Annotated in this window: 53 protein-coding genes and 2 pseudogenes (1 of these 55 only partly in view); 27 read left to right on the forward strand and 28 right to left on the reverse strand. The window is 63.8% G+C overall.

Going from position 1 to position 55679, the window contains the following annotated elements; all coding sequences use genetic code 11:
- On the forward strand, positions 1-669 hold the 3' portion of the coding sequence (moaD, locus tag DEIDE_RS11875; RefSeq protein ID WP_012694202.1) for a molybdopterin converting factor subunit 1. It extends 9 nt beyond the left edge of the window; only the last 669 of its 678 coding nucleotides appear in the window; the start codon falls outside the window, past its left edge; its stop codon occupies positions 667-669.
- A 94-nt stretch (positions 670-763) separates the two neighbouring features.
- On the opposite strand, the gene DEIDE_RS11880 is transcribed toward moaD, so the two are convergent.
- The 3 genes from DEIDE_RS11880 to DEIDE_RS11890 form a co-directional block, all read right to left on the reverse strand.
- Positions 764-1465 carry a PrsW family intramembrane metalloprotease gene (locus DEIDE_RS11880; RefSeq protein WP_012694203.1) on the reverse strand — a complete coding sequence of 234 codons (702 nt, stop codon included), beginning with the start codon at positions 1463-1465 and terminating at the stop codon, positions 764-766.
- 1 nt (position 1466) lies between these two features.
- Entirely contained in the window at positions 1467-1964 is a 498-nt protein-coding gene (gene ruvC, locus DEIDE_RS11885; protein WP_041227616.1) for a crossover junction endodeoxyribonuclease RuvC, read from the reverse strand.
- A gap of 89 nt (positions 1965-2053) precedes the next feature.
- Complete coding sequence (locus tag DEIDE_RS11890) at positions 2054-2476, reverse strand: HesB/IscA family protein (protein ID WP_012694205.1); 423 nt, start codon at positions 2474-2476, stop codon at positions 2054-2056.
- Between the two features lie 138 nt (positions 2477-2614).
- On the opposite strand from DEIDE_RS11890, the gene DEIDE_RS11895 reads away from it, so the two are divergent.
- On the forward strand, positions 2615-2863 hold the full coding sequence (locus DEIDE_RS11895) for a hypothetical protein (RefSeq protein WP_012694206.1): 249 nt from the start codon (positions 2615-2617) through the stop codon (positions 2861-2863).
- Positions 2864-3055: 192 nt separating this feature from the next.
- Here the strand turns inward: DEIDE_RS11895 and DEIDE_RS11900 are convergent, their stop codons facing one another.
- From DEIDE_RS11900 to DEIDE_RS11930, 7 genes are all read right to left on the reverse strand, one after another.
- A complete protein-coding gene (locus DEIDE_RS11900) occupies positions 3056-3250 on the reverse strand; it encodes a hypothetical protein (RefSeq protein WP_012694207.1) in 195 nt (64 codons plus the stop codon).
- Positions 3251-3366: 116 nt separating this feature from the next.
- Positions 3367-4695: a cytochrome b gene (locus DEIDE_RS11905; protein WP_012694208.1), complete on the reverse strand. Its 1329-nt coding sequence runs from the start codon at positions 4693-4695 to the stop codon at positions 3367-3369.
- Positions 4692-5354 (reverse strand): QcrA and Rieske domain-containing protein, encoded by a 663-nt coding sequence (locus DEIDE_RS11910; protein ID WP_012694209.1) that lies wholly within the window; start codon positions 5352-5354, stop codon positions 4692-4694. The genes DEIDE_RS11905 and DEIDE_RS11910 overlap by 4 nt, the downstream gene beginning before the upstream one ends.
- Positions 5355-5369: 15 nt before the next feature.
- The gene (locus tag DEIDE_RS11915) at positions 5370-6230 is read right to left on the reverse strand and encodes a cytochrome c (protein ID WP_012694210.1); all 861 of its coding nucleotides are present in this window, start codon (positions 6228-6230) and stop codon (positions 5370-5372) included.
- 168 nt (positions 6231-6398) lie between these two features.
- Positions 6399-7241: a serine hydrolase gene (locus tag DEIDE_RS11920; RefSeq protein ID WP_012694211.1), complete on the reverse strand. Its 843-nt coding sequence runs from the start codon at positions 7239-7241 to the stop codon at positions 6399-6401.
- Positions 7238-7489 carry a hypothetical protein gene (locus DEIDE_RS11925; RefSeq protein WP_012694514.1) on the reverse strand — a complete coding sequence of 84 codons (252 nt, stop codon included), beginning with the start codon at positions 7487-7489 and terminating at the stop codon, positions 7238-7240. Before DEIDE_RS11925 ends, DEIDE_RS11920 begins: the two co-directional genes overlap by 4 nt.
- The gene (locus DEIDE_RS11930; protein ID WP_012694212.1) at positions 7482-8126 is read right to left on the reverse strand and encodes a response regulator transcription factor; all 645 of its coding nucleotides are present in this window, start codon (positions 8124-8126) and stop codon (positions 7482-7484) included. Before DEIDE_RS11930 ends, DEIDE_RS11925 begins: the two co-directional genes overlap by 8 nt.
- Before the next feature lie 111 nt (positions 8127-8237).
- Here DEIDE_RS11930 and DEIDE_RS11935 point away from each other — a divergent pair, with 111 nt between their 5' ends.
- Positions 8238-8720, forward strand: coding sequence for a hypothetical protein (locus tag DEIDE_RS11935; protein WP_012694213.1), 483 nt, complete (start codon positions 8238-8240; stop codon positions 8718-8720).
- Here DEIDE_RS11935 and DEIDE_RS11940 read toward each other — a convergent pair.
- Both DEIDE_RS11940 and DEIDE_RS11945 read right to left on the reverse strand, forming a co-directional pair.
- Positions 8702-9682 (reverse strand): DMT family transporter, encoded by a 981-nt coding sequence (locus tag DEIDE_RS11940; RefSeq protein WP_012694214.1) that lies wholly within the window; start codon positions 9680-9682, stop codon positions 8702-8704. The two genes, DEIDE_RS11935 and DEIDE_RS11940, sit on opposite strands and share 19 nt — an antisense overlap.
- 41 nt (positions 9683-9723) lie before the next feature.
- A complete protein-coding gene (locus DEIDE_RS11945; protein WP_012694215.1) occupies positions 9724-10524 on the reverse strand; it encodes a DeoR/GlpR family DNA-binding transcription regulator in 801 nt (266 codons plus the stop codon).
- Between the two features lie 230 nt (positions 10525-10754).
- Here DEIDE_RS11945 and ptsP point away from each other — a divergent pair, with 230 nt between their 5' ends.
- The 5 genes from ptsP (at position 10755) to DEIDE_RS11970 (ending at position 18030) form a co-directional block, all read left to right on the forward strand.
- Positions 10755-13238 (forward strand): phosphoenolpyruvate--protein phosphotransferase, encoded by a 2484-nt coding sequence (gene ptsP, locus DEIDE_RS11950; RefSeq protein ID WP_012694216.1) that lies wholly within the window; start codon positions 10755-10757, stop codon positions 13236-13238.
- Positions 13235-14200, forward strand: a complete 966-nt coding sequence (pfkB, locus tag DEIDE_RS11955; RefSeq protein WP_012694217.1) for a 1-phosphofructokinase — start codon at positions 13235-13237, stop codon at positions 14198-14200. The genes ptsP and pfkB overlap by 4 nt, the downstream gene beginning before the upstream one ends.
- A 71-nt stretch (positions 14201-14271) precedes the next feature.
- Positions 14272-16170 carry a PTS fructose-like transporter subunit IIB gene (locus DEIDE_RS11960; RefSeq protein ID WP_012694218.1) on the forward strand — a complete coding sequence of 633 codons (1899 nt, stop codon included), beginning with the start codon at positions 14272-14274 and terminating at the stop codon, positions 16168-16170.
- A gap of 191 nt (positions 16171-16361) precedes the next feature.
- Positions 16362-17165 (forward strand): class I SAM-dependent methyltransferase, encoded by an 804-nt coding sequence (locus DEIDE_RS11965; RefSeq protein ID WP_041227257.1) that lies wholly within the window; start codon positions 16362-16364, stop codon positions 17163-17165.
- A gap of 82 nt (positions 17166-17247) precedes the next feature.
- Positions 17248-18030: a TM2 domain-containing protein gene (locus tag DEIDE_RS11970; RefSeq protein WP_041227258.1), complete on the forward strand. Its 783-nt coding sequence runs from the start codon at positions 17248-17250 to the stop codon at positions 18028-18030.
- A gap of 58 nt (positions 18031-18088) precedes the next feature.
- On the opposite strand, the gene DEIDE_RS11975 is transcribed toward DEIDE_RS11970, so the two are convergent.
- Positions 18089-19330, reverse strand: coding sequence for an aminotransferase class I/II-fold pyridoxal phosphate-dependent enzyme (locus DEIDE_RS11975; RefSeq protein WP_012694221.1), 1242 nt, complete (start codon positions 19328-19330; stop codon positions 18089-18091).
- Between the two features lie 136 nt (positions 19331-19466).
- Here DEIDE_RS11975 and DEIDE_RS11980 point away from each other — a divergent pair, with 136 nt between their 5' ends.
- Positions 19467-20660: a hypothetical protein gene (locus DEIDE_RS11980; RefSeq protein WP_012694222.1), complete on the forward strand. Its 1194-nt coding sequence runs from the start codon at positions 19467-19469 to the stop codon at positions 20658-20660.
- 51 nt (positions 20661-20711) lie between these two features.
- Here the strand turns inward: DEIDE_RS11980 and DEIDE_RS11985 are convergent, their stop codons facing one another.
- Complete coding sequence (locus tag DEIDE_RS11985; protein WP_012694223.1) at positions 20712-21803, reverse strand: glycosyltransferase family 4 protein; 1092 nt, start codon at positions 21801-21803, stop codon at positions 20712-20714.
- Between the two features lie 151 nt (positions 21804-21954).
- Between DEIDE_RS11985 and DEIDE_RS11990 the strand changes: the two genes are divergently transcribed.
- Complete coding sequence (locus DEIDE_RS11990) at positions 21955-22500, forward strand: hypothetical protein (RefSeq protein WP_012694224.1); 546 nt, start codon at positions 21955-21957, stop codon at positions 22498-22500.
- 75 nt (positions 22501-22575) lie between these two features.
- Complete coding sequence (locus DEIDE_RS19760) at positions 22576-23568, forward strand: NUDIX domain-containing protein (protein ID WP_012694225.1); 993 nt, start codon at positions 22576-22578, stop codon at positions 23566-23568.
- On the opposite strand, the gene DEIDE_RS12000 is transcribed toward DEIDE_RS19760, so the two are convergent.
- The gene (locus DEIDE_RS12000; protein ID WP_041227260.1) at positions 23532-23750 is read right to left on the reverse strand and encodes a hypothetical protein; all 219 of its coding nucleotides are present in this window, start codon (positions 23748-23750) and stop codon (positions 23532-23534) included. The genes DEIDE_RS19760 and DEIDE_RS12000 overlap by 37 nt on opposite strands.
- A gap of 834 nt (positions 23751-24584) precedes the next feature.
- On the opposite strand from DEIDE_RS12000, the pseudogene DEIDE_RS19095 reads away from it, so the two are divergent.
- The 7 genes and pseudogenes from DEIDE_RS19095 to DEIDE_RS12030 all read left to right on the forward strand — a co-directional run.
- Positions 24585-24725, forward strand: a pseudogene (locus DEIDE_RS19095) (IS4 family transposase); the annotation flags it as partial.
- Between the two features lie 63 nt (positions 24726-24788).
- Positions 24789-25840: pseudogene (locus DEIDE_RS18510) on the forward strand (IS4 family transposase).
- A 211-nt stretch (positions 25841-26051) separates the two neighbouring features.
- Positions 26052-26432, forward strand: coding sequence for a hypothetical protein (locus DEIDE_RS19100; RefSeq protein WP_012694229.1), 381 nt, complete (start codon positions 26052-26054; stop codon positions 26430-26432).
- A 349-nt stretch (positions 26433-26781) separates the two neighbouring features.
- Positions 26782-27126: a helix-turn-helix domain-containing protein gene (locus DEIDE_RS19565; RefSeq protein ID WP_012694230.1), complete on the forward strand. Its 345-nt coding sequence runs from the start codon at positions 26782-26784 to the stop codon at positions 27124-27126.
- The gene (locus tag DEIDE_RS19765) at positions 27123-27413 is read left to right on the forward strand and encodes a transposase family protein (RefSeq protein ID WP_275040565.1); all 291 of its coding nucleotides are present in this window, start codon (positions 27123-27125) and stop codon (positions 27411-27413) included. The genes DEIDE_RS19565 and DEIDE_RS19765 overlap by 4 nt, the downstream gene beginning before the upstream one ends.
- Before the next feature lie 19 nt (positions 27414-27432).
- Positions 27433-27753 carry a transposase family protein gene (locus DEIDE_RS19770; protein WP_338032137.1) on the forward strand — a complete coding sequence of 107 codons (321 nt, stop codon included), beginning with the start codon at positions 27433-27435 and terminating at the stop codon, positions 27751-27753.
- Between the two features lie 399 nt (positions 27754-28152).
- Entirely contained in the window at positions 28153-28800 is a 648-nt protein-coding gene (locus DEIDE_RS12030; protein ID WP_242402915.1) for a DUF2268 domain-containing putative Zn-dependent protease, read from the forward strand.
- A gap of 203 nt (positions 28801-29003) precedes the next feature.
- Here the strand turns inward: DEIDE_RS12030 and DEIDE_RS12035 are convergent, their stop codons facing one another.
- Genes DEIDE_RS12035 through pheS form a run of 3 tightly spaced genes read right to left on the reverse strand, consistent with a single transcriptional unit; the run spans position 29004 to position 32859 of the window.
- Positions 29004-31463: a phenylalanine--tRNA ligase subunit beta gene (locus DEIDE_RS12035; protein WP_012694234.1), complete on the reverse strand. Its 2460-nt coding sequence runs from the start codon at positions 31461-31463 to the stop codon at positions 29004-29006.
- On the reverse strand, positions 31460-31843 hold the full coding sequence (locus DEIDE_RS12040) for an NUDIX domain-containing protein (protein ID WP_012694235.1): 384 nt from the start codon (positions 31841-31843) through the stop codon (positions 31460-31462). The genes DEIDE_RS12035 and DEIDE_RS12040 overlap by 4 nt, the downstream gene beginning before the upstream one ends.
- Entirely contained in the window at positions 31840-32859 is a 1020-nt protein-coding gene (gene pheS, locus DEIDE_RS12045; protein ID WP_012694236.1) for a phenylalanine--tRNA ligase subunit alpha, read from the reverse strand. Before pheS ends, DEIDE_RS12040 begins: the two co-directional genes overlap by 4 nt.
- Before the next feature lie 228 nt (positions 32860-33087).
- Between pheS and DEIDE_RS12050 the strand changes: the two genes are divergently transcribed.
- The 3 genes from DEIDE_RS12050 (at position 33088) to glyA (ending at position 36475) form a co-directional block, all read left to right on the forward strand.
- On the forward strand, positions 33088-33609 hold the full coding sequence (locus DEIDE_RS12050; protein WP_012694237.1) for a hypothetical protein: 522 nt from the start codon (positions 33088-33090) through the stop codon (positions 33607-33609).
- Between the two features lie 78 nt (positions 33610-33687).
- Positions 33688-35013, forward strand: coding sequence for an ABC transporter (locus DEIDE_RS12055; protein WP_012694238.1), 1326 nt, complete (start codon positions 33688-33690; stop codon positions 35011-35013).
- Positions 35014-35251: 238 nt separating this feature from the next.
- Positions 35252-36475 (forward strand): serine hydroxymethyltransferase, encoded by a 1224-nt coding sequence (glyA, locus tag DEIDE_RS12060; RefSeq protein WP_012694239.1) that lies wholly within the window; start codon positions 35252-35254, stop codon positions 36473-36475.
- Between the two features lie 277 nt (positions 36476-36752).
- Here the strand turns inward: glyA and DEIDE_RS12065 are convergent, their stop codons facing one another.
- Positions 36753-38219, reverse strand: a complete 1467-nt coding sequence (locus DEIDE_RS12065) for a glutamate synthase subunit beta (RefSeq protein WP_012694240.1) — start codon at positions 38217-38219, stop codon at positions 36753-36755.
- 60 nt (positions 38220-38279) lie between these two features.
- Positions 38280-43091, reverse strand: coding sequence for a glutamate synthase-related protein (locus DEIDE_RS12070; RefSeq protein ID WP_049760480.1), 4812 nt, complete (start codon positions 43089-43091; stop codon positions 38280-38282).
- A gap of 261 nt (positions 43092-43352) precedes the next feature.
- On the opposite strand from DEIDE_RS12070, the gene DEIDE_RS12075 reads away from it, so the two are divergent.
- Positions 43353-44363 (forward strand): DUF2157 domain-containing protein, encoded by a 1011-nt coding sequence (locus DEIDE_RS12075; RefSeq protein WP_012694242.1) that lies wholly within the window; start codon positions 43353-43355, stop codon positions 44361-44363.
- Positions 44360-44863: a GDYXXLXY domain-containing protein gene (locus DEIDE_RS18065; RefSeq protein ID WP_012694243.1), complete on the forward strand. Its 504-nt coding sequence runs from the start codon at positions 44360-44362 to the stop codon at positions 44861-44863. The genes DEIDE_RS12075 and DEIDE_RS18065 overlap by 4 nt, the downstream gene beginning before the upstream one ends.
- Before the next feature lie 27 nt (positions 44864-44890).
- On the opposite strand, the gene DEIDE_RS12085 is transcribed toward DEIDE_RS18065, so the two are convergent.
- Positions 44891-45766: a metallophosphoesterase gene (locus DEIDE_RS12085; protein ID WP_012694244.1), complete on the reverse strand. Its 876-nt coding sequence runs from the start codon at positions 45764-45766 to the stop codon at positions 44891-44893.
- 143 nt (positions 45767-45909) lie between these two features.
- Between DEIDE_RS12085 and DEIDE_RS12090 the strand changes: the two genes are divergently transcribed.
- From DEIDE_RS12090 to DEIDE_RS12100, 3 genes are all read left to right on the forward strand, one after another.
- Positions 45910-46203, forward strand: coding sequence for a hypothetical protein (locus DEIDE_RS12090; RefSeq protein WP_012694245.1), 294 nt, complete (start codon positions 45910-45912; stop codon positions 46201-46203).
- 8 nt (positions 46204-46211) lie between these two features.
- Entirely contained in the window at positions 46212-47027 is an 816-nt protein-coding gene (locus DEIDE_RS12095) for a metallophosphoesterase (protein WP_162485464.1), read from the forward strand.
- 85 nt (positions 47028-47112) lie between these two features.
- The gene (locus tag DEIDE_RS12100) at positions 47113-47577 is read left to right on the forward strand and encodes an SRPBCC family protein (protein WP_012694247.1); all 465 of its coding nucleotides are present in this window, start codon (positions 47113-47115) and stop codon (positions 47575-47577) included.
- Positions 47578-47694: 117 nt separating this feature from the next.
- Here the strand turns inward: DEIDE_RS12100 and DEIDE_RS12105 are convergent, their stop codons facing one another.
- The 4 genes from DEIDE_RS12105 to DEIDE_RS12120 all read right to left on the reverse strand — a co-directional run bounded on the left by DEIDE_RS12105 (position 47695) and on the right by DEIDE_RS12120 (position 51296).
- Positions 47695-48336: a hypothetical protein gene (locus DEIDE_RS12105; RefSeq protein WP_012694248.1), complete on the reverse strand. Its 642-nt coding sequence runs from the start codon at positions 48334-48336 to the stop codon at positions 47695-47697.
- A 76-nt stretch (positions 48337-48412) separates the two neighbouring features.
- Positions 48413-49285 carry an ABC transporter permease subunit gene (locus tag DEIDE_RS12110; protein WP_012694249.1) on the reverse strand — a complete coding sequence of 291 codons (873 nt, stop codon included), beginning with the start codon at positions 49283-49285 and terminating at the stop codon, positions 48413-48415.
- Positions 49278-50234, reverse strand: a complete 957-nt coding sequence (locus DEIDE_RS12115; RefSeq protein WP_012694250.1) for an ABC transporter ATP-binding protein — start codon at positions 50232-50234, stop codon at positions 49278-49280. Before DEIDE_RS12115 ends, DEIDE_RS12110 begins: the two co-directional genes overlap by 8 nt.
- Before the next feature lie 114 nt (positions 50235-50348).
- Positions 50349-51296: an aldo/keto reductase family protein gene (locus DEIDE_RS12120; RefSeq protein WP_012694251.1), complete on the reverse strand. Its 948-nt coding sequence runs from the start codon at positions 51294-51296 to the stop codon at positions 50349-50351.
- Positions 51297-51388: 92 nt separating this feature from the next.
- Between DEIDE_RS12120 and DEIDE_RS12125 the strand changes: the two genes are divergently transcribed.
- On the forward strand, positions 51389-52573 hold the full coding sequence (locus DEIDE_RS12125; RefSeq protein WP_242402916.1) for a M48 family metallopeptidase: 1185 nt from the start codon (positions 51389-51391) through the stop codon (positions 52571-52573).
- Positions 52574-53193: 620 nt separating this feature from the next.
- On the opposite strand, the gene DEIDE_RS12135 is transcribed toward DEIDE_RS12125, so the two are convergent.
- The 3 genes from DEIDE_RS12135 to minD all read right to left on the reverse strand — a co-directional run bounded on the left by DEIDE_RS12135 (position 53194) and on the right by minD (position 55381).
- Positions 53194-54261 carry an FtsW/RodA/SpoVE family cell cycle protein gene (locus tag DEIDE_RS12135; protein WP_012694253.1) on the reverse strand — a complete coding sequence of 356 codons (1068 nt, stop codon included), beginning with the start codon at positions 54259-54261 and terminating at the stop codon, positions 53194-53196.
- Positions 54262-54327: 66 nt separating this feature from the next.
- Positions 54328-54579 carry a cell division topological specificity factor MinE gene (minE, locus tag DEIDE_RS12140; RefSeq protein ID WP_012694254.1) on the reverse strand — a complete coding sequence of 84 codons (252 nt, stop codon included), beginning with the start codon at positions 54577-54579 and terminating at the stop codon, positions 54328-54330.
- A 1-nt stretch (position 54580) separates the two neighbouring features.
- Positions 54581-55381 (reverse strand): septum site-determining protein MinD, encoded by an 801-nt coding sequence (gene minD / locus DEIDE_RS12145; RefSeq protein WP_012694255.1) that lies wholly within the window; start codon positions 55379-55381, stop codon positions 54581-54583.
- Positions 55382-55679: the final 298 nt, after the last annotated feature.

Below are 55679 nucleotides of genomic sequence, written 5' to 3' on the forward strand. Positions count from 1 at the left end.
AACGTGGTGTTTTTTGCCCGCCTCAAGCGGGAAATCGGCGCCGAGCACCTGAGCCTGAATGTTCCAGAGGGATCAGATGTGCGCGCCATTGCCAAAGCCGTTGAAGAGCAATACGGGATCAGCCTGAAAGGCTGCATGGTGGCAGTGAATGAAACATACGCAACGCCCGAACAGCCTCTGAAGGAAGGAGACGAGGTTGCCTTTCTTCCTCCTGTTGCAGGTGGCGATTCTGGTGCTGATACACACTGCGCCCTGGTTGAGACGCCGCTGCAACTACAGGATGCCGATGCTTTTCTCGTTCGCCCGGAGTGCGGTGCGCAGGCGTATTTTGTTGGAACGGTACGAAGCCCCAATCAGGGCCGGCAAGTGGAATTCATTGACTACGAGGGCTACGGTCCTCTGGCCCAGAAGGTCATGCACGAGGCCGCTCAGGCAGCCAGCAGCAGGTACGGAGAATTACGTATCTATATCGAGCACCGCCTTGGCCGGCTTCGCCCAGGAGAGGCCAGCATTCTGATTGGCGTGGCCAGTGCTCATCGCCGCTCTGCACTTGAGGCCTGTGATTTCCTGATCGAGCATCTGAAAGTTCATGTGCCTGTCTGGAAACACGAAAAAGACGAGGATGGCGAGCACTGGGTGGATGGCCAGACACCACATCCCACTCTTTAAGAGGCACAGCTGAACCTGGCATCCGGCGAAACCAGTCACCTTTTGCTTCAACGCTGCCAGAACATCAGAGAACCTTGCAATCCGGTCCCGTCTGTCAACGGCTGCGCTGCTCTTTGAGCAGGGTGTAGTTGACCGGCGGGCCGTGTTGACGCGCGTGAGCTTCAAAAGCCAGGTAGTACCGCCCGGCGAGCACGATCATCAGGGCCACTACCGTTCCCAGCGCCAGAAGCAACGGCAGGCCTTCAGCGCCACTCAAAATGCCGTTGAAGACGAAGTGAAGAACGATGCTCAGCAGCACGCCCTGCACCACCCACCACCGCCCCCGGGCCCAGTGCAGACCGCCCAGTGCGTAGCCCTGAGGGGCGCTGAACAGGGCGTGGGCAAGGGTAGTGAATAAAGCATGCCAAGTCGCTGCCGGAGTTCCAAAACCCAGCGTGTAGGTGACGTTTTCCATCAGAGCAAAGCCCAGCGCAGCGGTGACGGTATACACCAGACCGTCCATTGGTTCATCGAATGACACTTCGGTGACGGCAGTTGCGGCCGCCAGAAACTTACTGCCTTCCTCAATCACCGCCGTCAGCAATGCAAGCAGCAAGAACATCAGGGGCAAAGGCGAATGAAGAACGCGGCCCAGACTGGCCTCGAACGCCGCTGCGACAAGCCAGGCGAAAGCCCCCCAGGCAAAAGTGCGGGCCAGCAACCACAGTGGTTCTGGATGGCGGTCCCGCCGCACGAAGAACCACAGCCACGCAAAGGTCAACGTGACTGTGATCAGCAGCGGAACCAGAAGCGGCATATCAGGCTCGCGCCAGTCGGGCAGCCGCCTGCATCGGCTGGTGGGCTAAATGGGTCAGTGCAAGTGCCAGCGCATCGGCTGCATGGTTGTTGAACAGCTCACGCACTCCAAGGCTGGCCTTGACCATGTAGATCACCTGTTCCTTGTCGGCCCGGCCAGTACCGACCAACGCCTTTTTGACCTGCATGGGGCCATAAGAATGAATCGGCACGCCTGCCTGTGCACAGGCCAGCTGCACAACCCCAAACGCCTGTCCCACCTTGAACGCAACATCGGCCTGACGCCGGAGAATCTGATCCTCGATCGCCACCGCCTCCGGCTGATATTCAGCAAGCAGCCGGGTCACTTCCTCGTGGATGTATTGAAGGCGGCGGGGCATCACCCAGGCGCTTTCTGTAGTGAGGCAAACATGGTGCAGGTGCCGGGCCTTGCGGATATCTCCGTCTACCAGGCCCAGGCCCAGGTTGGCCAGGCCAGGGTCAATGCCAAGCACGATCATGTCTGAGAGCATACGGCAAATACCGTCTCAGTACGTAAAAACCACCCGCCTTACAGTCAGGGCGGGTGGTATGGAAAGGAGAAAGAGGCTTAGTGGCTACCGCAGCCGCCGCTGCCCTCACCATCGGGTGACTGGGCACCGTCGGTGCGGAATGAATGGCCACAGCCGCAGGAGGACGTTGCATTGGGGTTGTTCACGGTGAAGCCGCCCCCCATCATGTTTTCGACAAAGTCCACTTCGCAGCCGCGCAACAGATCGATGCTCATACGGTCAACCAGAAGCTTGACGCCCCGGTCCACCACGATGGTGTCGCCTTCGAGCTCGCGGTCATCAATGGCCATCCCGTACTGATAACCGCTGCAGCCACCACTCTTGATAAAGACGCGCACGCCTGCATTTTCCTTACCACTGCTTTGCAGAATGCCCAGAGCTTTCTGGGCGCCAAATTCGCTGATGCGGATGTCCTTATGCAGGGCCTCGCCGCTGATGTCGGTAGGAAAGGTCGCAGTCATGCGTGAAGCCTAACACCATTGGCGCAACACAATCGTGCGTTTTTGGCACTTTTGACCCTCGCAGCAAAGGGCTGTTCAGTCAGGGACCTATGAGCCGCTGTTACATTCCTTGAGTGCAGTTATGTTAAGATAAGAGACATGACGAACCCCTATGCCGAGTGGTTCGAGCAGCTTCGCAAGGAGTATGGTGAGCAGCTCGGGTCCATGCCACTGCCCGAAGGGCTGCCAGAACATCTGCGGGCCCTGATTGATCAACATGACGAAGAAGCTATTCAATTCATGATCAAACTGGCCTGGCAGTTTGGCGCGCAAGTGGGCTATGCCGCCGGAAGCCGACAGAATGCGGCACCTGCGGCTTACCCACGGCCTGGCCGCGTTCAGGCCTGAGCCCACATCCTTTCAGAGCATCACCGCCACGTCTGTTTTCGTGGCGGTGAATTTGTGGAGTAAGGGCTTTTGACATCCACCAGGCTGGATTCTCTGCAGCAGGGAAAAGATCGGGTTCGCTCCACTGCAGCCTGCCCTTTCTCCTGATTCAGACACGCTGCATAACTCAGCGCGTCCTATGTGGGATCTGGATCAGTGCCTGCCAGAACGGGGCGCGGCATAACACCCGATTTCATCGTCTCCAGCAACCAGACCGCGCGCGGCCAGCTCTGTCAGGACCAGCTGAGCAAAAGCCTGCAGCGCCTCTGGGTCAGCTTCTTGACACTGACGTGCGTCCAGACGTAAGCGCCTGGCTTCCCGGGCCAGTTCCAGCGCCAGCTCATCCATCTGATCAGCCTAGTGCATCGGCCAGGGAACCTGACAGGCAGCATCCCCAGCCTCTCGCAAGACCAGACGAAAAAACCGCCCGGGCAAATGACCAGGGCGGTTTGAAATTTCCGATCTCAGTCGTGGGAGGGTAGGGCGCTACCCTGACTGTGTGCTTGCCGGTCACGTTCATCGGCTTCGCGAAGTTTGCGAATACCACGCACGATGGCCAGCGTGCCGAAATAGCTCAGGGCCGGCAGCAGGAAGGTCAGGATCCACAGGATGGTGTTGGCGTTGGACGAGTTGAGCAGCCCCGAACTGATCAGTTCAGGCTTATAGCCGGCCACCGACATCACGGCCATCATGACCATGAAGGCCACACCCGCCGCCAGCCTCACCGGATGGTTGGTGGGGTTTTCGGCGTAGTACATGTTGTCCTTGCTGCGGTCCAGCATCGGCACTGCGAACATCAGGCCAATAACAAGCGTGGGCAGCAGGATGGCACCGACGAACTCTGACCCGATAGCTCCACCCAGAATATGGAACTCGAAGCTGGGAATAATAGCCAGGGCACCGAAGACCCACAGCAGATACCAGTCGGGCTTGATGTTGTTGATCGGGGTGGTGCTGGGCGGCCCGAAGTACTCGACCGGGTGCACTGGAATAAAGGCGCTGAACAGAACCACGATGCCGGTAAACAGCAGAGTCAGCATGATCATGATGGGCGTCTGCTGCGTGCTGAGCGGCACACCGACAATCTTCTTGTAGGCAATGCGCTTGGCGTATTGCGGCTGGGTGTGCTTCTGCTTGACCATGATCAGCATGTGCGCAGCCGTGGTGGCCAGCAGAATGCCGGGCAGCAGCATGATGTGGTAGCCGTAGATACGCGGAATGATGCCTTCACCAGGGAAGTTCCCTGCAAATGCCGCCTGCGCCACCCAGGCGCCAACCCAGGGAATAGAAGCGGCGATGCCGTAAACGACCTTGGCCGTGTTGTAGGCGTAGTTGTCGTAAGGCAGGATGTAACCGGTCACCGCGGTCAGGGAAGCGAAGATCAGCAGCAGCATGCCGATCCACCAGTTGATTTCGCGGGGCTTCTTGAACGCACCCGTAAAGTAGATGCGCATCATGTGAATGACAGCCGCCGCAATCATGATGTTGGCCATCCAGTGATGGATACGGCGCAGCATGTCACCAAAGGGCATGGCGTTAATCTTGAGAGTCGAGTGGTAGGCAGCTGGCAGCAGGTTGGGCTTGTCAGCCGTTCCAGGATCGAAGGAGTTGACCACCATGCTGTTGCTGGGCTCGTAGGACAGGGCCAGCACGATACCGGTGATGATCAGGACGATCAGGCTGAACAGCGTGATTTCACCCAGAAAGAAGCTGTGGTGAACAGGAAAGGCTTTGCGTAGGGCCTTGTCGTTCAGACGCGAGATGTGCAGACGCTCGTCAAGCCACTGGTTCATCCGAGTTGCTCCTTAACCTGCTCCTTGCGCGCTTCCCAGCCCTCTTCACTGAAGGGATAGGGATGCTGCAGGAAGAAATCGCCCACGACCAGATTTTCACCTTCAAGTCGAACCGGCAGCTGCGCCAGCGGACGGGGTGGCGGCCCGCCGATGACCTTGCACCCCTGTTTTGGATCATATTGGCCAGAATGGCAGGGACAATTCATCGTCCCAGGACGCTGTTCATTATCACTGACCGAGCAGCCGGCGTGGGTGCACACGTCGCTGTACACCACAATCTCACCGTTCACCGTGGCTTCCAGATTGGTGGGCTCCACGAGCTGTCCTTTCGGGAAGCGGTAGACCGCCAGGATGTTGTTTGGGTCGCCCTTACGGATGACGTTGTTGCCCTGCTCGTCCTTGCCCATGGGCCAGGCGCGGATCAGCTCGTCACTCAGTTCGCCGGGGCGGATGGGCTGACCTTCCTTGCTTTCCAGCGCGTGAACCAGGATGTCCCCTTTGACAGGAGGCATCTTGTCGCGGGTCAGACGAAACACCGGGTTGGCGGTGCCCAGCGCACTTACCAGACTGACTACACCCACCGTCGCGGTTGTGCCGACTGCCACATTGATGAACTTGCGCCGCGTGATTTCCGGATCTTCTTTTCTGTAGCGAGTCATTTCAACCTCTCCAGATCACCAGGGGAACTCGCCGCTGGCGTCCTCGACGAGCACTTCGCCGTCCATAAAGAATTTCTTGTACAACCCTGTGGCCAGAGCCAGCAGCAGCAGGATCATGGCTGCATAGAAGCCTTCAGCCGTCACGTTGGGCATCACCTGCTCAGCAGCGCCCCAGCCGGCATAGTCGGTGACCATCTGCCGGACGAACAGCACGCTGAAGAGCAGGGTCAGGGCCAGGGTGGTGAGCATGGCCAGCATGGCCATTGGCGACGAGCGGACCTTGTGAATGCCAGGATGCAGTTCCACGCCTTCGGTCCAGACGCTGTACAGACCGATCAGACCGTAGGTGAGGAGCACCATGACAAAGGTGGCGAGGAAGATTTCAGGCAGCTGTATGTGGTCAGGCACAAAGCGGCTGCGGTTTTTCAACACTTCCGGATCGACTTTGGCCTGACCGGCAGCCACCGTAGCCGGGGTCAGGGGTTCCTCGATCTTGTTGCCCCACGAGTTCAGCACGTAGTTGGCTACAGCATAGATCTCGTTTTCTTTGAGCTTGTCGCCAAAGGGCTGCATGGCACCCTTGCCCTTGACAATCGTGGAGTGGACGTAGACCGGGTCTTTAGTGATGTCCTCATTGCCTGCCAGGGCGGGTCCAGCACCGCCCTGACCCTGCAGGCCATGGCAACCCGAGCAGTTGGCCTCATAGACCGACTTGCCGACCGTAGGAACTTCCTTACTGATGTTGGCCACGACCGCTGGATCCACCACCACGGGCTCAGGGGCTGTTTCCTTGTTGAACAGGAACAGCAGAATGATCCACATAATGGCCGCGCACACAATAGCGACCCAGGGCATGACAGCGTCGTTTCTTTCCACGTTCCCTCTCCCTCATGCGTGAAGTGGCCTGTGTTCTTGCCTCGCGGCTTGGGGTCACAAACGGCCTAATCCCAATTAGGATAGCACGCACCGAACCTGCGCCCAGCGCGTCCTTTCCGGCTCGCTGGAAGTCTTTCGGCAGCCTCTATCGTGCGCCTTACCGGGCGGTTAAATGTCCCCGGACGGGACTACCTGACCCAGCTCACTCAGCAGCGGCCACAGGGCGTCGGCCAGGGCCAGGACGTCCCGGTTTTCAGGATGCTCGCGTGGGTCCTGGCCAGCTTCTGAAAGCAACGCGATCACCAGAGGCCGCGGCGTATACAGAATTCCCACGTCGTGGTGAACGCCTGTCAGTTCTCCGCTCTTGCTTACCAGCCGGTACACGTGTTCACCCGTCGGACTGCGCGGCACCCGGCGCCCGATGATGTCGCGCAGTTGTTGACGCGAAAGGATAGACAAGGCCAGATCGGTATGTGTGCGGTCCAGCAGGGCACCGTTTGCCAGCCGCAGAAGCAGATCCACCTGATCATGGGCTGAGGTGCGGTTGCGCTCTCCACGCCGCTGAGCCTCATTCTGCTGTTCAGGTGGCAGCTGCAACCTGCCGATCAGACGGGTGGAAGACCAGCCGCCGCGCGCCAGCCAGCTGTTGATCTCATCAGGTCCGAGCCGGGCGATGACCAGATTGGTAGCGGTGTTGTCACTGACAATCACCATCAGAGTCAGCAGGTCCAGCCAGCTTGGTTGCAGGCCAGCACCCAGTTCATAGAGAATCCCAGACCCCGGCACGCGGTCAGCCGCCTCCAGCGTGACGCGTTCACGGAGATTCAGCCGGCCCGTCTGCGCTTCTTGTAAGGCCTGGATCAGCAGAGGAACTTTGATGGTACTGGCTGCAGGAAAAGTCCGGGTGGCATTCAGGGCGTAGAGTTCGGTCCCGTCCAGGTCACAGATCCGCAGCCCGGTGTCACCAGCGAACCCACGCTGGCGCGCGCGGGCCAGAAACGCTTCTCTCACTCCGGCAGAACCAGACCAGCCAGGGCAGCAAAGGGGTGCGCGGTGCCAGCTGGGCGCAGCGTACAGAAGGGCGGGCCCCCTTCCGGCTCGACCCGGTGCATGCAGGCCGGGCATTCGGGGAAAGCCTGCTCGGTGTAGGCGAGGTCCGGCTCGGCGCTGGTCATGGACCATTCACGCCCGCAGCCCGCACGGAACGTGACCGGTTGCGGCGTACGCACCGGGGAACCGGAACGACCCTTCTTACTCAAGGTTGGCGATGCCCTCCCGGATGGCGTACAGCGCCGCCTGGGTGCGGTTGTTGAGCTGCAGTTTGGTGAAAATCTCCGAGAGACGGTTGCGCACGGTCTTCTCGCTGATGTCCAGTCTGAGAGCAATATCCTGGTTGGAAAAGCCCTGGGCCAGCAGCTTGAGAATCATGGTCTCACGCTCGTTGAGGTCCGCGTGTTTCTCGCTGGGCAGTTCCTCGCGCTTGTCACGGAAATCGTCGAGAACGTTCTGGGCCATGTCCGCGTCAAGCAGGGCCTCGCCCGCAGCGACCCGGGTAATCGCGTCGATCAGGGTGGCCGCGTCGGCGTCTTTGAGAATGTATCCGCGGGCTCCAGCCTTCACGGCCTCGAACACATAGCGGTCCTGGCGGTACATGGTGATCATGATCACCCGGGCATTCGGGTCGATTTCCAGGATGCTCTGGGTGGCCTTGACACCATCGAGCTCGGGCATCTGGATATCCATCAGGATCACGTCGGGGTGGGTATCCGCGGCGTAACGGATCGCTTCACGGCCATTGGAGGCCTCGCCGATCACGCGCATGCCCTCGGACTCCAGCAGGCTTCTGAGCCCCTGACGGAACAGGGCATGGTCATCGACAAGCAGCACTCGAATCATGCCCATAGTGTAGGCCTCCACGCGCAGACACAAGGCAACGATTCTGCCGATTGCCCTCACACAGGGGGCAAAGAGTTCAGTAAGCACTTAGCCGGTACACTGAGGCCCGTGATGACCTGGTTTGACGCGCTGCTCGTGACCCTCTGGGCCGTGGTTACGGCCCTCGGTGTGCGGCGCGGCCTCTCCGGCCTGAGCTGGGGACTGGGCGGCATTGTCGTGTGCTATCTGGCCAACAGCGTGAGCTCCTCGCCTGTGGTCTCGGTGCTGCTTGTGGCGGCGCTGGGCTTTGGAGGGGCTGTCGTGACCCGCCGCCTGATCCGCGCCCCAGTAGAAACGCCGTGGCATCTGGCCGCAGGCGCACTGGGCGGCTTTGTGCTGGGGGCGCTGCTGATCAGCACTGTGGCGCTGAGCTTTCCACTTGATGTCCGGGTGACGCCCAAGGGCCGTGTTGCGACGTACCCGTCGGTCAGCCTGCCCCCCGGAATCTATGACGCAGTGTCGCAGTCGCAGATCAAAAATGAGCTGTTGCGGGTATGGAAGGCCAGCCCGGCGCTGCGCACGCTGCTGATTCCTGATCAGGCCCGGCTGCGCTGACTGGCTGCTGCCGCGTTTGTTTCCGGGGTGCCGGGGTCCAGCCCCTGCGGGGCAGGCAATTCAGGCTGAGGATGCGGCTGGGTACGCTGACTGAGCACCGTCGCGACCACCACCAGGAGACCACCTGCCGCGCCTCTCAGACCGACCTTTTCCTGAATAAGCAGGAAACTGAAAAAGGTGGCCGTGACTGGCTCCAGGGCGTAGATCAGGCTGGCCTCGGCGGCGCTGACGGTGCGCTGCCCGATGGTTTGCAGCAGGGTGGTGACGGCGGTCGCCAGGACACCCAGATAGAGCAGCGGTGCCCAGGCAGACTCCGGAGGCCACAACTGCCCGGGTGCGCTGAGTCCGGCCCAGATCCAGGCAAGAACAGTCACCACCAGGACCTGTGCGAACGTGAACTGCAGCGGATGGTGACGCGTGGCCGTTCCCTCCAGCGCCACGATGAATCCGGCGTAGGTCACCGCGCAGGCCAGTGCCCAGGCGTCGCCCACCACCAGCGCGCCACCTTCCCAGGACAGCAGCCCGAGCCCGAACACGGCCAAGGGCAGGGCCACCCAGAGGCTCAATGGCATGCGTCGGCGCTGGGCAAAGGTCAGCCACACCGGGACCAGCACCACGCTCAGCGCAGTAAAGAAGGCAGCGCGGTTGGCGCTGGTGGTCTGCAGAGCCACCGTCTGGGTTCCGTATCCGGCGATCAGCCAGGCACCCAGAATCAGGCCGTCCCGGGCCAGCCCTTCTTTCCAGCCTGCAAAGCCGCCGGTTGCAGGAATGCTGCGGGTCGGGGCCTTGCGGGCCATTACGGCCAGGACCGGCAGCAGGACCACGGTAGCCAGGGTAAACCGCCAGGCGATCAGCACGCTGGGCGGTAACTGTTCGCCCAGTTCCTTGACCACAGCGAAGGTGCTTCCCCACAGCGCCGTGACCAGAACCAGAAGCAGGATGCCGCGCGCGTGGGGAGTCATCGCGGGCAATTGTAGTTCAGGCTGTTGCCGGGCTGTCCGGGTCAGAGGGCCAGGTTCGGCACGGCGGCATCAGCGGCGGCGGTCAGAACCTGGACTCCCGCCTGCTCGAAGGCCTGCCGGGCTGCCTGGGGTGCGTCGTCCGTGACCCAGTGGCTGAGGTCACCCAGCTGAGCGAAGACTGCGAATCCCTGGTGATCCCATTTGCTGTGATCTGCGATCAGGACGCTGTGGCGAGCGCGGCGCATGATGGCAGTTTTCTGCTGCGCCTCGACCAGATTGCTGTTGGTAAGGCCACCCTGCCGCGCGTCGATGCTGGTGCAGCCGACCAGAAAGACGTCGTAGCTGTAGCGGGCCACTGTGGCCAGCGCGTCAGGACCCGTGATGCTGAACGTGCTGCCGTAGACCTCACCACCGACGACATACAGAGGGCACTCGCCGTTGAGTTCGTACGCCACGTCGATACCGTGGGTGACCACACGCAGGGTCCTGGTGAGCTGCGGCGACCGCCGGAGGGCCTGAGCCACATGCAGGGCAGTCGTGCCGGCATCCAGGTATACGGTCTGTCCGGGACGCAGCAGGGTCACGGCTGCCTGGGCCAGTCGGGTCTTTGCTTGCTGCTGCGACTGCTGACGGTCCCGGTACTGCTGATCCTGACTGGCCAGGGTAGCGCCGCCATGCACCTTACGGATCAGTCCGCGTTGCGCCAGCAGATCAAGGTCTCGCCTGGCCGTCGCGCCGCTGACGCCCAGGGCCGCAGTCACCGCCGTGGTCCTCAGACTGCCGTGCTGGGCCAGAAGGTCCAGGATGCGCTGAAGCCGGTCTTCGGCAAGTGGAGTGCTCATGCTCCTGCATGCTAGAGCACAACGGCGCAGAATTGCTCAAAAATCATCAGGCTGTACGAACGACTTGCCCCAGTGGCAGCAGCAAGGCCAAAACGATGAAGGGTCCTGGCCTTGTCAGGAATACCGGCGTCAACTTATGCTATCAATTGATCAAAATTAATCAGAGTTCGTCAGAAAAGCGCAACAGTGCGTGATCCTGGCAACCGCCCTGACCGAGGGCAAGGAGCGGCATGATCAACCTTCCGCAACAACTGATCCGCCTGGGAGCCCAGGCCCGTGACAAGGAGGACGCCATCCGTCAGGTGGCAGCCTTGCTGGCTGACGGCGGCGCCACCGATCCGGCCTACCTGCAGGGGATGCTGGCCCGTGAGGGACAGGCCAACACCTACCTGGGCAGCGGCATTGCCATTCCGCACGGCACGCCGGATACCCGCCGCCTGATCCGCCAGACCGGCATTGCCGTGGTGCAACTGCCACAGGGAGTCGCCTGGGGTGAAGGAGGCGAAACTGTGCGGCTGGTGGTCGGCATTGCCGCCGCAAGCGACGAGCACCTGGATATCCTGCGCCGCCTCACGCGGGTGCTGGCCGACGACGCGCTGGTCGAGCGGCTGTCCACGACTGACAACCCGGCCGACCTGCAAGAAGCGCTGACCGGCGAGCGGCCGGCCGCCCCTGTCGCTGCTGCAGGTCCTGGTCTTCCCCACAGCGTGCAGGTGACGCTGCCCAACCCACTGGGCATGCACGCCCGTCCGGCCACCATGCTGGCCAACCTGGTCAAGGCCCGCGGCGCCCAGGTACGCCTGAGCCGCGACACCGGCGAGAGTGCCGACGCCACCCGCATGATGGAAGTGCTGGCTCTGGGTCTCACACGGGGCACTCCTCTGACGGTCAGCGCTGACAGTCCAGAAACTCTGCAACTGGTCGCCGACGCCATCCGTGGCGGCCTGGGCGACGATCTGAGCGCCCCGGCCAGTGCTGCACCGGCCCGCCGCGAACCCGACTGGGTGCCCGCCCAGGTGGGCGCCACCATTGAAGGTGTACCGGCAGCTGACGGGCTGGTGGTGGGCGTCACCCGCCAGCACGCCCCCAGGCCTCTGGATGTTCACGATCAACCGGGCGACCCGGTGGAAAACGCCGCCAAGCTCGACGCCGCACTGCGCAGCGCCCACACCGAACTCGAGAACGTCGTGGCCGAAGTGCACTCGCGGTTCGGAGCCGACAAGGCAGCCATCTTCCGCGCCCATCAGGAACTGCTGGCCGACCAGGGCACCGTGCAGGACGCCGTAGCGCTCATTCTGGACGGGCACGGTGCCGCCTGGGCCTACCAGCAGGCCAGCAACGAGCGCATCGCTCAGCTTCAGAAACTCGACGACCCCACCCTCGCCGCGCGCGCCGTGGACCTCAGTGACGTGCAGCGCCGGGTTCTGCGTCAGCTGCTGGGCCTGCCCGAGGAAACCGCGCAGCAGTCGGGGGCAGTCATCCTGCTGGCCCCCGACCTGACGCCCAGTGACACCGCCCGCCTGGGTCCCAACTCGCTGCTGGGCTTCGTGACCGCGCAGGGCGGCCCGACCAGCCACACTGCCATCATCGCGCGTGGGCTGGGGCTACCTGCCGTCGTGGCTGCCGGCGACAGCCTGCTGGACATTCCCGACGCGACTCCGGCAATTCTGGACGGCAGCGCCGGGAGGTTGTACCTGAACCCCAGCGATGCTGACTTGCGCGGCGCCCGCGAGCATCAGGTGGTACTGGAGCGTGAACGTGAAGCGGCGCGCGCCGCACGTCACCAGCCTGGAGCCACCCGTGACGGAGTGCGCGTGGAAGTGGCGGCCAACATCAACCGTGCGGCCGACGCGGCCGCTGCGCTAGAGGCCGGAGCCGAGGGCGTGGGGCTGATGCGCACCGAGTTCCTGTTCCTGGAGCGCGACTCGGTACCCAGTGAGGACGAGCAGGAAGCCGAGTACCGGGCCATGGCCGCCGCCATGGGGGACCGCCCGCTGATTATCCGTACGCTTGACATCGGTGGGGACAAGGAAGTGCCGTACCTGGGGCTGGCACGCGAGGACAACTCCTTCCTGGGAATTCGCGGCATCCGGCTGTGCTTCGAGCGCCCGGACCTGTTCCTGCCGCAGCTGCGCGCTGTGGCCCGGGTCGCCCGGGACCACCCCAACGTTCACCTGATGTTCCCCATGATCTCCACGCTGGAGGACTTCCGGCGTGCCCGCGCCATGTTCGAGGGTGTGCGCGAGGAACTGGGCGCCCCCCGCGTGCCCCTGGGCGTGATGATCGAGGTGCCAAGCGCCGCCCTGATCGCGCATGAGCTCGCGCGCGAGGTGGATTTCTTCAGCGTGGGCACCAACGACCTGACGCAGTACACCCTAGCGATGGACCGCCTGCACCCGCAACTTGCCCGCCAGACCGACGCCATGCACCCCGCTGTGCTGCGCCTGATTCACCTGACGGTGGAGGCCGCCCGGCGCGAGGGCAAATGGGTCGGCGTGTGCGGCGGCGCTGCCGGCGACGAGGTGGGTGCGCTAATTCTGACCGGGCTGGGCGTGAAGGAACTGTCGGTCAGCGCGCCGCAGGTCCCGGGCGTGAAGGCGGCCCTGCGCCGGCACACCGCCGCACAGCTGCGTGAGATGGCCGAGCAGGCGCTGGCGCAGCCCACCGCCGAGGCCGTGCGCGCCCTGGTACAGGGGCGGCGGGAGAGCGCATGAGTTCACCGGCTGCTGCGCCCCGGCGCCGGGTGGCGACCCTGACCCTTAACCCGGCGCTGGACATGACCGTGCAGGCTGACGGCTGGCAGCGTGGAGAGGTGAACGCAGGGCAGGCCATGCAGATCGATGCGGGCGGCAAGGGTGTGAACGTGGCCTCCTTCCTGGCCGACTGGGGGGCGGACGTCACCGCGACCGGCCTGCTGGGCGACGGCAACCCCGAAGCCTTCGAGACCCTGATGCGCGCCAAAGGCATCACCGACGCGTTCGTGCGCGTGCCGGGCCGCACGCGTGTAGGCGTGAAACTGGTTGACCGCACGGCCCAGGAGACGACCGATATCAACCTGCCGGGCCTGCACGCCACGCCCGAAGCACTCGCGTTACTGAACGAGGCCGTGAGCACCCTGCTGCCCACCCATGACGTTTTCGTGCTGGCCGGCAGCCTGCCGCCGGGCGTAGCACCGGACTTCTACGCCTCGCTGGTCGCCCGGCTGCGGGCCGAAGGCAAGTTCGTAGCGGTGGACACCAGCGGTCCGGCGCTCAGGGCGGTGCTGGACGCGCCGACTCTGCCGCACCTGATCAAACCGAACGTGCATGAGCTCGAAAGTGCCCTGGGCCGCCCGCTGGAAGACGAGACCTCCGTGCGCGCTGCCGCGCGTGGCCTGCTGGAGCGCGGGGCACATGTCGTTGCGGTCTCGCAGGGTGAGCAGGGGGCGCTGTTCCTGACAGCGCAGGAATCGGTGCGGGCCAGGCCCCCACGGGTCCATGTGGTCTCGACGGTCGGAGCTGGGGACGCGATGGTGGCTGGACTGATCAGCGCGCACCTTGACAGCCTGCCGCTGGGTGAAGCGGTGCGGCGGGCCACCAGCTTCAGCCTCGGCACAATCACCCGCCTGGGCGCGCACCTGCCGCCCCGGGCCGAGCTGGACACCTTCGCCGCTCAGGTGGAGGTGCAGAGCGCCTGATCCTCTCCCCGCTCTTCAGTCCGCACCTCACCCTAAGCTCTGACTTTCCAACCTCACAGGAGGTTTCACCCATGGCAAAACTCGTCGCTGTGACCGCCGGTCCTTCCGGTATCGCCCACACTTTCATGGCCGCTGAAGCGCTGCGCCGCGCCGCTCAGGCCGCCGGCCACCTCCTGCGCGTGGAAACGCAGGCCGGTGCCGCGCCCCAGGACCCTCTGAGCGCCGCTGAGATCGCCGCCGCAGACGCGGTGATTCTGGTGACCGACGTGCCGCTCGACGAGGCCCGCTTTGCCGGCAAGACAGTGGTGCGCGGCAGCACCCAGGACGCCATCCGCCGTGCTCCGGAACTGATTGCCCAGGCAACCGGCAGTGCGCCGGTACAGCCCGTGACCTCCACCCTGGCGGAGACCGGTGCTCCGGGTCCGGCTGCCACGGTCTCCGCCGCCTCTGCCGCGACCGGCACAAATGCCCAGAGTGCCCCCACCAGTCAGGCACCGCTGAAGGTCGTGGGCATCACCTCGTGCCCCACCGGCATTGCGCACACCTTCATGGCTGCCGAGGGTCTGGAAGGTGGTGCCCGGGCGCTCGGCTACCAGGCAAAGATCGAAACGCAGGGCAGCGTCGGGGCCGGCAACGCCCTGACGCCGCAGGACATCGCAGAGGCAGACGTGGTGGTGATTGCGGCCGACACCAACGTGGACCTGTCGCGCTTTGCTGGCAAGCGGGTATACCAGACCGGCACGAAACCCGCCATCAAGGACGGATCGGCCGTGATCCGCACAGCCCTGAGCGACGCTCAGGTGTACGGCTCAGCCCCGTCCGCAGATGCCGGAGGGGCAGGGGATTACGTTGCCCAGGCTGCTTCCGCCAAGGCTGCCAAGAACGCGGGCGTTCCCAGCTTCTACAAGCACCTGATGACCGGCGTGTCGCACATGCTGCCCTTCGTGGTGGCGGGCGGGCTGCTGATCGCGCTGGCCTTCGCTATCGGCTCGTTCCAGTTCGGGGACCAGGGCATTTTCATCTACGAGGACCGGTACGCCGGCACCCTGGGCAACACGCTGTTCAAGATCGGAGCAAACGGAGCCTTCGGGCTGTTCGTGCCGGTGCTGGCGGGCTTTATCGCGTTCTCGATTGCCGACCGGCCAGGGCTTGCCCCCGGGATGGTGGGCGGTTTTCTCGCTGGCCTGACCGGGAGCGGCTTCCTGGGCGGCATTATCGCCGGCTTCCTGGCCGGTTACGCGGTGCGCTGGCTGACCCGCAACATCCGCCTGCCGCGCACGCTGGAAGGCCTGAAACCCACGCTGATCCTGCCGCTGCTGGGCACCCTGATCGTGGGTCTGCTGATGATGCTGGTGATCGGCCGCCCTGTTGCAGCGGCGCTGGGTGCCACGACAGCCTGGCTGCAGGGCCTGGGCAACACCTCGGCAGGCGTGCTGGGCGCCGTGCTGGGAAGCATGATGGCCTTCGACATGGGCGGGCCGATCAACAAGGCCGCCTACACCTTCAGCACCGGCCTGCTGGGCGAGAAGGTCTACGGTCCGATCGCCGCTGCGATGGCTGCCGGCATGACTCCGCCGCTGGCGCTGTTCCTAGCCACCCTGGTGTTCCGCAACCGCTTTACCCGTGACGAGGTCCAGGCCGGCAAGGCTGCGGGCGTGCTGGGCATCAGCTTCATTACCGAAGGGGCCATTCCCTTCGCGGCGCGCGATCCGCTGCGCGTCATTCCCGCGCTGATCGCCGGGTCGGCCGTAGCCGGAGCCATCAGCATGGCGGCCGGGTGCCTGCTGCGCGCTCCTCACGGCGGCATCTTCGTGCTGTTCATTCCGAACGCGGTGACCAATCTGCCCATGTACATCGTGGCCCTGGTGGCCGGGACGCTCGTCAGCACCGCTTTGCTTGGTGTGCTGAAAAAGCCGCTGCCTCAGGAAGCAGCAGTTGTTTCTCAGGAGACAGCCGCCGCGACAGCCTGAACCTGAACTTATGAAGCGGGAAGAGACAGTGCTCTCTTCCCGCTTCTTCATGATCAGGATTCCCGTTGAAAGAAACTCTTGCAGCCTCCATAGCCCTGACTTGGCGCCTCTTCCCTGACTTCCTCTCCTCAGCAGCCGCACGTGATCTTGCGCCATGACGGCCTGCGCGTGCGTTACGCTACCCTGCGCCTATGCTCCCAAAGGAACAGGCCCAGCACAATGCAGCGGTGTTCGGCCGGCTGGCAGCCACCTATGACCACCTGGGTTTCCTGGCTCAGGTGGCGCGGCATGTGGCTGTCCAGGCCAGGGTCGAGCCAGCGGATAAGGTGCTGGATGTAGCCAGCGGCACCGGAACCGTGGCACTGGAACTCGCGGCTCGGGTGGGCCCGTCGGGGCAGGTAGTGGGCACTGATCTTGCCCCACAGATGGTGGAACAGGCGCGGGCCCGCGCGGAAGGCACCGCTGGCCTGAGGTTCGAGCTAGCTGACGCGACAGCCCTGCACTATCCGGACGCCAGCTTCGATCACGTGGTGTGTGCCTCGGGCCTGTTCTTTATGCCGGACATGGGAGCCGCGCTGCGCGAATGGAGGCGGGTGCTGCGGCCAGGGGGAACGGTCACCTTCTCGTCGTTCGGGCCTGGCTTGCTGGGCGACCTGCCGGGCCTGTGGCGGGAAGACCTGACGACGTCTGGCGGCACGCCGGTCTCACCCCCACTGGGCCGCCTGCCAACGGTCGAGGCTGCCCGCGCACTTCTGGAAGAAGCAGACTTCCAGAGTCCCGAAGTCACGCTGGATGACCTGCCGTATTCCATTCCTTCCCCGGAAGCCAGATGGGCAGACATCATTGCTGGCCTGGAAGGTGCCCCGTTAGCCAGCCTGGACGCCCGGGTTCAGGAGGAACTGCGCGAGGCGCACCTTCAGCGGCTGCGAACCAGCATTCCGGGATGGCCGCTTACCGTGTCGCTGCCCGTCATCGTGGCGCGTGGCCGGAACTGAGCGATGTACCTTCTGACATCAGTTCCGGGCGCAGAACTTTCGGGGGATGCAACTTCTCCACCTCCTGGGGCGTAATAGAAGCATGACGAACCCGGATGACAAGAGCCGCGCCGGCCAGGCCCCTGACCCGGCGCCGCAAAGCAACGCACCTTCATGGATTGATGACGTCCTGACCACCTCACGCGCCGCTCCAGCGCCGCAGCCCGCGCCAGTGCAATCGCAGCAGCCCTCACCACCCCGGCCCCTGGAGGTGCCTGAGCTGTCCGGCGAGCAGGACCTGCGCCTTTCGGACCCGGCACCTCAACGCGTGCCCCTGACGCCCCCGGCGTCTTCCACACCCCGCGCGACAACTACCGTACAAGAGCCTTTCGACGCGGACGACTGGATTGCCCGCGCGACCGGCGGCACAGCCAAATCCCCGGTCATGCCGCAGGGGACCCCCGCCGCGCCGCCAGCTCAGGCGGATCCCTGGGGGGACGCCGTGCGCCAGGCGCAGACCTACGTACAACGTCAACCCATGACGCCCTATCAGGGTGCGGCGCCCGTTTCGGGTGACGTGGCTCAGCGCAAGCTGATTGCCGGCCTGCTGGGCATCTTCCTGGGTTGGCTGGGCGCACACAAGTTCTATCTGGGCATGACGGGGGCAGGCCTGACCATGCTGGGCGTACAGGCGGGCGTGTGGATTCTGGCGCTGCTTCTGGGGTTACTGACTCTGGGCTTTGCCCTGGTTCTGACGCTTCCTCTGGCTGGGCTGGTCAGTTCGGCCGTAGGGCTTCTTGGTCTGGTCGAGGGCATCCTGTACCTCACCAAGTCCGACGCCGACTTCGAGCGGGATTACCTGACAGGCAAAAAGTCCTGGTTATAACGCCAAAAAGCCAGAGGCCGCCTCGGAAATTTCCGAGGCGGCCTCTGGCATAGCCTGCTCAGCCCAGGGCCTGCTCAATGTCGGCCTGAAGGTCCTGCACAGCTTCCAGACCCACGCTCATGCGGATGGTGCGGGCCGTTACGCCGGCAGCCAGGCGGGTAGGCTCGGGCAGGCGGCCATGGGTGGTGGTCCAGGGGTGAACCACCAGCGTCCGGCTGTCTCCCAGGTTAGGCACGATCCGCAGGATCTGCAGGCGGCTCAGGAACGTGGCCGGGTCCTCCACTTCAAACGTCAGGACTGCGCCGAAACCTCCACGCAGGTACTGCTGCGCCTGGGCGTGCCAGGGACTGCCCGGCAGGCCCGGGTAGCCGACCTTGCCCACGCGGGGATGCGTGCCGAGCCACTGCGCCAGGGAAAGTGCCGTTTCGGACTGGCGGGTCAGACGCAGGGCCAGGGTTTCCAGGCCCTGGGCCAGCAGGAACGCGCTGTGCGGAGCCAGGGTCATGCCCAGCTGGTGCGCACCGAACCAGCGCTGGCGCCACGCCAGAGCCTGCTCGCCACGGACGTTCAGGATGCTCTGCTCGCCGCCTTCGGTGTAGATAGGATTGCGGCTGAGGTCATGGGCGGTGCCCACGGTGACACTGCCGCCCATGACACTGCCGTGCCCGCCAGCCCACTTGGTCAGGCTGTGCGTCACGATGTCCGCACCATGCTCCAGCGGCCGGCTCAGGAAGCCCACACCAGCCCAGGTGCTGTCCACGGCCAGCAGCGCGCCGCCCGCGTGAGCCACATCAGCCAGCCCGCGCAGGTCCGGGATGTCCCCGGCAGGATTCCCAATAATTTCCGCCCATACCAGGCGGGTGTTGTCCTGCATGGCGCCGCGCACCGCTTCGGGTGTGTTGGGCACCAGGGTGGCGCTGATGCCCATCAGGGGCAAGATGTTGTTCAGGAGCCCAGCAGTTCCGCCGAAGAGGCTGCTGGAGGACACCACATGGTCGCCGGCCCGGCACACACTGAGGATGGCCGTCAGCGTCGCGGCCTGACCGCTGGCCAATGCCACGGTGGCGGCGCCGCCCTCCAGGGTTGTCAGGCGTTCTTCCAGGGCACGCACGGTAGGGTTCTGCAAGCGGGCATAGCTGAGGCCGGTGTTCTGCTGAAACTCGCTCTGGGCCTGCTCCAGCGTCTCGAACTGAAAACCTGCAGCAGCATGAATCGGGATACCAACGGTCTGTCCCAGCCCACGTGGAACACCGGTCTGAACAGCCTGGGTCTCGTACGCGTGTGATGGGTCAGGAATCATGCCCTGCATGGTAGGCGTCATAGCAGTGCGGAGGTGCGAACCTGTCCGGACTGGGGGGTTCTGGCGAATCCTGCGACCCAACTGGTTCTGGTCAACTTCGCATGACAAGAGTATGAGAAGTAGTTACGTTATATAAATGCTTCTTAAACGCGCTCCTGCCCTGGCTGCTCTTACTGTCACCGCCCTGCTGCTGGCCTCCTGCGACCCGAACCGCAATGGCACGCAGCCCCCTGCTGTCACCGATCCAGCCGCCACAGCCCCTGCCACTCCGGTTGCGGGCCAGTCCACCGAAGCCGCTGCGCTACCTCAGGCGGCAGCCTCTGCCAGCCTGGTGGTCGAGACCATGCTCGATCCCAAGAGCACCGATTTTGATCCGGACCTGCGCGCACTGCTGAACCTGTTTCCCAGCCCCAGCATGCAGAGCCTGACCCAGCCTGCCCAGACCGTTGGCCGCTCCTTGCTAGGAGCTTTCGGGTTGCCAACTCCCGGGAAGCTGCAGGTACAGACCACCACACCAGTCACGAACAGCCCCCTGGCGACAGGCACAATCACCTTCTCGGCCAACGGCCAGCTCACCACGAGCCCAGAGCCCAGAACAGGTCTGATCATCAGGAACCTGAAAACAGACGTCACGCTCCAGATTGACTGGAAAGTGAATGGGGCCCAAACCGTCTGGCTAGAACAGAAAACCCATTACGGCACCTACCACACAGAACTGCCCACCCGCGCTACGGCCACCATGAACCACGGCGGCAAGGTGGTTGCTCAGGTGACCCACGCCATGACCCCAGGCGGCTGCCTGAGCTCGGGCGGCCCGGACGCCCTGACCCTGACCGGCTGGGCTGGCCGCGAGAACACTCCACCCGCCAAGGCCAACCTGAGCTACAGCTGGACCGAGAGTGGCGTGCAATTGAAGGGCGCTGTCGCCTACCACACCAAGTCACGCGTGGCCAATGCGGCGTTCGATGTCAACGTCACCGGAACCACCGCCGGGCGCTGCACCCCGCAGGCTTTCAGCTTCACGCCCACCCGAGCCGACGTCAGCGCCCAGGTCAATGTGCCTGGACACAATGCTCAAGCTACGCTGTACCTGCGTGACCTGAAAAACATGGTGATTAGCGACAGCGCTCTGAAGGCCGAGCAACCCTTCAAAGCGGTCAGTGGCCGGATCAACGCCAGCCTCAGTCACCAGGGCACAGTCGCCCTGACCGCCTTCGGCGAACTCGCCAGCAGCAACGTTAACCCGCTGCCCGGCGATCAGGTCAAGGTGCAGTACATCAAAGGCGGCGCCCTGGTCACCACGACGCTTGAAGCCCTGATCGCTCCCTGAGGTCGGTCTTCACCTGCAGGGCCACACTGTTGAGGCGGTGTGGCCCTTTTCTTATGGCCGGGCGGACAGTTCGCGTAGTAACCCGGCCAGAGTGGCGGCGTTCTGCTCCAGGGTATGCCCAGCCAGCACGCGGGACCGTGCAGACTCCCCCATGCAGCGCCGGTGTTCCGGATGCGCTGCCAGCGCACGCAGGGCCGTGGCGTACCCATGCACGCCGCTGCCGACCAGCAGGCCTTCTTGCCCGAAGGTCATCAGTTCACGCTGCGCTGGAATGTCGTTGGTGACCACAGGCGTTCCGCTGCTCAGCGCCTCCAGGGTCGCCAGAGACTGGTTCTCCGCGATGGTGGGCTGCAGCACCACGTCAGCGGCGCGGTACAGCTCCGGCATGTCATGCCGTTTGCCGAAAAAACGCACGTTGGGAGTCGCCACACGCCGCAGAACTCCTTCCAGATACCCGGTGCCCACCAGGACGAAGTCCAGCTCCGGAGCAGCCCGGGCTACGGCCATGACAGCTGGGTGATTCTTCTCGATGCTCATGCGGGCGGGCACCAGTACCGTGAAGCGCCTGAAGCCGTACACCTCGCGCAGGGTCTGGCGCTCCGTCTCTGACGCCGGGCGGAACTTGTGCACGTCAACACCATTGGGAACTGCATGAACCTGCGACATGCGGTGATGACGCCTCAGGTACGCTGCCGCCCAGTGTGACACCGTCACGACATGCTGTGCACCGCGAATGTCACGGGCCTGCAGCACCTCGTAGAAAGCGCGGTACAGCGCCTGTGGCAGGCCCGGAATGTGCAGCATCAGCTGATCGTGCACCAGGGACACGAAAGGGCCCCGCAGGGCCAAGTAGTACTTGCGGTAACCCAGTGCATTCCAGCTGCTCAGGACTGTCAGATCAAAGGTCCCCGCGCGCTCGACCGTGACCACCTCCTGCAGGTCATGGTAGGCATGTACGGAAATGCCGCGCTCTGAAAGCTGCGCGCGGAAATCGGCAGTGCCGGCGGCGGCTGGCATAGCGACCTCGGCCTGCACGCCAAACGGGCGCATCGGCGGAATGATCTCGCGCATATAGACCTCACTGCCGCCCACCGCCGGGGCATCGGTCACGAACAGCACGCGGGTAGAGGCAGAACTGGTCATCCGGCCCAAGGTAGCGTGCCATGTCAGCTGGGCTGCCGCAGGGAAGCCGCTCAAGCACCATATTTGTGGGCTTTGAAATACGGACATGCAGTCCCCGGGCTTCCGCCTCAACCCTACAGACTAAGGGATGCGACCGCTGTAGCCTGCTGACATGGCAAAACGGCACCCCCTCCGCTGCCTGGGGCTCGTCCTGATGCTTTCGGCGTGCGATCCACAGGGGCTTGACCTTTATGATCCGGTCGATGCCCGCGATTACGCGCGCTCCTGCGCCCGGGGCCGTGAAGATGTCTATTGCGAGGCGCTGCTGCCAACCCTGGCTGGAATTCAAGGTCCAGCCTCTCTCATCATGCCCAACATCGGTGATCAAGAAAGAGCGGCGCACCTGGCACGCCTGCTGGGCGAGAAAGGCATGACGGTTGACACCTTTCTTCGCCGCGAGTCTGCCAAAGCGGCATTTGCACGTGCAAACATTTTTCCGGTTGCCCGACTCACGACAGGAATTCATGCGACCTTGGACGGAAAGCTCCATCAGGTGGTGTGTAAGTCCTTCATGCACTCACCTGCACTTTCCCATCAGGACTGTCAGATTGATCATCTGGGAGCTCGAAATGCCCTCGCACACCGCAGACCGACAAGTGACAGCGTTTATTTGACCACCGCCGCGTCCCAGGACATCTCGCCTTTCTTCTGGTTCTGAGCCAGGAGACAGCAGGTTCCTAAAAAGGGCACGCTGAAATGTGACGTTCCTCATGCCCGGGCTACAGTGAGCCGGATGAGTGCTGGAAATCTCCGGGCCGTATGGGGCTCACGTCCACTGCTGAGCGTCGGCGTCAGCGTCCTGATTCAGGACGAGACCAGGCGGGTGCTGCTGCAGCGACGGGGCGACGACGGCCTCTGGGGTACGCCGGGCGGCGGCCTTGACCCTGGAGAGGATTTTCTGACTGCCGCCCGACGGGAACTACGCGAGGAGACCGGGCTGAGCTGTCCGGATCTCACGTGGTTGGGCGTGCACGACGGCGTGGTCAGTGGGCCCCAATTCTGGCACCGCTATCCCAATGGGCACGAGGTCTACCTGGTGGGCGCCCGCATGCTGGGGCACCTGCCAGCTTCTGCCCTTGAAGACGCGCGCCCTGATGACAGCGGCGAGACACTGGAGCTGCGCTGGTTTGCCCTGGACCATCTGCCGGCGCTCAGCAGCAACATCAACCGGGCCAACCTGAACGTGCTGCGCGAGCGGGCCGGGCTCTCCCCTCTGCCCCTTCTTGCGGTGAGCAGTCCTGAAGCAGCCAGCACCTACTGGACCGACCTGCGGCGTGCAGCCGGCCCGCGTCCCCTGTTTGCTCCTGGGGCCAGCGTTGTCGTTACAGACACTGACGGTCGCCTGCTGCTCAGGCAGGCCGCCACTGGACAGTGGGCGCTGCCCGGCGGAAGGATGGAGCCGGCCGAATCCTTTGAGGCCTGTGCCCACCGCAAACTGCTGGAAACAATGGGCCTCCGGGCAGAGCTGCTGGAGCCCAGGGCGCTGCTGGCAGGTCCAGAGTTCCGTTATGAGGACAGCTCAGATGTGTGGGACAGCATAAGCATGGTATTTCAGGCCGTGGGGGTCACGGGCAAGGTGACCGGAGCTCATCAAGTTGTTGACGCCCGCTGGTTCAGCCCACACGAGCTTGGTCAGCTCGATCTGCTGGGGCTCCAGACGCAACAGGCAGTGGAAGTCTGGCTTGCTGATCAGCCAGCCTTGTCGCGCTGTGCCAGCACCACGTAACGTTCCTCGCGGTAGGGCATGCCCAGGGACCCGGCCTGGGCGTCCCACTCTTCCTGATGCGCCTCCTGCCCCAGGAAGGCACAGCGGGTCCGCCAGTCATCCCAGGTCGGCGCATGGGCCAGAACTGAAATCCGCCATTCTGATCCCAGCTGCCAGCCGACAGCCTCCAGGCCCTTGGGCACCTGTCGCACACCCAGGTACGGACCTAGGCCACCAGAGGCGTCACGTTCCTGGTTATACTGAATTTATTCAAGTGGTCGTCGCAACTCCAGCGTGGACTGATTGCAGCGCCTGGTCAAAAGGCTCGTTGGGTGTCTGCCAGCCGAGCACCTTGCGAGGTTGGCATTCAAGGTCATGGCTATAGCGGCCAGGTCCTCCGCACTATGCAGGCTCAGGTCCGTGCCTTTCGGAAAGTACTACCGCAACAGCCCATTGGTATTCTTTTTCGTGCCTCACTGACACGGACTTTGCGGGGCACAGAAATAAATTTCCACGCCGGTCTCCACCCGCAGTTGAGCGTGCTAGTTCATTTCCGCGCCCTGATCCCAGGTGAGTGACTGGTGGAGTTGCGGCGGTACACTGGTGAACGTGCGCGTGATGGCTTGACGCACGGCTTCAGCGCTATGTCCGGCCAACGCAGGTCTATTCTTAATGCGGAGTTCCTGGCTATGGTCAGGCAGGCGATCCAGATGCAGTAAGAGCATGAACCGCGTCGAGCGCTCCACAAGCGTGCCAATAGCAGACTTGCTCAATACAAGGATCAGATTTCCCTCCCGGTGGCTGGGCGACGCCCGGCCTGCTGCTTCTTTCGAACGGTGATGGATCATGACTTCCGGGGTGATAACTGGCTTCCCCTGACGATGGCTGCGTGTCCGCGGGACACACAAAGTCCGACCCGTTCACAGGCATGGGGACATTTCCCGGCGCAGTTCCTCTCGGCTTGAGATATACAGGGCCTGATAAATAACCTCACGGGTGATCCCATTTTCACTTACCGCCCAATTGCGCAATTGGTCTTCAATCTCGAAGATACTGACCTGACACAGGCTGAACATGACTCGACCTTGCTGACGTTCGTCTCAACGGCTTTCATCTGGGCCTGCGTGACGGGCCAGACGCTGGCGACCCCGCAATCAGTGAAACGCAAGGAACACGGACCTCACTACTCCTCAAAACTCGTAGAGTGAAGGGAAAGTCGGCTCCGGTACGGTGTTTCTGCGATGAAATCACCCAAGAGCCGACAGCCACACGATAGCTTGCTGACCGCGCTGCGATCTGCCTTCCCATCGACACCCGACGCTTGACGGTCCTGGCCGCACTGATCCTGGCACGGACCGTGGTGCTGTACACCCTCAAGAATCATGTCGTCCTGAAAGGAAGCCTGGAGACACGGTACCAACGCCTGTTGCGCTTCGTGCAGTTTCCGCTACCCGAGGAATTGTTTGCCCGATTCTCGCTGAGCTTTCTGCCAGGTAAAGAGTTGGATCTGATCCTGGACCGGACTAACTGGAAGCTTGGTCAGCAGGACGTCAACATCCTGCTGCTCTCGGCAGTATGGAGCAGCTGTAGTTTCCCCTTGATGTGGACCGTGCTTCCCCACAGGGGCGCCAGTGATCAACAGGACCGGGAAGCGCTCGTGGAGCGCTTCATGACAGCCTGTCGCCAACGAAAGATCCGGGGCGTGCTGGCTGACCGTGACTTCATCGGTCAGCACTGGTTCGTGTTCCTCGAGCAGCATGGCATCGCGCCGTGTATTCGCCTGCCTACTCGCGCCACCATCGGGGGCGCACGGTTCCCGGTCTAGGCCGCGTTGAAGAAGTTGCACCCGGGTGAAGTACGCATCTGGCACCGTCCGGTGACGATCTACGGGGTTACCCTCCGGGTGGCCGCGACCAAAAATCAGGTAGGCGAACCGCTCTATCTGGCCTACCGGGGACACGCCCGCAGCAACCTTCGGCGATACGCCCAGCGCTGGCAGACGGAGAATCTGCAAGCGGCGTTGAAAACCAGGGGGTTCAACCTGGAGGATACGGGCCTGACTCGGGCCGAACGCGCCTCCACGCTCCTGGCGGTCGTTTCCATAGCGTTTATCTGGGCATGTGTCACCGGTGAACTCCAAGAGGTCAAGCAGGGGGTGCAGCTGAAAAAACACGGACACCGTGCGGTGTCCGTGTTCTGAAAGGGACTCGATCATCTTCAGGATCTGTTGCTCCACCTGTCGCCGTCGTCCTGGCGGACTTTGGCGGGCCTTATGCCGCGTTTTGAGGGGTAGTCAGGCTCTATCGTCATCGTCCTAGCGGGCATTACACACACTTATATAAAGTTTTGAGTGGTAGCCAGCGGAAATTCTTTCGTGATAAATAATACCCATAATTTTTACTTTTTCTTAATGTCCTAATGAAAGTCGTCATGTTTGGCAACACCAGAAAAGAGTGCTAGTCAGAATCATTTAGGGATGGATTATCCTCCTAAGGAGAAGCGTAATGAAAAGAATCCGTAGTGTCTTTCTCTTGATCGTCCTTTCGGGCATGACTGCTGCACCTCACGCTTTCGCTAGCAGCAATAGTTCTATTTATAATAAAGGTGAGCCATACAGCACAAATGGCACAAGCGACTGGGTGGTAAGTTACTACACCAGAGCCACCAACAGCTTCTCGATGTATATCGAGACCACCTACCATGATGGCAAATCTCAGTATCCAGGAGTTTGCTATCAGTGGTGGCAAAATTGGTATCAAGACTATATAACTTATGAGCGTGTCCAAGTGTGGCACTCTGGAAGAGAAGTCGTTACCAATACTTGGAACCAACCACAAGGGTCAAAGTATGCTGAATACGCTGGTCAGAAATCCTATCCTTGCTAAGATAAATTATTTTCTGGAAGAACACTGTACCATTTCTCTTGAGTCAAATGCACTTAAGGGCCGTACTAGTAAGAAATCTCGAGTGTGATTAGCAAATAGTTTGTACCTTTCAAATCGTCATGAAGTGGGATATCCGTGGATATCCCACTTCATGGTTGTAAGAAACGGGGCAATGCAAAACTTAGCAAGATCCCTTTTTCGATTTCCTCACGTATGGCAGCTTTGGGGTATCTGATTAGGGCTGTCGCAACCACTTTACCCAGCGTTATGCCCTTCAGATCGGCAAGCCCAGCAGCCACACGCTTCAGGATCCGTTGCGCAGTTGAGGTAAGCGAGGCACAGTAGAAACATGCTTCAGGTGCCGCGCCTGGCTGGGCGTTTCCGGTCCTTCGAGTCACTCTGCGGCTTGACCCTCAACGAGTTCGACACCCTGGCCCAGCAGCTCGAACCCCTCTGGGTGAGAGCCCACCGGACGTCGCTCCTGCGGGAGGGACGAAGGCGCGGCATCGGGGCGGGGCGTCAGTTCAAGCTGGATGTGCCCCACCGTCTGCTGCTGACCTTGATTTACCTGCGGCATTACCTTCCCATGCATCTCCTGGGTGTGCTGTTTGAGATAGATGCCGCGAACGTCTGCCGAAACATTCATGCCCTGCTGCTCCTTTGCGAGCCCGGACGCTCGACAGTCGGAAGGTGACGCCCGACGACGCAGTGCGTCGTCGTCTTCGCACGCTTGAGGACGTGTTGGACGCGTTTCCGGAGATCGCGGACATCATCGTTGACGGCACCGAGCAACCTCGGGGACAACCCAAGAAAAAGAAAGGAAGCGGTCCCGGCAAAAAGGCGGTGGGGCGTCCCAAAGACCAGAAAAAGTACTTCAGCATCAAGAAGGGCACACATACCCTCAAGACCCAGGTGGCGGTGACCCCGGATGGCTTGGTAGCGCACCTCAGTGCGACCGCCTGCGGTCGCACCATGACATGAACGTCCTCAAGCAGTCGAAATTGCTTCCCCGCCTGCCGAGAGGTATCCGGCTCTGGGGGACCGGGGGTACACCGGCCTGGAGAAGCTGTGCCCAACACTTGAGCTGATCGTGCCCCGGATGCGTCCCAAAGGAGGCGCGTTGAGCGAGGAGGACCGGGAGCTCAACCACCAAATCTCCAAGGTGCACATCACGGTGGAAAACGTGGTGTGCAAGATCAAGAAGTTCCGGATCTGTAGGGAGTTCTACCGCAATGACACGGGCCGCCACGGGATGTTCTGGGGCTGTGTTGCGGGCCTGGTCAATCTCCGGACGCTGAATCGGAGCCCAGAGCTAGCCTGACAGAACACAACGTGAATGGGGGGGGGTGGCTCGGCCACCCCCCCCATTCACTCATCGCACAACTGCGCAATCGGTCTTCAATCCTGGCCGAATCTAAATGTGCAATTGCGCCTTTGGTATGGCTGTCCGCTTAACCACGCCTACCTCTGTCCACTTTCTGTGGCATTGGGCTTTCTGGTCAAAAGTCAGTTCCGGGTCCGGTCCTGACAGCACCCGCGTCCAGGGAAGACGATACCCGCCCAGCTCACGGGCCAGGCGGGCGTACCACTCGCGGGAATGGGGCATTTCGGGTCCAGGCGTTGCAGGAGGCACGGGCGCAGGCTACCTGGACCGATCACCTGAACGAATGCGCCAGCTGGCTGATGCGCTCACCTGAAGTGGCCTCCGAAGATCAGCAGCATGATGAAGACCAACCAGCTGCACCTGATGAATGCCGCCGCAAAAATTCCGCCAGGGCTCGCTGCGGAACTGCATCACCTGCTTCAGCAGCAGCTTTGCCGTCAGGCTCAGCTGCTGAACCTGGGTGGCGTTGATGTGGCGGTGTATGTCTCACCCTGGACGCTTCCCGAGACGGGTGTGGGCGGGTACGCGCCGCTGGGACATTGGGTACAGGTCACGCTCACCCCAGACCATCCCAGCTTCGATGCCTGCTGGAGACAGGAAGTTCCGGCGACATTGGCCCATGAGCTGCATCACGCCCGTCGGTGGCAGGGGGTGGGATACGGACGGACCCTGCTGGAAGTGATGGTCAGCGAAGGGCTGGCACAGCACCACGAGTTGCGGGAGCGTGGCGGCGTACTCCCACCCTACTCGACCCTGCCAGGTGGTCTGAATTCCCTCTGGGCCAGAGCTGAGCCGTTGCTCGACCGCGAGGATTATGACCACAACGCCTGGTTTTACGGCTCTGCCGCGCAGCACCTTCCACGCTGGGCAGGCTATGCGCTGGGCTTTGAACTGGTGCAGCGTTATCTGGCCAGTGAAGGTGGGGACGCCGCCACCTGTGTCGACGTTCCCGCCGCTGAACTGAGAACCTTCGCCGGACCGTAGAACATCCACATGGCCCCGACAGGCTGCGGCTGAGCAGAGATCTTGCCTACAACAGGGCACAGCCAGGAGCATCACTCCTGGCCGTGCAGACTCCTGAGATTCAAGCAGACTGCGTCTATTTCATGGATATCTAAAAAGGCATCTCGAAAAGAGCTCTGGGCCTGGAATCTGCTGGATGATTGGAGCCAGAGTTCGCCTCTGCTTTACTTCTCGCGAATACTCCAGCTCTGTGCGCGAACTGTCTCCATCAGGCGGGTCATGACCGGGTCGACTTCTTCGTCGGTCAGCGTTCGGGCCCCGCGGAACACCAGTCGCACCGCGATGGACCGCTGGCCCTCGGGGATAGGCGCCCCCACGTAGACGTCGAAGGGCTCGACGCTTTCGAGCAGCTCACCTGCAGCCTGCTTGAGCAGCCCGGCAATCTCCCCGTAACTGACACTCTGCGGCGCGATGACCGCCAGATCCCGCCACGCGGCCGGTGCGCGGCTGGGATCACGGAAGGCCCAGGTCCGGCCCGGCAGAGGCAGCGCCGCCTCCAGCACGAAGGTGTCGCCCTTCAGGCTGAATTCCTGCGCAATCTCGGGATGCAGCGCCCCCAGCCAGCCCGCGGCCTGCCCGTTCCAGAGGATCTCGCCGGCAACCCCAGGATGCAGCGCACCCGGCACCGCCTCGCCGCGCAACTGACGCAGTTCGAAGCTGTCCCCCAGCGTGGCCGCGAGGCTCTCGACCAGCCCCTTGAAGACGCCGAAGCTCCCGGCCACTCCCGGCTGGTGCGTGCTGGCGGCAAAGGGGCCACGCATCAGCAGGCCCAGGCGTTCGGTCTCACCGGAGCCGGGGAAGATATGACCGATCTCGAACAGCAGCGCCCGCTCGCCCTTGGGATGCGCCTGGGCGGCTTTCAGGAGACTGGGATACAGCGCCGTGCGCAGGCCGGTGCGGTCGGCACTCAGTGGGTTGCGCAGACGCACACCCGGCGTTTCGGTGCGGGCCTTGGCAGCCTCGTCGTCGCTGGTGAAGGTATATGTCACGACTTCCTGGAAGCCCAGTCCTGCCAGGGTCCGGCGCAGGTGAGTACGCGCCGCACTTTCGGCCGCAGCTCCGATATTGCTTTCGTGCACGCGCAGCGTGGGCAGGGTTTCGGGCAGGGCGGTAAAGCCGTGCAGCCGGGCGACTTCCTCGGCCAGATCCTGCCAGATGCTCATGTCCACCCGCCAGGAGGGCGGCGTGACGCGCAGCATGTCGCCTTCGCCCTCCACACGGCAGCCCAGGCGGGTCAGGATGGCGCGCATCTCGGCAGTGTCGACATGCATGCCCAGCAGCGTGCGGATCTGCTCGCCGGTCGCCTCGATCAGGCCAGGTACCTCCGGCTCCCCGACCAGGGTCACGCCGGGGTGGGCTGCGCCGTGGCCATACTCGGCCAGCAGGCCCGCGACCCGGTCAGCAGCGCGGGGAGCCAGCAGGGGGTCCACGCCACGCTCGTAGCGGTACACGGCGTCGGTCTTGAGGCCCAGGCGGGTACTGGTGCGGCGCAGCAGGACCGGGTCGAAATGCGCGGACTCGATCACCACGTCGTGGGTATCGGTCCGCACGTGGCCATGGTCGCCGCCCATGATGCCGGCAATGCCCAGCACGCCGGCGCCGCGCTGCGGCTCATGGGCGGTCGTGAAGGCCTCCGCCACGCTGGGAATGGCACGCTCGCGGCCATCCAGAATCAGCAGGTCCTCGGGGCCTACGGTGTGCTCGTTGCCCAGCAGGTCACGCACGATTTCGCCCTGTCGCAGGCCGAACGACACCAGGATCTGGTCGCCCTGCACGTCTCGGCGGTCATACAGCGCGGTTGGTTGCCCGAGTTCCAGCATCACGTAGTTGCTGGTGTCCACGATCAGGTCGATGGCCCGCATCCCCGACAGGGTCACGCGGCGCTGCATCCACAGGGGTGCCGGACCGTTGGTCAGCGCACCCACCGTGCGGGCCGCGAAGTGGTCACAGCCGAAACGCAGCTTGCGGGAGGGATCCCTCTCCAGGGTCAGGCCACGCGAGGGCAGCGATACCCGGATCTCCCCTTCCCCAGTGGCTGCTGGTCGGGCGGGCGGCTCACGCAGATCCAGCTTCAGGAAGGCGGCCAGGTCGCGGGCCAGCCCCAGGGCGCTGAGCACGTCGGCGCGGTTGGGAGTGACCTCGACATCCAGCACCTGGTCGGCGGCCCACAGGTCGCGCATGGGCGTGCCGGGTGCGGCCGTTCCCGCCGGGAACAGCATCAGTCCGGCGCTGCTTTCGCCCAGCTCGAGTTCTTTGGCGCTGGCGGCCATGCCCCAGGACTCCACGCCCTGCAGCTGCCGCACGCCGTAGGTCATCTCGCCCAGGGTGGTGCCGGGCGTGACCAGCGCAAGCATGGTCCCGGCCCTCAGGCCTACGGCATTTGGAGCGCCGCTGGCAATGGTCTTCTCGCCGTGAGGGCCCACGTCCAGTGTCAGTTTGGTCAGGGCGGTGCCATCAATGGGCTCGGCGACCGTCACGGCCACCAGCAACACGCCTTCGGGGGGAGCAGCGACCTCTTCAATGCCTTCAAGCGGCAGGCCCATCTGCGCGAACACCGGCTCCAGCTCGTTCACAGGGGGTAGGGCAGGAATCAGGTCTTTCAGCCAGGAATAAGGAAGTTTCATGCAGTCTCCAGCAGTGTGCGGATCAGGGGGCGCAGTTCGGCGGGCACGAGGCTCACCGCGTCCAGGTCATCTACGCTCACCCACTCGGGGTTGTACCAGTTCTCTTCGCTGTGGCGCACGCCCTGGGGGCCGTTGCGCCAGGCTCCGCCGAAGCCGTGTTCACGGTTGTCCTGATTTTCCGGGGTCAGCACTTCCTCGTGCACGTCTACCACGAGATTGACCCCTTCCAGCAGCTCACGGACGCAGGCCTGGGCGGGCGTTTCGCCTTCTTCAATGCCGCTCCCGGGCAAGGTGGCGGAGATGCGGCCTTCCTTGCATCGGCGCATCAGCAGGACTTCCCGCTGAGCATTCAACAGAATGCCGGCAGCGCGGGCTCTCACCCAAGCTCTCCCCGGAACTGCCCGATCACGCGTGGGTCGTTGGCGTAGAAGTAACGGATGTCAGGAATGCCGTACTTGAGCATGGCAATACGTTCCGGGCCCAAGCCAAAAGCGAAGCCGGTCTTGCCCTCGTAGATCCGCGGCTTGCCCTGCGCTTCACGCAGATCGTCCACCGCCCTGAATACGTTGGGGTGCACCATGCCGCAGCCGCCCAGTTCCAGCCACTTGCTTTCACCACGGGGGTTGTCCCACCACACCGCAAAGTCAGCCCCCGGCTCCACGAAGGGGTAATAGCTGGGCTGGAAACGCACTTTGGCCGATGGGCCGTACAGGCCGCGTGCCATCTCGGCAATGGTGCCTTTGAGGTCGGCCATGCTGATACCGTCGCCCACCACCAGGCCTTCGAGCTGATGAAACATCGCCTCGTGGGTGGCGTCGGTGGCCTCGTAGCGGTAGACCTTGCCGCGCACGACAATTTTCAGCGGCGGCTCATGATCGACCATGTAGCGGATCTGCATCGGTGAGGTATGGGTGCGCAGCAGACGCCCGTCTTCCAGCCAGAAGGTGTCCTGCAGGTCGCGGGCGGGGTGGTACCACGGCACGTTGAGCGCCTCGAAGTTGTGGTGCTCATCCTCGACCTCGGGGCCCTCGATCACTGCGTAGCCCATGCGTTCGTAGATCCCGGTCAGGTCCTCATAGACCCGGTTGATCGGGTGCAGGCCGCCAGCAGGCAGGGGGAGGCCCGGCAGGGTGACGTCAATGGCCTCGCTGGCAAGTCTGGCGTCCAGGGCGGCACGTTTCAGCACGCCTTCCCGCTCCGTCAGCGCAGCATCAATGGCCTGCCGCACGGTGTTGATCTCGGCGCCACGGGCCTTGCGCTCCTCGGGGGGCAGCTTGCCCAGACTGCCCAGTTCCCTGGTGACCAGCCCGCTTTTGCCGACATACTTCGTCTTGACCGCCTGAAGGGCGTCGAGTGTCTCCGCCGCCTGAATTTCGCTGATGGCTTGCTGCTGCATGAATCCTCCTGAAACCAAGAAAAACCCCGCCCTGTGGTGGGCGGGGTGACGCGCTCAGCCCGTTGTTCAGGCGAGCGAAACCCCGCTGCGGAAAAACGGCGAAGGTGTACCGGCGCGGGGCGTCATGCGGACCAGGGTAGCAGACCTTTCGGGGTGAACGCAGCCCCAGGCATCTGCCTCCGGTCAAATCAGCACCCAGGTGGAGAGGGTGTCACTTACACTCGCGCTATGCGCCGTTTCCTGTCCCTGCTGGCCCTGAGCACCCTGTCCTTCTCTGCTGCCGAAGTGGCCATTCCCAATACAAAGGTGTCGTACCAGGTTACCCAGGACCCCATCACTGACCGCAATACCAGCAGCATCTATCTCGATGAAAATAGCAGCGACACCTATGTCGAGTTCCTCTGTAGCAAGGGGGTGCCGGTGTTCTATCTGCACACCGCCAGCCTGCTGCTGACCCAGGACGAATATGACCAGGACAAGATTCCGGCCCTGGCCTACCGCGTCGACAGCCAGCAGGTCCGTGTAGTCCCGGCGGCCCTGCTGGAAGAATCCGAAGACCCGGAAGACGAAACGCACCTGCGCAGCCTGGCAGTCACCGACAAAAACGACGCCCTGCTGCTCAACGCCTTCCGCAACGCACAGACCCGGGTGGCGCTGCGCGTAACCCGCAGCGGTGGGCGGGAGCTGACCTACACCTTTCCGGTCAAGGGCTTTGCCCAGGCCCTGAAAGCCGTCAAAAACTGCAAGTAACCGGCAGGTCCTGAGGGTCAACAGTCCTGAAACGAACGAATGACATGGTCATCACATTGCTGTGAAGAATGAAGTTCCATGTCCTTTCCTGTCCTGATTCGTCGCAGCTGTGTGCTGCTTGCGTCCGTATCTCTGCTGGCCACCGCCTGTGGTCAGCCTCCCACTGATCAGGTGGTCTTACAGGCTCAGGCCCTGGCCGGTGAACCGGTCATCAACGAGCTGTTCTATGACTCGGCCGGGACTGACGCCGGCACCTTTATTGAGCTGCGCGGCCCGGCCGGCAAGAGCCTCAGCGGCTACACCCTGGCGGCCTATGACGCGGCTGGCACCCAGTACCGCACCATCACGCTGTCAGGAAGCATTCCTGACAGCGGGTATTTCGTGGTGGCCCAGGACACGACCGTGCCCAACCGCACGCTGGTCAACGCTGGCGCAGACCTCTACAACGGCAGCGCCAGTCTGCGTCTGCTGAAAAGCTCGACCGTCATTGATGCTGTGGCCTACGGCACCCCCAGCACCAGCCGTGGCGAGGGCAGCCCCGCCCCGACCACGGGTGCAGGCAGTGCGCTGGCCCGCGTACCCGACGGTTCCGACACGAACGCAAACAATGTGGACTTCAGGGTTCAGGGGAGTACACCCGGACTGAACAACGGGGGGAACACCGCCATCACCAAGAAAGTGCTGTTCGACCTGACCAAGGCTGAGGATGCCGGTAAGGCCGACTGGCGCATCGACGGGGCCTACAGCGATTACGCTTCGGCGCTGCGCGGCCTGGGCTATACGGTGGGCACCCTGACCGGCACGGCCATCACCTCGGCTGCGCTGTCAGGCGCGTCGGTGCTGGTGCTTCCCGAGCCGCAGAACCCCCTGAGCGACACTGAGCGCGCGGCCATCCAGGGTTTCGTCCAGAACGGCGGCGGAGTGTTCCTGATCACGGATCACCGGGTCAGCGACCGCAACAACAACGGCTGGGACAGCCCCGAAGTCTTCAATGGCTGGGATGGAAGCAGCCCCGCCAGCGTCAGCACCAGCCTGCAGGCCAGCCTGAACAGTGACATTCTTTTTGGACTGGGGGCGTCGTTCAACTCCAGCTTCAGTGATCCGGTATACACAGCGACGCCGCTGACCACCCACCCGATCCTGAACGGGGTTAGTAGTGCGGGCGTCTATGTAGGTACCAGCGTGGATGTCCTGAAGGGCACTGCCCTGATGGGAACGGGAGGCAGAACCTACCTGGGCGTAAACACCGTGGGCGCGGGCCGGGTGGCCATGTGGGGTGACAGCAGCACTTTTGGGGACAACACTTACTCGGACGGCACCACCGGCAGCTACAACAACTGGCCCAACCTGAGTAATGCCACGTTGGGCAAGAACGTGGTGCGCTGGCTGGCCGGAGATCTGTAATACGGGCTGCGCACCTGGCGCTGATGGTTCGAAACCACGGCGGGCAATCAGCTCCATCTCCTGATTTCCGGCTACCAGCAGACCCCAGCGGTGGGTCCTTATGACCGGAGTTGAGCGCTGTCTTACTCCCCGATCTGCCTGAACCCGTCTGCCGCTCACCGTGAGGTTTGTATAAACCTCGTCTCCCTTGCAAAGACACCCCTGCCAGCATCCCGGGCGGGGGTGTTACCGTACCTGTATGACGACTGCCGAATCCCCCGCCACGCGCGACACGGCCATTTTCGACCTGATCCGCCAGGAAGCCGAGCGACAGCGCTCAGGGCTGGAACTGATCGCCTCGGAGAACTTCACCAGCGCCGCGGTGCGCGAGGCGCAGGGCAGCGTACTGACCAACAAGTACGCCGAGGGCTACCCCGGCAAGCGCTGGTACGGCGGCTGCGAGATCGTAGATCAGGTGGAGCAGCTGGCCATCGACCGCGTCAAGGAACTGTTCGGGGCAGCCTGGGCGAATGTGCAGCCGCACTCGGGCTCCAGTGCGAACCTCGCGGTGTACAACGCCCTGATTGAGCCCGGCGACACGGTGCTGGGCATGGACCTCTCGCACGGCGGGCACCTGACGCACGGCAACCCGGTGAACTTCTCGGGGCTGCGCTACAAGATCGTCGGCTATCAGGTCAACCCCGAAACCGAACTGATCGACATGAACGTGGTCCGGCGGCTGGCGCACGAGCACCGTCCCAAGATGATTATCGCCGGGGCCAGCGCCTATTCGCGCAGCATCGACTTTGCGGCCTTCCGTGAAATTGCCGATGAGGTCGGTGCGATCCTGTTTGCAGACATCGCGCATATCGCCGGCCTGATTGCCGCTGGCGAGCACCCCAACGCCCTGCCGCACGCCCATGTGGTGGCCAGCACCACCCACAAGACGCTGCGCGGGCCACGCGGCGGGATTATCCTGAGCAACGACCTCGAACTGGGGGCCAAAATTGACCGCGCCGTCTTTCCCGGTTATCAGGGCGGTCCCCTGGAGCACGTGATTGCTGCCAAGGCCGTGGCCTTTGGCGAGGCGCTGCGCCCCGAGTTCAAGGACTATGCCCGGCAGGTCATCCGCAACGCCCAGGCCCTGGCCATCGCCTTTCAGCAGCGGGGCTACCGCGTGGTCTCGGGCGGCACCGACAATCACCTGCTGGTGCTGGACCTGCGGGCTCAGGGCCTGAACGGCACCAAGGCCACCAAACGCCTGGACGCCAATCACATCACCATTTCCAAATCCACCCTGCCCTACGACACCGAGAAGATCCTGCACGGCGGCGGCATTCGCCTGGGCACCCCAGCGGTAACCACCCGCGGCATGACCGAGGAGCATATGCAGGTCATCGCCGACCTGATTGACCGTGCGCTGAAGGGCGAGGACGTGCAGGCTGAGGTGCATGACTTCGCAGGCCGCTTCCCCCTGCCCTGAGCAGAGGCAACGCACCGGGGCATGATGTGGACTGCACACCGCATCATGCCCCTTTGACTGCACCTGCTGTCAGCAACACTTTGTCTGCTCAGAGGCCTCCACGGAAGCCGGGCTCTGTTGAGTAGCTGAACAACTGAACAACAGGCTCTGCAGGTGCCTGAGTAGGCAGTGTCATAGCCTGGGTGCCAGAAAGGCGACTGGAGACCTCCCTGCACCGAAAAAACAGCCTCAAAAAAGGGCTCCGGGAATGACCCCGGAGCCCTTTTCTTTCTCAATCTTAGCGTGGCAGGAGGCTCTCGCCCATCAGGTACTCGTCGATGGCGCGCGCCGCCTGACGGCCCTCACGGATGGCCCAGACCACCAGGCTCTGGCCGCGGCGCATGTCACCAGCGGCAAAGACACCTTCCAGGCTGGTGGCGTAGCCGCCCTGCTCGTCAGTGGTGGCGTGGGCGTTGCCACGGGTGTCACGCTCGACCCCGAAGGCTTCCAGGATGGTGCCTACCGGGCTGACAAACCCCATGGCCAGCAGCACCAGATCAGCCGGATGAATCTCCTCGCTGCCTTCAACTTCACGCAGCTGGCCGCCTTCGAGCTCTACCCGCACGGTCTTGACGCCCGTCACCTTGCCGCCCTTGCCGATAAACTCCTTGGTGGCAATGGCGAACTCGCGCACGCCACCTTCCTCATGGCTGGTGCTGGTGCGCAGCTTCAGCGGCCAGTAAGGCCACACCAGAGGCTTGTTCTCCTGCTCGGGGGGCTGAGGCATGACCTCAAACTGGGTGACCGATTTGGCGCCGTGACGGTTGCTGGTGCCCACGCAGTCGCTGCCGGTGTCCCCACCGCCGATCACAACCACATGCTTGCCGTCGGCGCGCAGCTGCTTTTTGAGCTTGTCGCCTGCCACGACGCGGTTCTGCTGCGGCAGGAACTCCATGGCAAAGTGCACGCCGTCGAGCTCCCGGCCTGGCACCGGCAGGTCGCGTGGCTGCTCGGCGCCGCCCGAAAGCAGCACGGCGTCGAACTCGGCGCGCAACTGCTCAGGGCTGATGGTCTCCTTGGCCAGGTTGGTCACCCGGCTGCCTTCGGGCATGGTGCCCACCAGCACGCCGGTCCGGAAGGTCACACCCTCAGCTTCCATCTGCGCCACGCGGCGGTCGATGTGAACCTTGTCCATCTTGAAGTCCGGAATGCCGTAGCGCAGCAGGCCGCCCACGCGGTCGTTCTTCTCGAACACCGTCACGTCATGACCGGCGCGGGCCAGCTGCTGGGCGGCGGCCATTCCGGCAGGTCCGGCGCCCACCACGGCAACCTTGCGTCCGGTTTTGGTCTTGGGCGGCAGGGGCGTGACCCAGCCTTCCTGCCAGCCGCGCTCGATGATGGACAGTTCCAGTGACTTGATGCCTACCGGATCGCCATTGATGTTCAGGGTGCAGGCGGCCTCGCAGGGCGCGGGGCAGATGCGACCGGTGAACTCAGGAAAGTTATTGGTGCTGTGCAGGTTGTCCAGCGCCGCTTTCCAGTCGTCCTGGTACACCAGGTTGTTGAAGTCGGGAATGATGTTGTTGACCGGGCAGCCGTTGTTGCAGAAGGGAATGCCGCAGTCCATGCAGCGGCTGGCCTGCAAGCGGGCCGGACCCGCTGCCAGGGGCAGCAGAAACTCGTGGTAGTGCTGGAGTCGGGCCTCGACCGGCGCGTAGGTTTCCTTGACGCGCGGCTGGTCCAGAAATCCGGTGATTTTGCTCATGGAGGTCTCCGCTAAGAACAGGGGCCCGGGACGCGCAAAGGCGCCCCAGACACCTGGAAGTTATTTCGTAAGGGTGCCCTGCTCGCCCAGAGGGGAGCTGGGGCCGGCCTGCATGCTGGTGGTATCGGCGGCATGCACCGTGCCTTTGTCGTGCTGGTCGCGCTCGCGCAGGGCTCGGGCGTACTCGTGCGGCATCACCTTGACAAAGCGCTTCAGGGCGGCGTCCCAGTCGTCGAGCAGGTCGCTGGCGCGGGCCGATCCGGTCCAGCGGTGGTGCGACTCGATCAGGGCGCGCAGCTGAGCTTCGTCGGACAGGCCGCGGTGCAGGGTATGCGCAGGGCTCAGAGCCAGCTGCTGGTCTTCGGGCATGACCTTTTCCAGGCTGACCATGGCCGTATTGCACCGCTGCTCGAAGGTACCGTCCTCGTCGAGCACGTACGCCACGCCTCCCGACATTCCGGCCGCGAAGTTGCGTCCTGTCTTGCCCAGCACAACCACGGTGCCGCCAGTCATGTATTCGCAGCCGTGATCGCCGGTGCCTTCGACAACCGCCGAGGCGCCCGAGAGCCGCACCGCGAAGCGCTCGCCCGCCACCCCGCGGAAGAAGGCCTCTCCGCTGGTCGCGCCGTACAGCACGGTGTTGCCGACGATGATGTTGTCCTCGGCCTTGCCACGGAACTCGATGGTAGGCCGCACGACCACGCGCCCGCCAGACAGGCCCTTGCCGGTGTAGTCGTTGGCGTCACCGATCAGGTACAGTGTCAGGCCCGGAGCAAGGAACGCGCCGAAGGACTGCCCGCCGGTACCTTCCATCTGAATGAACACGGTGTTGTCCGGCAGCCCTTCGGGATGCTGGCGCACCAGTTCGCCGGACAGCATGGCGCCGACCGTGCGGTTGACGTTGCGCACTTCCTGCAGGAAGTGGATCTTCTCGCCGGTTTCGAAGGCCGGCCGGCACTTCTCGATGAGTTTCAGGTCCAGCGAACGGCTCAGGCCATGGTCCTGCGTGGCCAGATGACGCTTGCCCACCTCGGCCGGAACGTCAGGGCTGTAGAACACGCGGCTGAAGTCCAGCCCACGCGCCTTCCAGTGCTCCACCCCGGCACGCGTATCCAGCAGGTCCGCGCGGCCGATCAGGTCCTCGAAGCGGCGGATGCCCAGTTGCGCCATGATCTGGCGGGCTTCCTCGGCCACAAAGAAGAAGTAGTTGATGACATGCTCGGGCTTGCCCTGGAACCGGGCGCGCAGGGCCGGGTCCTGGGTGGCCACGCCGACCGGGCAGGTGTTCAGGTGACACTTGCGCATCATGATGCAGCCCTGAGCGACCAGCGGCGCGGTCGCGAAGCCGAACTCGTCGGCGCCCAGCAGCGCGGCGATGATCACGTCGCGGCCGGTCTTGAGCTGACCGTCGGTCTGCACGCGCACGCGGTCACGCAGGCGGTTGAGCACCAGCGTCTGCTGCGTTTCGGCGAGGCCCAGTTCCCAGGGGGTACCGGCGTGCTTGATGGAGCTCCAGGGGCTTGCGCCGGTGCCGCCGTCGTGCCCTGCGATCACCAGATGGTCGGCCTTGGCCTTGGCGACGCCAGCGGCGATGGTGCCCACACCCACTTCCGAAACCAGCTTGACCGAGATGTCCGCACGCGGGTTGACGTTCTTCAGGTCGTGGATCAGCTGAGCGAGATCCTCGATGGAGTAGATGTCGTGGTGCGGCGGCGGGCTGATCAGTCCGACGCCCGGTACGCTGTGACGCAGGTAGCCGATGTACTCGCTGACCTTGCCGCCGGGCAGCTGTCCGCCCTCGCCGGGTTTGGCGCCCTGAGCCATCTTGATCTGTATCTGGTCAGCCGAGACCAGGTAGCCGGTGGTGACGCCGAAACGTCCTGAGGCCACCTGCTTGATCTTGCTGCGCAGAGAGTCGCCGCCCTGCAGGGGGTAGTCCATCTCTACACGGCCCCCGCCCAGAATGCTGGCCAGCGACTCGCCTTCTCCGATCTGCTCGCCGCGCATTTCGCGCTCGTAGCGGGCGGGGTCCTCGCCACCTTCTCCGGTGTTGGACTTGCCGCCAATCCGGTTCATGGCCACAGCCAGCGTGGCGTGCGCCTCGGTGGAAATCGAGCCCAGGCTCATGGCCCCGGTCGCGAAGCGCTTGACGATCTCGGCGGCGCTCTCCACTTCCTCCAGCGGCACAGGCGTGGCGCCCTCGGCACGGAATTCGAACAGGCCGCGCAGCGTCATGTGACGCCGGCTCTGGTCATTGATGATCCGGGCGTATTCCTCGTAGGTGCTGTACGAACCGCTGCGCACGCCATGCTGCAGCTTGGCTATGGCGTCGGGCGTCCACATGTGCTCCTCGCCGCGCACGCGCCAGGCGTACTCGCCGCCGTCATGCAGGGCATTTCCTGCCAGCGGATCGTCGCTGAAGGCCGCCGCGTGCATGCGCAGGGCTTCCTCGGCAATCTCGAACAGGCCGATACCGCCCACCTGACTGGACGTGCCGCGGAAGTACTTGTCCACCACGTCGGCCTTCAGGCCCACCGCTTCGAACAGCTGCGCGCCGCAGTAGCTAAGGTACGTGCTGACGCCCATCTTGGACATGATCTTGCTCAGGCCCTTGCCGACTGCCTTGATGTAGTTGGCAATGGCTTTTTCGCTGCCGATCCCCTCCAGGCCGGTCAGTCCGGGAACCGCTCCGTGCAGGTTGCACAGGGTCTCCAGGGCCAGGTACGGGTGAATGGCTTCGGCGCCGTAGCCGGCCAGCGCGGCGAAGTGATGCACCTCGCGGGCGTCACCGGTCTCCACGACCAGACCGACCTTCATACGCAGCCCCTCGCGCACCAGATGGTGGTGAATGCTGCTCAGCGCCAGCAGGGCCGGAATGCCCACACGCTCACGGTCTACCCGGCGGTCGGTGATGATCAGGATGTTGTGGCCGTTCTGAATAGCGTCCACAGCCCGCGCGTTGATGGTCGCCAGCTTGGCCTCGATGCCGCGTGCGCCCCATTCAGCCGGATAGGTGATGTCCAGGTCAACGGTCTTGAACTTGCCGCGGGTGTGTTCCGCGATGGAACGCAGCTTGGCCATATCGGCGAAGTCCAGGATGGGCTGCTTGACCTCCAGGCGCATCTGCGGATTGACCGCGTTGACGTCCAGCAGGTTGGGCTTGGGCCCGATGTACGACAGCAGCGACATCACCACGGACTCGCGGATGGGGTCAATGGGTGGGTTGGTGACCTGCGCGAACAGCTGCCGGAAGTAGCTGTACAGCGGCTTGTTGCGCGAAGACAGCACCGCCAGCGGAGAGTCGTTGCCCATCGAGCCGATGCCTTCCTCGCCGCTCAGCGCCATCGGGCCCATCAGGAATTTCAGGTCCTCCTGCGTGTAGCCGAACGCCTGCTGACGGCGGATGGTCGGTTCCGAGAAACTCTCGGGACCAGGCTGACCTTCTGCCGCCACCGAGCCCAGGGTCACGTGGGTGTTTTTGACCCACTGCTCGTAGGGCTGCGCAGACGCGAAGTGCATCTTGAGGTCGTCGTCCTCGATGATGCGGCCCTGTTCCAGGTCGATCAGGAACATCTTGCCGGGCTGCAGCCTCCACTTCTTGGAGATCTGGCTTTCAGGAATGGGCAGCACGCCGGTTTCCGAGGCCAGAATCACCAGATCGTCGCGGGTCTGGATGTAGCGTGCCGGGCGCAGACCGTTGCGGTCCAGTGTGGCGCCCAGCTGGCGGCCGTCGGTGAACACCATGGCGGCTGGGCCATCCCAGGGCTCCATCATGCTGGCGTGGTACTCGTAGAAGGCGCGCCGGCGCGAGTCCAGGTACGGGTTCTGCTCCCAGGCCTCGGGAATCAGCATCATGGCGGCGTGCGCCATGCGGTAGCCGGACATGACCAGCAGTTCCAGCGCGTTGTCGAAGGTGGCTGTATCGGACTCACCCTCGAAGGAGATCGGGTAGAGCTTCTTCAGGTCCTCGCCCAGCACCGGGCTCTGCATAATGCCCTCGCGGGCGCGCATCCAGTTGAAGTTGCCCTTGACGGTATTGATCTCGCCGTTGTGGGCGACCATGCGGTAGGGGTGCGCCAGACGCCACTCCGGGAAGGTGTTGGTCGAAAAACGCTGGTGCACCAGCGCCAGGGCCGAGACCAGGCCGGGCTGCTGCAGGTCCAGGTAGTACTCGCCGACCTGGGTGGCCAGCAGCAGGCCTTTGTAGATAATCGTGCGGCACGACATGCTGGGCACGTAGTACTCGGCGCCGTGGGTGAAGTTCAGCCCCAGGATGGCGTTGGACGCCCGGCGGCGGATCACGTACAGCTTGCGCTCCAGGGCGTCGGGAACCAGCGTATCCGGGCCGGCACCGATAAATATCTGCCGGATGACCGGTTCCTTTTCCTTCACGGCCGGGCTCATGGGCATTTCGTGATTGACCGGCACATCGCGCCAGCCCAGCACAACCTGACCTTCGGCCTCAACGGCCCGTTCGAGCTCCTGCTCACAGGCGCGGCGCGAGGCGATTTCCTTGGGCAGGAAGATCATGCCCACGCCATAGTCGCCGGGAGGGGGCAGGGTGACGCCCGCCCGAGCCATCTCGCGGCGGTAGAACTCGTCAGGAATCTGAATCAGGATGCCGGCGCCGTCGCCCATCAGCGGATCGGCACCCACCGCCCCACGGTGATCGAGGTTCTCCAGGATCTTCAGGCCCTGCTCAACAATGGCGTGGCTCTTTTTGCCCTTAATATGGGCCACGAAGCCTACTCCGCAGGCGTCATGCTCTGCAGCCGAATACAGGCCCTGCTGGGTGGCCTGCGCAATTTCATGCACGGTCGGGGGTACGGCCCTGCTCTGAGCCGGAGTCACCCGCTGCTCTGTTCTCTCCATGAAGACGCTCCTGTGAACTGTGACTCGCTGGCCCCCGCGGCGCGGCAGGCTGCTTCAACTACCTTACCTACTGACGCATGTCTATGCAGGATCGTTGTTTATAACGTCCCAGGCGAAGACCACAATTCAACTTGGTCCGGGTCCAAGATCCTGAAGATCAGGATCCGCAGCCTGCCGAAAGAATAGGGCACCCTCCCTTTCCCCCCAGGAGCGTAAATCACACTGCTGCGGTGGCGTCTCCCTGCCTCGTACGATGAAGGTATGACCCCTCCGGACGCGTGGCGTAGAGCCCTGCCGGAAGCCCTGCAACGCTGGCAGACGCAGGGCCTGCTGAGCATGGAACAGGTTCAGGCGATTCTGGCCGCCGAGGGACTGAGCCCTCACGGCGCGCGCCCTGCCCCTGCACCCTGGGCGGTGATCGTCTCGGCGACCGGCGCCCTGGTTCTGGGGCTGGGCGTGCTGGCACTGGTGGGCACGAACTGGCAGGACCTGCCTGGCTGGGGCAAGCTGCTGTGCGTGCTGCTGCCCATGCTGGGCGCCTATGCTGGAGGCTACCGCCTGCGGGACGACCCTCACCGGGAAGCCCATCATCTGCCTGCCCTGGGCGCCGCGCTGTATCTGCTGGGGGGCGTGCTGTTCGGCGCTCTGCTGGCCCTGCTGGCCCAGGCCGAGCAGGCCCCGGTCGATACGTCTGCCCTGCTGGCCCTCTGGGGTCTGGGCCTCCTGATGCTGGGGTACGCGGTCAGGCTGCCTGCCTCACTGCATCTGGCGCTGCCGCTGGGCGTGGTTATTCCGCTGCTGGGGGTGTTCGGGTCCAGCCCGCTGTCCAGGCTCAGCACTCTGGAAGCCGCCTGCATGACGATTGCCGGGGTGGGCGCAGCCATGCTTGTCACCGCGCAGCTGCACGGACCCCCGGGCAGTCACCACATCCTGTCGCATCCCTGGGCCTTCTGGGGGCCGCCCCTGATGCTGGGAGGTATCTATGCCCTGCATCACACCACGGCACAGAACTTCTCGCCGGCGCTGGGACTGTGTCTGCTGCTGGCCCTCGGCACGGTCTGGCTGGGGCAGACCTGGCGACGCGCCGCCTGGATCAACTGGGGTCTGCTGACCACCGGACTGGTTATCCTGACCGTCTACTTCGAGCTGCTGGGCAGCCTGGCCGTGACCGGACTGGCGCTGGTCGGGGCCGGGGTGCTTCTGCTGGGACTCGGCTGGTCGCTCGAACGCGCCCGGCGCCATCTGAATCCGGACATGGAGAAACGTCCATGAAGAGACTCACGGCGGCCCGCCGCCTAAGCCTTGCAGTCGCGGCGCAGCTCGCGCTGGCCTTTGGCCTGCTGGTGCCGGGAACAGTTGACCGTCTGAATGGCCAGGAAATTACGCTTGAAACGCGGCTGGCCGATCCGCGCGACGTGCTTCGTGGCCAGTACATGACCCTGGAATATCCCATCAGCCGCGTGGCTGCTGACCCGGATGTCAAGGCCCCGGGCGTGGCGTACGTACCCCTGGTTGAACGCGCCGGACTCTGGACGGGTGACCGGGCGACGTCCCGCCGGCCCACGTCGGGCATTTTTCTGCGCGGCCGGGTCCAGGCAGTCGTGGATGGTCAGGCTCTGCTGACCTATGGTCTGGAACGCTTCTACCTCAGTGAAACAGCGGCGCAGGAGCAGGTCCAGGCCAGCGGGGAGCTCCGGGCGCGGGTGCTGGTCGGGGCATCAGGCCGGTCGCGGCTGCTGGGCCTGTCCCGCGGCGGCGTGGCTATCCGCTAGCACCTGGGCGGCCAGATCCCACCACTTTCAGGTGGGCGTAAGGGTCAGCAGCGTCAGTTCAGGCTCGCACAGCATGCGCATGGGCACACCAGTCACACCCAGGCCACGACTGACATAGGCGGGGGTTCCGAAGGCCCCCTGCACCCAGCCCATCACGTAGCGCTGCCCATAACGGCTGGGCACCACCGGCGCACCCACCCAAGGCAGCCGGATCTGCCCGCCATGGGTGTGGCCGCACAGCACCAGCCCCACGGGTCCTGGCAGGTCAGGCAGCAGGTCGGGGTTATGGCTGAGCAGCAGCGTGGCCCGGCTGCCCCCGCCGTACAGGGCAGCCGGCAGGTCAGGGTCGCCGGTGGTCAGGTCATCCACACCACCCAGGTACAGATCATCGCGCACCACACGGCCCTCGTTACGCAGCATGGTGACGCCAGCCTGCGCAAAGAGCCCGTGCAGTTCATTTCGCCGGCTTACCCATCCCGGACCGGCGCCGGAGCGTCCGAAACTTCTGTAATCATGGTTGCCCCATACGCCGTATACCCCCAGCGGCGCCTGCAGCCCGGCCAGTTCCCGCAGCAGGGGTGTGGCCTCGCCTCCCGGCTCGATGTCCAGATAATCCCCACCCAGCAGCACCACATCCGGCCGCAGAGCATTGGCCGCCCGCACCCAGGCCCGGACACTGCGAACCCCGATCAGTGGTCCGTAGTGCAGATCTGTCAGGAAGGCCGCGCGCAGGGGCTTGCGCAGGCCCCGCACACCCTGCTGTTCCCGCACCACCCCGAACTGGTAAGCCTGGGTCACTCCTGCACCGCCCAACACGGCGCCACCGAGCCCCAGACCCAGCATTCCCTGCAGGAGCCTCCTGCGGGTTAACTGAGACAGTTGAGATGAAGAAGGCGGCGTCATGGGTGCAGGCTAAGCGGCCAGCGACCCGGCAGACGTCCACCGGAAGATGCATCCCTGCAGGCTGCGGCCCCTGCCGCTGCCCACCCTATGAAGCCCTTTATCCGGTCGGAAGATTGAACCACAGATGCTCTAGACTGCGGCGTATGATGTCCCAGACCGACCTGCACGCCGCAGCAGTCCTCGTGGTGGATGTGCTGGACGAAGACGCCGGCCTCGCCGATGTGGAGGACAGCCTGGGACGGACGTATCAGCTTCCTGCCGAGTGGCTGCCCGGAGTCGCCGACGGCGCTGCTTACCGGGTCACGGTGCACGCAGGCGGCGTGACCTTCACGCCTGACCCTGGCGGGGCCCGCGCCCTGCGTGAGCGCAGCAAGCAGACCCTGCTGGATTTTCAGGATCACACTGGGTCGGAAGATTCAGAACGGGATCCGGCATGAGCGGGGCCATGAGTGGCCGCACCGTCGTGGTGCTGCCAGACCTGCACGGCCGTGCGGACCTGCTGCGCGCGGCCGTGCACCGTTACCCCGAGGCCCACTTTCTGGGACTGGGTGACGCCATTGACCGCGGGCCGCGCAGCCTGGAAACCGTACAGCTGCTGATGGACCTGCATGCCGAGGGCCGCGCGACCCTGCTGATGGGCAACCACGAGCGCATGATGCAAGAAGGCCTGCGCTGGTACCGGCAGTATCAGAGCACCCGGGACATGACCGACTACCGCCGCGGCATGGAGGGCTTTCAGTGGTGGATGCGCGCTGGCGGCGAGACGGTTCGCCGCGAAGTCAGCCCCCTCACGCTGGAAGCTTTTCCCCCACTGCTGGAGGCTTACCTGGCCGTGCTGCGGCGGGTGGTGTATGTCACTGATGACGGCCAGATACACGATGATCTGCCAACGGCGCCCAGTGTTCTCGTGTCGCATGCATCCCCGCCAGTCCAGCACCCGCGGCATCCCAACCCGCTGTCTGCAGCGCTGTGGCTGCGGCCCTTCGAAGGCCCTTTTCCCCTGCCGGAAAGCGTGATCTACAGCGTGCACGGGCATACGCCCGTTCCCATCCCCACACGCCTGGGCCGGCATCTGTACGTGGATCTGGGCGCTTACGAGACCGGACGTCTGGCGGTCACAGAGCTCAATGTGCAGGCCCTGCCCAAGGTGACTGTTCTGTGCGGACCCGGGCGTCCGGAACTGGGAGGACGCTATTCCCGCTTCGGTGAGCCACTGGCCGCGCAGGCCGAACAGCTGCCCATCTCCTCTCCACGCTTCTGACTGCTGGGCGCAGGTTTCTGAACTTCTCTCCAGCAGGTAAGGCATGGCCCTATCCGGGTGGAGCAGAGCTGCTATTCACAGAGGTATGAACCTCAGCTATTCGGGACAGGAACAGGTTTCAGCGCCGCCGGCAACCGTGTGGGCTTTTGTACAGGACCCGGAGCAGGTTGCGCGCTGCCTGCCGGAAGTGCGGGAGGTCCGGGTCATTGACCCACACACGGCTGACGCCACCGTTCAGGTGGGCCTGGGCCTGCTGCGTGGTCAGTTCAGGTTCCGCCTGGAGTTGACGCCTGATCAGACGCAGGGCCTGGTCAGGGTACGCGTTCAGGGCGGCGGATTGGGCAGTACGGTAGAGCTGAATGCTCAGGCGGGCGTGGTGGATCAGGGGAACGGCACCACCCTGCTGGACTGGCAGGGCAGCGCTGTGTTGGGCGGGACCGTCACCCGGGTTGGCGGGCGTCAGCTGGACAGCCTGGCCCAGCGCCTGATTGTGCGGACTTTCCGGACGATGGCTTCGCGCATCAATGCATCTTCGGGAACGCTGGCCTGAGACAACCAGGGATTCATTCCTGATTGGCCAGACAGTGCCAACGGGTGCAGTGCGGGCCGTCAGGGAGTGCGGCAGAAGGCCGCGGCTCCAGAGCCTTCAAGTCTTCTGGGCGCGACCTCAGAACCCGGTGGGCTCAGCGGCGGTAGACGCTGGCAGGCTCAGGACCGCACGCGCAACGGGCGGCTCACAGGCGGTCACCACGCCATGCGGCGAGACTGCCAGCACGCGCTGTTCAGCCAGAGTCCACAGGGCCCGGTGCACCGCCATCTCATCCGCTGGGCGGCCTGACGGGGCCAGCAGGTCCAGCAGCGCCGTGTAACGCAGCTCCTGCGGGGCAGTGCCTCCTGCCCAGGACGTGTGGCTGGCAACCAGATCCAGTATGCGGCGCTGCTCGGGGGTGTTCGCCCTGGCCATCAGTTCACGGCGGGCCTGCTCGGCCCGTGCCTGGGCCTCGCGCTCCTGACGGCGGGCCTCCAGCAGCGCCGTGACCTGCCCGGAAGCTTCCGAGCCGCGCCGGGCATGGCTGTCCTGAATCAGCCGCTCCAGGTGCTCGTCGGCGCGTGCAGACGCGGCGCTGCGCCAGTCACGGGCCCGGTCGCGCAAGCCGCTGGTGACCTGTTGCACGCGTGCGTCGCGGCGCAGGGCTCCGGCCACTCCACGTACGGGGTCCTGCGAAGGGCTGTCCTGGCCACTCTGGTCACCTGCGGGCTCTGGGGTGCGCATGGCCTGCGCCACGCGGATCAGGGTTCTGAGCTTCATATGGCCTCCTTGTGCCGTTCTTATAGCGGGTCCGGCTGGCAGAGTTCTGTCGGCCAGGTGCCCAAGAGCGCCAGTCTCACAGGTCACGCCGGCTCAGGCGCCACATACCTCCTGCCACTGCCAGCACACTTAACAGCGCAGCCCACACGATCAGGCCAGTGCTGGCAGGTTCGGTTCCGAACAAGGGATTGGCACCGCGTGAAACGCGGCCGACTTCCAGCATCAGCGGGGATTGCAGGTGGTAACTGGCCCCCAGCCACAGGCTGTTGGTCGGCATGACCACATTGGCCACCCGGCCCAGTGTGGTCAGGGTCTGGTTGTCCGACAGGGTACCGATAAAGCTCAGGATGCCCCCCATAAAGCCCAGGCTGTACAGCACGAACACCCCGATGCCGTTGGCCAGGGTGGTAAACAGCGTGCTGCCCAGCACCGTCAGGGCCGTGAGCAGCATGACGGCCAGGATGATCAGGGCCACGGCCGGCAGCGGCGCGGGCGGCAGGTACCCGGTGATCACCCAGATGCCTCCCAGCAGAGCTGCGCTGAGCAGGGCCATGTAAGACATATTCACAGCGGCGAAACCCAGCCAGCGGCCCAGCACCAGCTGCGCGCGTGACACCGGACGTGCGATGACGCTCTGCATGACGCCGTTCTCGATGTCCGCGCTGACCGACCCGACCGTGGACAGCACCGACATCATCACGCCCAGAAAAAACACCAGGTACATGCCCAGCGCGGTGGCCCACATGACCGGCAGGTTCGCCGCGCCCGTGGTGCTGCGGCTTTCCAGGCCAGCGTTTACAGCGCGGGCGTCAAGCTCGGAATCCAGCTTGAAAATCCCGAACAGAAAAAATCCGACGAACAGGGCGCTGAGCACCAGCAACACCGACATCAGGCGTTTACGCACCGCTTCACGCAGCGACAGGTCGGCAATTAAAAGGGCGTTACGCATGGGAAACCTCCGGGGTCTCGTTCAGCTCCAGGAACAGGGTTTCCAGATCCGGGCGGCGCGGTGTCATGGCGTAGAGCTGCGCGCCACTCGCGTGAACCGCGTCCGCCACCGCCGGCAGCTGATCCTCCTGCGCCAGCCAGAGCTCCACCTCGGCGCGTCCAGGGATTTGCAGGTCGGTGTGACGGACCTCGCCCAGGCGGGCCAGGGTGTCCAGAAGTCCTGCCGGCAGGGTCCCCAGGCGTAGGGTCACCGGCACCACCCCGCCCAGCAGCTCACGCATGCTGCCCTGCATCAGGACCCGTCCAGCTTTCACGAAAGCCACCCGGTCACACACCTGCTCCACTTCCGAAAGCAGGTGTGAATTCAGGAAGACGCTGACACCCTGCGCCCGCAGGCCCTCGATGATCTCGCGGACCTCCACCCGCCCAATGGGGTCCAGGGCGCTGGTTGGCTCATCCAGAAACACCAGTTCAGGGTGCGCCAGCAGGGCGCCGGCCAACCCGCAGCGCTGCAACATGCCCTTGCTGTAGCCGCTGAGCGTCTCGCGGCCCCGTCCACCTAGCCCCACGGTTTCCAGCACCTGAGGAATCCGCACGCGCAATTCGGGGTCGGGCACTCCGGCCAGACGACCATGAAACCGCAGGAACTCCTCGGCAGTCATCCAGGTCTGGAAGCGGAACTGCTCGGGCAGAAAGCCAAGCCGGGCCCGCACCCGTGGGTCCGATGGACGCCCGCCCAGCACCTGCGCTACGCCGCTGCTGGGCAATACCAGACCCAGCAGCATTTTCACGGTGGTGCTTTTGCCGGCTCCGTTGGGTCCCAGAAAGCCGAACACCTCCCCGCGCGGCACGTGGAGGCTCAGGCCGTCCACCACTGCCCGGCCCCGGTACACCTTCCGGAGGTCACGCGTCTCGATGGCCGCGCCTGTATCTGAGGGCTGAGTGTTCACCCAGCCAGCATAGGGACCACGCCAGCCCTCCGTCGTGCCCGGAAAGTTGCAGGCGGCCCAGGAAACGAAAGTGCCCGGCTCCGTCAAGAAAGCCGGGCACCTGAGTCAGGCTCTTCAGGCGGGGTTGAGAATGTCCTCAATCCGGCTCTGAACGTCTTCGGTCAGCCGCACGCCAGCCGCCTTGACGGTGTCTTCGATCTGGCCGACCTTCGTCGCGCCGGTAATGACGCTGCTTACACCCTTCTGACGCAGCAGCCACGCCAGGGCAAGTTGCGCGCGGGTGATGCCCAGGTCGTCGGCAACCGGCTTCAGGTCACGGACCTTCTGGATGTTCTCTTCGGTCAGGAAGTTCTTGCCCCAGTTCTCGTTCTCCGTCAGGCGTGCGCCCTCAGGCAGACCGTTATCGTACTTGCCGGTCAGCAGGCCCATGGCCAGCGGGCTCCACACCACCAGGCCCACTCCGGCTCCTTCGGTGTAGGGCAGGATTTCCTTTTCCACCCGTTCGCGGCGCAGCATGGAGTACTCGGGCTGCTCGGTCACCGGGGCATGCAGGCCGTTGGCCCTGGCGAACTCGACCGCCTGGGCAATGCGCGCGGCCGGCCACATGCTGGTTCCCCAGTACAGGGCCTTTCCGTCACGGATGACCTGGTCGAAAGCCATCACGATTTCTTCCATCGGAACGGTCTCGTCATAACGGTGGGCAAAGTAGATGTCCAGGTAGTCCGTGCCCAGGCGCTGCAGGCTCTTGCCCACGCTTTCCAGGATGTGCTTGCGTGACAGGCCGCGGTCGTTCACATCGTCGCTCATGGGCCAGTACACCTTGCTGGACACCACCAGGGTGTGGCGCGGAAAGTCGCGCAGCACAGCGCCCATCAGCTCCTCGCTGCGGCCACGGGCGTATACGTCTGCCTGATCAAAGAAGTTCACGCCCTCGTCATAGGCCTTCTTGACAATGTCATGCACCATCGTCTCGTCGTGGACGCTGTGCCCAAAGGTGACCCAGCCACCCAGGGCCACTTCGCTGACTTTCAAACCGCTTCTGCCGAGGTTCCGGTATTCCATGCGGCCCAATCTACTCCAGCCTGCTTTAAATCCCAAAGCATCGGAGGTAGACCCAGGCGGATAAACCTGCAGCGTTCGCTATGCTAATGCTCATGTCTCTCTCACCTATTGGTCGGCTCGGAACTGCATGGCAGCGTATGGCGGACCGGGAAGCAGCACGACTGCGGGAGAGGTTTATCGCGGACCACAGCAACCGTCCCGGGCCAAGATCGGTGATTGCCGTGATGCTGGCCGGTCTGATTCTGCTGGGGTACCTCGCCATGGTGCTGGGCGGAATCTGGCTGCTGGCCGGTGCTCTGGGCCTGCTGGGGGACAAGGGTCCATCGCAGCGGTTTATGCCTGGATTGATCGGTGTGGCACTGCTGGCCTTTGCCTGGATTGCCCGCCCGGTATTTCCGCAGACCCCCGGGCAGGTCGTCACGGAGGCTGACGCACCGCAGCTTCATGCTCTGGTCACAGAGATAGCCACAACGATAGGCGCGGCGCGACCGGATCGCGTTACCGTGATCCATGACGTGAATGCCTTCATGGGCCAGAGCGGCTTTCCGCCCCGGCCAGCCCTGGGTCTGGGACTGGCGCTGTGGTACACCCTGACTCCACAGGAACGGGTGGCCATCATCGCCCATGAGCTGGCTCACCAGAAAAACCGTGATCCGGTGCGTGGACGTCTCATCGGCACCGCCCTGAACGTGCTGGGGCAGGTGATTCATCTGCTAACTCCGGACATGATGATGGAGGCCCGCGAACACCACGAGGGCGGCATGGCAGCGCTGTCCAATCTGGTTATGAGGGGGCTGGCCCTAGGGCCTCTGGGGCTGTATACCCTGCTCTTGCAACTGGTGGGCGCCGAACACCAGCGGGCCGAGTTCCGCGCAGACCTGCTGGCCGCACAGGTGGCCGGACACGACGCGGCCCTCAGTGCCCTGGATGCGGTGCACCTGCTAAACCACTCCTCCATGCTGGAAACCGCGCTGCAACGGCAAAAGCACCTTCCCCAGGCAGCACATACGTTTCTGGAACTGCAGCGGATGTGGCTGAGCCAACTGCCCGCCCAGCGCGCCCAGGCCCGCGAGGCCTACCTGCAGGAGCGCTCACAGCTCGATGCCACCCACCCACCGACCGCCGACCGGCTGGCAGTCATTCGCGCCTATCCGGCTGCGGCCAGGATCACCCTGAGCACGGCCCGCGCGGCGCAAATCGACGCTGAACTCACGCCCTTCGTGCGATTGGCCGAACAGGCTGCTCAGGACGAGTACGACGAGCGCTACCGATACTAAGCTGGATGTCTACTTCACCTGCGCCGCCCGGCGTTGCGCGTTCTAGTTCGGATGACGGCCGTCCGGGTCCGTGAAGCCATACCGCCGGGCCAGCGGTCCAGCATCCAGAACCTGCCCGGTATGCTGAACGACGTTTGGGTCGCCAGGACCTGCGCCGCGTAATGGAGCGTCTCTGTTTGCCCGGCCAGTTCTTCTCAGCCTCCCGCCGGACGTCGAGCCGTCATAACCAACTGCTCAGCACGTGACAGCGGTGGGCATCCACGATCAGCACGTGTGCCAGCATGCCCCCGTTAAGGAACACCTCGGCCGGCTCATACAATGCATCTACGCAGGCTTGCTGTCACTTCGCTTCCTCCTGCACCTCATGAGCCGGCTGCGTAAAGGCGAGGAACGCCGCATTCATCTGTCCTTCCAGCCCGTCCAGGCTGCGGCCGTGAGGCTCGGACGGCAAGGGGAGCCCGCGTCGCATGGGCACGGTTAAGATGCGCCGCCTTTGCCAGTTTCTCTCCCCGACGAGCCTTCCAAATTCGTCAGAAGCAGCCGCAGCAGGAGATCCACCCGGTCGGTCATGCTTCCTCAGCGTACGGCGCTCCACCAAGTCTCGTCTGACCGTTTGTGCTCTAGATCGTTCCGTCGTAGCGGTCGCGGTAGACCACATATGCCAGCCCCAGGGTAGAGAGAGTGCTGACCAGACTGCTCAGGCCATAACTGATCAGCGGCAGCGTGATGCCGGTCAGGGGCAGCAGCGACAGCGCCGCTCCGATGTTCTCCAGCACCTGAAACCCAATCTGCCCCAGTACACCAGCAAACAGGATCTGGTCCTGTAGTCGCGGTGACTCGGCAGCCATGCCCGCCAGGCCCCAGAACAGGAAGCCGTATAACACCAGCACAACTAACGCGCCTACCAGCCCCTGTTCCTCGGCCCAGGTGCTGAAGGCAAAGTCGGTGTGCGCCTCCGGCAGGAAGCCGTTGTGCGACTGCGAGCCCTGCTTGTATCCCTTGCCCTGCACCCCGCCGGACCCGATGGCAATGGTGCTCTGGATCACCTGATACCCGGCGCCCCGAGGATCCTGGTAAGGGTCCAGGAAAATGGTCAGACGCTTTTGCTGGTACGGCTCCAGGCGTGGATACAGCAGGGTCGGCACGGCGGCGCCCACCAGCAGCACGGCGGCCACCGCATGCCACCAGGGAATGCGCGCCGCAAGCAGCATGACCCCGAACATCACGCTCAGGACCATTGCTCCGCCGAAATCCTGCAGCACCACGACCGCCAGCGCAGGCAGAAAAATGGCCAGCGCCTTGACGTAGGTCATCGCTCCGCGGTAGCCGCCGCGCAACACCACCGGCAGCATCAGGATCATGGCGAACTTCAGGATTTCCAGCGGCTGGAACTGCACCGGCCCCAGCATGATCCAGTTGCGCTGGCCGTTGACTTCCTTGCCGATCACAAAAGTGCTGAGCTGCAGCAACAGGGCCAGGACAAACAGCCAGGGCGCGGCCTTGTACATCCGGTCCCGGCCCGCCCACCACAGGGCCGCGACCGGCACCGCCGCCAGCAGCACACCCATCATCTGCTTGGTGAAAATGCCGCTGGAAGCGCGGGGTGAAAGGGCCGCCGTGCTGACCGTCATCAGGCCCACCACCAGCAGCGCCGCCACCACCACAGGAAAACGCAGATCGTACTTCAAGACAGCTCACCGAACAGAAAAATCACCCCCACAGCCTAAAAGCTGCCGGGGTGAAACGCGTGAAGTTCAGGACGACTTGCGGACGGGCGGGGTGTCGTCAATGGGAATATTGGCCATCAGCACCACCATGTCCCCACGCTGTTCGATTTCCACGCTGCTGTTGCCGGTGGGAAAGTACCGCCTGACGACTTCCAGCAGGTCATTGCGCAGAGCGTCTACCTTGCCGGGCGGAATCTGGGCCCGGTCGTAGGCCAGTACCAGTTCCAGGCGGTCTTTCAGGGTCTCCTTGCTGCGCCCGCGCTTCATCCAGGAGAACATTTCAGGCACCCCCGAACAGGCGGCGCAGGGCCGAGAGGAACCCGCCCTCTTCCTCGAACTTGGGGTACGGAACGTCCTCCCCCTTCAGGCGCCGGGCCGTGGCCATAAAGGCCTCGCCGGCCTTGGTCTTGCCCAGCACTGCCGGCTCACCGACGTTGGTGCTCACGATAATGCCCTCATCCTCCGGAACGATACCGATGGGCTTGACGCCCAGGATGTCCAGGATGTCGCCTTCGCTGAGCATGTTGCCGCTGGCGACCATCTTGGGGCGCAGGCGGTTGATGACCAGCCGGATTTCACTGACCTGCTGCGCTTCGAGCAGCCCGATGATGCGGTCAGCGTCACGCACGCTGGAGACCTCCGGGTTGACGACCACCAGGGCTCCCTGCGCTGGCGCCGCAGCGGTCCTGAACCCCGACTCGATCCCGGCCGGAGAGTCAATCAGAATGCGGTCAAAGCCCTCGTCCTCGATGAGGCCGCGAATCACACCCTTGAAGACCTCGGGGTCCAGAGCGTCCTTATCCCGGGTCTGCGAGGCTGGCAGCAGGAACAGGTTCTCCACACGCTTATCGCGAATCAGCGCCTGGCTCATGCGGCACTTGCCCTCTAGCACGTCGATCAGGTCAAACACCACGCGGGATTCGAGACCCATCACCACGTCAAGGTTGCGCAGACCCACGTCCACGTCAATGACTGCTACTTTTTCCCCGAGTTTGGCGAGCGCGGCACCAATATTTGCAGTGGTGGTGGTCTTTCCCACGCCACCCTTGCCGGAAGTGACGACGATAACCTTGGCATCCATGTAGGGGGCAGTGTAGCGCGCGGGAGTGAGGGGAGGTGGGAGGGGATCTGGTCTTTGGTGAGAAACGGATTGTGCCTTAGTTTGTACTGATTGCCCCGCCCCCCTACCCCAGAGGGGCGGGGCAAACCGGGAAACAAGCACTCCTCATACCCCGCACCCCTAAAACGCAACTTCTCCCCTACCTTTCCCCCACTCTGCCCCTGTAGACTGCCTGGCTGTGAGCCTCGCGCCCCCGCACAAGCGGGCGCGGCGCGTGAGCAACGCTGGAGGGGTCCCGCAGCAGGGGGCCAGGGGAGCA

The sequence above is a fragment of the Deinococcus deserti VCD115 genome, assembly GCF_000020685.1.
Taxonomy (GTDB): domain Bacteria; phylum Deinococcota; class Deinococci; order Deinococcales; family Deinococcaceae; genus Deinococcus; species Deinococcus deserti.

What these genes read in the sequence shown, in the direction of transcription:
- minD (WP_012694255.1), bottom strand. Translation starts at nt 55,381, where the DNA reads ATGGATGCCAAGGTTATCGTCGTCACTTCCGGCAAGGGTGGCGTGGGA.
- DEIDE_RS11900 (WP_012694207.1), bottom strand. Translation starts at nt 3,250, where the DNA reads ATGGATGAGCTGGCGCTGGAACTGGCCCGGGAAGCCAGGCGCTTACGT.
- DEIDE_RS12065 (WP_012694240.1), bottom strand. Translation starts at nt 38,219, where the DNA reads ATGAGCAAAATCACCGGATTTCTGGACCAGCCGCGCGTCAAGGAAACC.
- DEIDE_RS18065 (WP_012694243.1), top strand. Translation starts at nt 44,360, where the DNA reads ATGAAGAGACTCACGGCGGCCCGCCGCCTAAGCCTTGCAGTCGCGGCG.
- DEIDE_RS11965 (WP_041227257.1), top strand. Translation starts at nt 16,362, where the DNA reads ATGCTCCCAAAGGAACAGGCCCAGCACAATGCAGCGGTGTTCGGCCGG.
- DEIDE_RS12055 (WP_012694238.1), top strand. Translation starts at nt 33,688, where the DNA reads ATGTCCTTTCCTGTCCTGATTCGTCGCAGCTGTGTGCTGCTTGCGTCC.
- DEIDE_RS11905 (WP_012694208.1), bottom strand. Translation starts at nt 4,695, where the DNA reads ATGAACCAGTGGCTTGACGAGCGTCTGCACATCTCGCGTCTGAACGAC.
- pheS (WP_012694236.1), bottom strand. Translation starts at nt 32,859, where the DNA reads ATGCAGCAGCAAGCCATCAGCGAAATTCAGGCGGCGGAGACACTCGAC.
- DEIDE_RS11960 (WP_012694218.1), top strand. Translation starts at nt 14,272, where the DNA reads ATGGCAAAACTCGTCGCTGTGACCGCCGGTCCTTCCGGTATCGCCCAC.
- DEIDE_RS12110 (WP_012694249.1), bottom strand. Translation starts at nt 49,285, where the DNA reads ATGCGTAACGCCCTTTTAATTGCCGACCTGTCGCTGCGTGAAGCGGTG.
- DEIDE_RS11985 (WP_012694223.1), bottom strand. Translation starts at nt 21,803, where the DNA reads ATGACCAGTTCTGCCTCTACCCGCGTGCTGTTCGTGACCGATGCCCCG.
- DEIDE_RS11895 (WP_012694206.1), top strand. Translation starts at nt 2,615, where the DNA reads ATGACGAACCCCTATGCCGAGTGGTTCGAGCAGCTTCGCAAGGAGTAT.
- pfkB (WP_012694217.1), top strand. Translation starts at nt 13,235, where the DNA reads ATGAGTTCACCGGCTGCTGCGCCCCGGCGCCGGGTGGCGACCCTGACC.
- DEIDE_RS11890 (WP_012694205.1), bottom strand. Translation starts at nt 2,476, where the DNA reads ATGACTGCGACCTTTCCTACCGACATCAGCGGCGAGGCCCTGCATAAG.
- DEIDE_RS12085 (WP_012694244.1), bottom strand. Translation starts at nt 45,766, where the DNA reads ATGACGCCGCCTTCTTCATCTCAACTGTCTCAGTTAACCCGCAGGAGG.
- DEIDE_RS12125 (WP_242402916.1), top strand. Translation starts at nt 51,389, where the DNA reads ATGTCTCTCTCACCTATTGGTCGGCTCGGAACTGCATGGCAGCGTATG.
- DEIDE_RS12090 (WP_012694245.1), top strand. Translation starts at nt 45,910, where the DNA reads ATGATGTCCCAGACCGACCTGCACGCCGCAGCAGTCCTCGTGGTGGAT.
- DEIDE_RS11940 (WP_012694214.1), bottom strand. Translation starts at nt 9,682, where the DNA reads ATGACTCCCCACGCGCGCGGCATCCTGCTTCTGGTTCTGGTCACGGCG.
- DEIDE_RS12030 (WP_242402915.1), top strand. Translation starts at nt 28,153, where the DNA reads ATGATGAAGACCAACCAGCTGCACCTGATGAATGCCGCCGCAAAAATT.
- DEIDE_RS12105 (WP_012694248.1), bottom strand. Translation starts at nt 48,336, where the DNA reads ATGAAGCTCAGAACCCTGATCCGCGTGGCGCAGGCCATGCGCACCCCA.
- DEIDE_RS19760 (WP_012694225.1), top strand. Translation starts at nt 22,576, where the DNA reads ATGAGTGCTGGAAATCTCCGGGCCGTATGGGGCTCACGTCCACTGCTG.
- DEIDE_RS11970 (WP_041227258.1), top strand. Translation starts at nt 17,248, where the DNA reads ATGACGAACCCGGATGACAAGAGCCGCGCCGGCCAGGCCCCTGACCCG.
- DEIDE_RS11930 (WP_012694212.1), bottom strand. Translation starts at nt 8,126, where the DNA reads ATGATTCGAGTGCTGCTTGTCGATGACCATGCCCTGTTCCGTCAGGGG.
- DEIDE_RS11880 (WP_012694203.1), bottom strand. Translation starts at nt 1,465, where the DNA reads ATGCCGCTTCTGGTTCCGCTGCTGATCACAGTCACGTTGACCTTTGCG.
- DEIDE_RS12075 (WP_012694242.1), top strand. Translation starts at nt 43,353, where the DNA reads ATGACCCCTCCGGACGCGTGGCGTAGAGCCCTGCCGGAAGCCCTGCAA.
- DEIDE_RS11910 (WP_012694209.1), bottom strand. Translation starts at nt 5,354, where the DNA reads ATGACTCGCTACAGAAAAGAAGATCCGGAAATCACGCGGCGCAAGTTC.
- DEIDE_RS19100 (WP_012694229.1), top strand. Translation starts at nt 26,052, where the DNA reads ATGAAAAGAATCCGTAGTGTCTTTCTCTTGATCGTCCTTTCGGGCATG.
- DEIDE_RS12050 (WP_012694237.1), top strand. Translation starts at nt 33,088, where the DNA reads ATGCGCCGTTTCCTGTCCCTGCTGGCCCTGAGCACCCTGTCCTTCTCT.
- glyA (WP_012694239.1), top strand. Translation starts at nt 35,252, where the DNA reads ATGACGACTGCCGAATCCCCCGCCACGCGCGACACGGCCATTTTCGAC.
- DEIDE_RS12035 (WP_012694234.1), bottom strand. Translation starts at nt 31,463, where the DNA reads ATGAAACTTCCTTATTCCTGGCTGAAAGACCTGATTCCTGCCCTACCC.
- DEIDE_RS12100 (WP_012694247.1), top strand. Translation starts at nt 47,113, where the DNA reads ATGAACCTCAGCTATTCGGGACAGGAACAGGTTTCAGCGCCGCCGGCA.
- DEIDE_RS11975 (WP_012694221.1), bottom strand. Translation starts at nt 19,330, where the DNA reads ATGATTCCTGACCCATCACACGCGTACGAGACCCAGGCTGTTCAGACC.
- ptsP (WP_012694216.1), top strand. Translation starts at nt 10,755, where the DNA reads ATGATCAACCTTCCGCAACAACTGATCCGCCTGGGAGCCCAGGCCCGT.
- DEIDE_RS11980 (WP_012694222.1), top strand. Translation starts at nt 19,467, where the DNA reads ATGCTTCTTAAACGCGCTCCTGCCCTGGCTGCTCTTACTGTCACCGCC.
- DEIDE_RS19565 (WP_012694230.1), top strand. Translation starts at nt 26,782, where the DNA reads ATGCTTCAGGTGCCGCGCCTGGCTGGGCGTTTCCGGTCCTTCGAGTCA.
- DEIDE_RS11990 (WP_012694224.1), top strand. Translation starts at nt 21,955, where the DNA reads ATGGCAAAACGGCACCCCCTCCGCTGCCTGGGGCTCGTCCTGATGCTT.
- DEIDE_RS12070 (WP_049760480.1), bottom strand. Translation starts at nt 43,091, where the DNA reads ATGGAGAGAACAGAGCAGCGGGTGACTCCGGCTCAGAGCAGGGCCGTA.
- DEIDE_RS12095 (WP_162485464.1), top strand. Translation starts at nt 46,212, where the DNA reads ATGAGTGGCCGCACCGTCGTGGTGCTGCCAGACCTGCACGGCCGTGCG.
- ruvC (WP_041227616.1), bottom strand. Translation starts at nt 1,964, where the DNA reads ATGATCGTGCTTGGCATTGACCCTGGCCTGGCCAACCTGGGCCTGGGC.
- DEIDE_RS11935 (WP_012694213.1), top strand. Translation starts at nt 8,238, where the DNA reads ATGACCTGGTTTGACGCGCTGCTCGTGACCCTCTGGGCCGTGGTTACG.
- minE (WP_012694254.1), bottom strand. Translation starts at nt 54,579, where the DNA reads ATGTTCTCCTGGATGAAGCGCGGGCGCAGCAAGGAGACCCTGAAAGAC.
- DEIDE_RS12120 (WP_012694251.1), bottom strand. Translation starts at nt 51,296, where the DNA reads ATGGAATACCGGAACCTCGGCAGAAGCGGTTTGAAAGTCAGCGAAGTG.
- DEIDE_RS11945 (WP_012694215.1), bottom strand. Translation starts at nt 10,524, where the DNA reads ATGAGCACTCCACTTGCCGAAGACCGGCTTCAGCGCATCCTGGACCTT.